This is a genomic window from Pseudanabaena sp. CCNP1317 (assembly GCF_034931345.1).
GTDB lineage: Bacteria > Cyanobacteriota > Cyanobacteriia > Pseudanabaenales > Pseudanabaenaceae > Pseudanabaena > Pseudanabaena galeata.
The window spans coordinates 57,672-109,296 of the sequence record NZ_JAYGIF010000008.1; the positions used below are offsets into that span (position 1 = coordinate 57,672).

Annotated in this window: 43 protein-coding genes and 3 pseudogenes (1 of these 46 running past the window's edge); 12 read left to right on the top strand and 34 right to left on the bottom strand. The window is 42.9% G+C overall.

Annotation, left to right across the window (positions count from 1 at the left end; genetic code table 11):
• The 8 genes from VB775_RS04800 to VB775_RS04835 all read right to left on the bottom strand — a co-directional run.
• Positions 1 to 327: the beginning of an energy-coupling factor ABC transporter ATP-binding protein gene (locus VB775_RS04800; RefSeq protein WP_281009160.1), read on the bottom strand. It extends 408 nt beyond the left edge of the window; only the first 327 of its 735 coding nucleotides appear in the window; the start codon lies at positions 325 to 327; the stop codon falls past the left edge of the window.
• A gap of 6 nt (positions 328 to 333) precedes the next feature.
• Positions 334 to 1,146 carry a cobalt ECF transporter T component CbiQ gene (gene cbiQ, locus VB775_RS04805; RefSeq protein WP_281009161.1) on the bottom strand — a complete coding sequence of 271 codons (813 nt, stop codon included), beginning with the start codon at positions 1,144 to 1,146 and terminating at the stop codon, positions 334 to 336.
• Positions 1,147 to 1,157: 11 nt separating this feature from the next.
• The gene (locus tag VB775_RS04810; RefSeq protein WP_281009162.1) at positions 1,158 to 1,475 is read right to left on the bottom strand and encodes a PDGLE domain-containing protein; all 318 of its coding nucleotides are present in this window, start codon (positions 1,473 to 1,475) and stop codon (positions 1,158 to 1,160) included.
• Between the two features lie 14 nt (positions 1,476 to 1,489).
• Positions 1,490 to 2,191: an energy-coupling factor ABC transporter permease gene (locus VB775_RS04815; RefSeq protein WP_281009163.1), complete on the bottom strand. Its 702-nt coding sequence runs from the start codon at positions 2,189 to 2,191 to the stop codon at positions 1,490 to 1,492.
• Positions 2,192 to 2,334: 143 nt separating this feature from the next.
• The gene (locus tag VB775_RS04820; protein ID WP_281009164.1) at positions 2,335 to 4,026 is read right to left on the bottom strand and encodes an NAD-binding protein; all 1,692 of its coding nucleotides are present in this window, start codon (positions 4,024 to 4,026) and stop codon (positions 2,335 to 2,337) included.
• Between the two features lie 267 nt (positions 4,027 to 4,293).
• Positions 4,294 to 4,623, bottom strand: a complete 330-nt coding sequence (locus VB775_RS04825; RefSeq protein WP_281009165.1) for a nucleotidyltransferase domain-containing protein — start codon at positions 4,621 to 4,623, stop codon at positions 4,294 to 4,296.
• Between the two features lie 188 nt (positions 4,624 to 4,811).
• On the bottom strand, positions 4,812 to 5,210 hold the full coding sequence (locus VB775_RS04830; RefSeq protein ID WP_281009166.1) for a type II toxin-antitoxin system VapC family toxin: 399 nt from the start codon (positions 5,208 to 5,210) through the stop codon (positions 4,812 to 4,814).
• Positions 5,207 to 5,485, bottom strand: a complete 279-nt coding sequence (locus VB775_RS04835) for a hypothetical protein (RefSeq protein ID WP_281009167.1) — start codon at positions 5,483 to 5,485, stop codon at positions 5,207 to 5,209. The genes VB775_RS04830 and VB775_RS04835 overlap by 4 nt, the downstream gene beginning before the upstream one ends.
• A gap of 243 nt (positions 5,486 to 5,728) precedes the next feature.
• Between VB775_RS04835 and VB775_RS04840 the strand changes: the two genes are divergently transcribed.
• Positions 5,729 to 6,049: a hypothetical protein gene (locus VB775_RS04840; protein WP_281009168.1), complete on the top strand. Its 321-nt coding sequence runs from the start codon at positions 5,729 to 5,731 to the stop codon at positions 6,047 to 6,049.
• A pseudogene (locus VB775_RS26355) lies at positions 5,971 to 6,132 on the top strand (HNH endonuclease); the annotation flags it as partial. The gene VB775_RS04840 and the pseudogene VB775_RS26355, both read left to right, overlap by 79 nt.
• Before the next feature lie 171 nt (positions 6,133 to 6,303).
• Here VB775_RS26355 and VB775_RS04850 read toward each other — a convergent pair.
• Positions 6,304 to 7,251 carry an Abi family protein gene (locus tag VB775_RS04850; RefSeq protein ID WP_281009169.1) on the bottom strand — a complete coding sequence of 316 codons (948 nt, stop codon included), beginning with the start codon at positions 7,249 to 7,251 and terminating at the stop codon, positions 6,304 to 6,306.
• Between the two features lie 210 nt (positions 7,252 to 7,461).
• On the bottom strand, positions 7,462 to 8,328 hold the full coding sequence (locus tag VB775_RS04855; RefSeq protein WP_281009170.1) for an Rpn family recombination-promoting nuclease/putative transposase: 867 nt from the start codon (positions 8,326 to 8,328) through the stop codon (positions 7,462 to 7,464).
• 199 nt (positions 8,329 to 8,527) lie between these two features.
• Between VB775_RS04855 and bioU the strand changes: the two genes are divergently transcribed.
• A complete protein-coding gene (gene bioU, locus VB775_RS04860; protein WP_281009171.1) occupies positions 8,528 to 9,511 on the top strand; it encodes a (S)-8-amino-7-oxononanoate synthase BioU in 984 nt (327 codons plus the stop codon).
• Between the two features lie 209 nt (positions 9,512 to 9,720).
• On the opposite strand, the gene VB775_RS04865 is transcribed toward bioU, so the two are convergent.
• From VB775_RS04865 to VB775_RS04885, 5 genes and pseudogenes are all read right to left on the bottom strand, one after another.
• Positions 9,721 to 11,085, bottom strand: coding sequence for a DUF3084 domain-containing protein (locus VB775_RS04865; RefSeq protein WP_281009172.1), 1,365 nt, complete (start codon positions 11,083 to 11,085; stop codon positions 9,721 to 9,723).
• Between the two features lie 111 nt (positions 11,086 to 11,196).
• Positions 11,197 to 12,753: pseudogene (locus tag VB775_RS04870) on the bottom strand (iron uptake porin).
• 448 nt (positions 12,754 to 13,201) lie between these two features.
• Positions 13,202 to 14,251, bottom strand: coding sequence for an ABC transporter ATP-binding protein (locus VB775_RS04875; RefSeq protein WP_281009173.1), 1,050 nt, complete (start codon positions 14,249 to 14,251; stop codon positions 13,202 to 13,204).
• Between the two features lie 75 nt (positions 14,252 to 14,326).
• The gene (locus tag VB775_RS04880) at positions 14,327 to 15,910 is read right to left on the bottom strand and encodes an ABC transporter permease (RefSeq protein WP_281009174.1); all 1,584 of its coding nucleotides are present in this window, start codon (positions 15,908 to 15,910) and stop codon (positions 14,327 to 14,329) included.
• A gap of 3 nt (positions 15,911 to 15,913) precedes the next feature.
• Entirely contained in the window at positions 15,914 to 16,921 is a 1,008-nt protein-coding gene (locus VB775_RS04885) for an iron ABC transporter substrate-binding protein (RefSeq protein WP_281009175.1), read from the bottom strand.
• Positions 16,922 to 17,431: 510 nt separating this feature from the next.
• On the opposite strand from VB775_RS04885, the gene VB775_RS04890 reads away from it, so the two are divergent.
• Both VB775_RS04890 and VB775_RS04895 read left to right on the top strand, forming a co-directional pair.
• Complete coding sequence (locus tag VB775_RS04890) at positions 17,432 to 18,370, top strand: AAA family ATPase (RefSeq protein ID WP_281009176.1); 939 nt, start codon at positions 17,432 to 17,434, stop codon at positions 18,368 to 18,370.
• Between the two features lie 207 nt (positions 18,371 to 18,577).
• Entirely contained in the window at positions 18,578 to 19,732 is a 1,155-nt protein-coding gene (locus VB775_RS04895) for a pyridoxal-phosphate-dependent aminotransferase family protein (RefSeq protein ID WP_281009177.1), read from the top strand.
• 208 nt (positions 19,733 to 19,940) lie between these two features.
• Here VB775_RS04895 and VB775_RS04900 read toward each other — a convergent pair whose 3' ends face one another.
• From VB775_RS04900 to VB775_RS04915, 4 genes are all read right to left on the bottom strand, one after another.
• Entirely contained in the window at positions 19,941 to 20,837 is an 897-nt protein-coding gene (locus VB775_RS04900) for a type IV pilin-like G/H family protein (protein ID WP_281009178.1), read from the bottom strand.
• A gap of 10 nt (positions 20,838 to 20,847) precedes the next feature.
• Entirely contained in the window at positions 20,848 to 21,420 is a 573-nt protein-coding gene (locus VB775_RS04905; protein ID WP_281009179.1) for a deoxycytidylate deaminase, read from the bottom strand.
• Positions 21,421 to 21,680: 260 nt separating this feature from the next.
• Positions 21,681 to 22,862, bottom strand: a complete 1,182-nt coding sequence (locus VB775_RS04910) for an amino acid ABC transporter permease (protein WP_281009180.1) — start codon at positions 22,860 to 22,862, stop codon at positions 21,681 to 21,683.
• Positions 22,863 to 23,018: 156 nt separating this feature from the next.
• On the bottom strand, positions 23,019 to 23,165 hold the full coding sequence (locus VB775_RS04915; protein WP_281009181.1) for a hypothetical protein: 147 nt from the start codon (positions 23,163 to 23,165) through the stop codon (positions 23,019 to 23,021).
• Between the two features lie 272 nt (positions 23,166 to 23,437).
• On the opposite strand from VB775_RS04915, the gene tkt reads away from it, so the two are divergent.
• Together tkt and VB775_RS04925 are read left to right on the top strand one after the other, a co-directional pair.
• Positions 23,438 to 25,441, top strand: coding sequence for a transketolase (gene tkt, locus VB775_RS04920; RefSeq protein ID WP_281009182.1), 2,004 nt, complete (start codon positions 23,438 to 23,440; stop codon positions 25,439 to 25,441).
• 246 nt (positions 25,442 to 25,687) lie between these two features.
• A complete protein-coding gene (locus VB775_RS04925; protein WP_281009183.1) occupies positions 25,688 to 26,158 on the top strand; it encodes a DUF29 domain-containing protein in 471 nt (156 codons plus the stop codon).
• Between the two features lie 287 nt (positions 26,159 to 26,445).
• On the opposite strand, the gene VB775_RS04930 is transcribed toward VB775_RS04925, so the two are convergent.
• A complete protein-coding gene (locus VB775_RS04930) occupies positions 26,446 to 29,904 on the bottom strand; it encodes an AAA-like domain-containing protein (RefSeq protein ID WP_281009184.1) in 3,459 nt (1,152 codons plus the stop codon).
• Positions 29,905 to 29,954: 50 nt separating this feature from the next.
• Positions 29,955 to 31,889, bottom strand: a complete 1,935-nt coding sequence (locus tag VB775_RS04935) for an AAA-like domain-containing protein (protein ID WP_281009185.1) — start codon at positions 31,887 to 31,889, stop codon at positions 29,955 to 29,957.
• Positions 31,890 to 32,372: 483 nt separating this feature from the next.
• Here VB775_RS04935 and VB775_RS04940 point away from each other — a divergent pair, with 483 nt between their 5' ends.
• The gene (locus VB775_RS04940) at positions 32,373 to 32,723 is read left to right on the top strand and encodes an NAD(P)H-quinone oxidoreductase subunit M (protein WP_281009186.1); all 351 of its coding nucleotides are present in this window, start codon (positions 32,373 to 32,375) and stop codon (positions 32,721 to 32,723) included.
• A 62-nt stretch (positions 32,724 to 32,785) separates the two neighbouring features.
• Entirely contained in the window at positions 32,786 to 33,196 is a 411-nt protein-coding gene (locus VB775_RS04945) for a DUF2996 domain-containing protein (protein WP_190576084.1), read from the top strand.
• A 39-nt stretch (positions 33,197 to 33,235) separates the two neighbouring features.
• Here the strand turns inward: VB775_RS04945 and VB775_RS04950 are convergent, their stop codons facing one another.
• The 4 genes from VB775_RS04950 to VB775_RS04965 form a co-directional block, all read right to left on the bottom strand.
• Entirely contained in the window at positions 33,236 to 34,027 is a 792-nt protein-coding gene (locus VB775_RS04950) for a hypothetical protein (RefSeq protein WP_281009188.1), read from the bottom strand.
• A 5-nt stretch (positions 34,028 to 34,032) separates the two neighbouring features.
• Positions 34,033 to 35,796, bottom strand: coding sequence for a peptidoglycan-binding domain-containing protein (locus tag VB775_RS04955; protein ID WP_281009189.1), 1,764 nt, complete (start codon positions 35,794 to 35,796; stop codon positions 34,033 to 34,035).
• 83 nt (positions 35,797 to 35,879) lie between these two features.
• Positions 35,880 to 37,049 carry a peptidoglycan-binding domain-containing protein gene (locus VB775_RS04960; protein WP_281009190.1) on the bottom strand — a complete coding sequence of 390 codons (1,170 nt, stop codon included), beginning with the start codon at positions 37,047 to 37,049 and terminating at the stop codon, positions 35,880 to 35,882.
• 212 nt (positions 37,050 to 37,261) lie between these two features.
• On the bottom strand, positions 37,262 to 38,749 hold the full coding sequence (locus VB775_RS04965) for a DEAD/DEAH box helicase (RefSeq protein ID WP_281009191.1): 1,488 nt from the start codon (positions 38,747 to 38,749) through the stop codon (positions 37,262 to 37,264).
• A 154-nt stretch (positions 38,750 to 38,903) separates the two neighbouring features.
• Here VB775_RS04965 and VB775_RS04970 point away from each other — a divergent pair, with 154 nt between their 5' ends.
• On the top strand, positions 38,904 to 40,763 hold the full coding sequence (locus VB775_RS04970; protein ID WP_281009192.1) for an iron uptake porin: 1,860 nt from the start codon (positions 38,904 to 38,906) through the stop codon (positions 40,761 to 40,763).
• Between the two features lie 121 nt (positions 40,764 to 40,884).
• On the opposite strand, the gene VB775_RS04975 is transcribed toward VB775_RS04970, so the two are convergent.
• The 4 genes from VB775_RS04975 to VB775_RS04990 form a co-directional block, all read right to left on the bottom strand.
• Positions 40,885 to 41,229 carry a hypothetical protein gene (locus VB775_RS04975; RefSeq protein ID WP_281009193.1) on the bottom strand — a complete coding sequence of 115 codons (345 nt, stop codon included), beginning with the start codon at positions 41,227 to 41,229 and terminating at the stop codon, positions 40,885 to 40,887.
• 115 nt (positions 41,230 to 41,344) lie between these two features.
• Positions 41,345 to 42,832 (bottom strand): ArnT family glycosyltransferase, encoded by a 1,488-nt coding sequence (locus tag VB775_RS04980; protein WP_281009194.1) that lies wholly within the window; start codon positions 42,830 to 42,832, stop codon positions 41,345 to 41,347.
• Positions 42,833 to 42,971: 139 nt separating this feature from the next.
• Positions 42,972 to 43,523 carry a LapA family protein gene (locus tag VB775_RS04985; RefSeq protein ID WP_281009195.1) on the bottom strand — a complete coding sequence of 184 codons (552 nt, stop codon included), beginning with the start codon at positions 43,521 to 43,523 and terminating at the stop codon, positions 42,972 to 42,974.
• Positions 43,520 to 44,179, bottom strand: coding sequence for a flavin prenyltransferase UbiX (locus VB775_RS04990; protein ID WP_281009196.1), 660 nt, complete (start codon positions 44,177 to 44,179; stop codon positions 43,520 to 43,522). The genes VB775_RS04985 and VB775_RS04990 overlap by 4 nt, the downstream gene beginning before the upstream one ends.
• Before the next feature lie 324 nt (positions 44,180 to 44,503).
• Between VB775_RS04990 and VB775_RS04995 the strand changes: the two genes are divergently transcribed.
• Positions 44,504 to 46,129 (top strand): protein kinase domain-containing protein, encoded by a 1,626-nt coding sequence (locus tag VB775_RS04995; protein WP_281009197.1) that lies wholly within the window; start codon positions 44,504 to 44,506, stop codon positions 46,127 to 46,129.
• 183 nt (positions 46,130 to 46,312) lie between these two features.
• Here VB775_RS04995 and murQ read toward each other — a convergent pair whose 3' ends face one another.
• The 3 genes from murQ to VB775_RS05010 all read right to left on the bottom strand — a co-directional run bounded on the left by murQ (position 46,313) and on the right by VB775_RS05010 (position 49,228).
• Positions 46,313 to 47,236 carry an N-acetylmuramic acid 6-phosphate etherase gene (murQ, locus tag VB775_RS05000; protein ID WP_281009198.1) on the bottom strand — a complete coding sequence of 308 codons (924 nt, stop codon included), beginning with the start codon at positions 47,234 to 47,236 and terminating at the stop codon, positions 46,313 to 46,315.
• Entirely contained in the window at positions 47,233 to 47,418 is a 186-nt protein-coding gene (locus VB775_RS05005) for a PCP reductase family protein (RefSeq protein ID WP_281009199.1), read from the bottom strand. Before VB775_RS05005 ends, murQ begins: the two co-directional genes overlap by 4 nt.
• Positions 47,419 to 47,572: 154 nt before the next feature.
• On the bottom strand, positions 47,573 to 49,228 hold the full coding sequence (locus tag VB775_RS05010; protein WP_281009200.1) for a CHAT domain-containing protein: 1,656 nt from the start codon (positions 49,226 to 49,228) through the stop codon (positions 47,573 to 47,575).
• Positions 49,229 to 49,489: 261 nt separating this feature from the next.
• Between VB775_RS05010 and VB775_RS26360 the strand changes: the two are divergent.
• Positions 49,490 to 49,741 (top strand): annotated as a pseudogene (locus VB775_RS26360) (hypothetical protein); the annotation flags it as partial.
• Between the two features lie 319 nt (positions 49,742 to 50,060).
• Here the strand turns inward: VB775_RS26360 and VB775_RS05015 are convergent.
• Together VB775_RS05015 and VB775_RS05020 are read right to left on the bottom strand one after the other, a co-directional pair.
• Entirely contained in the window at positions 50,061 to 51,053 is a 993-nt protein-coding gene (locus VB775_RS05015; RefSeq protein WP_281009201.1) for a Gfo/Idh/MocA family protein, read from the bottom strand.
• A gap of 106 nt (positions 51,054 to 51,159) precedes the next feature.
• Positions 51,160 to 51,447: a hypothetical protein gene (locus VB775_RS05020; protein ID WP_281009202.1), complete on the bottom strand. Its 288-nt coding sequence runs from the start codon at positions 51,445 to 51,447 to the stop codon at positions 51,160 to 51,162.
• Positions 51,448 to 51,625: the final 178 nt, after the last annotated feature.

A 51,625-nucleotide genomic window follows, 5' to 3' on the forward strand; every position in this document is an offset into this window, starting at 1 on the left:
TTGATTTATTGCGCCAAATGCAACATCTTCCCAAATCGTTGGCATAAATAGCTGGTCATCGGGATTTTGAAACACTAAGCCGACAAAGTTACGAATCGATGATAAATTTGGATGGATGACTGGCATTTCCCCAATAACAATTTCGCCTTTCTGTGGCATGAGAATGCCATTGAGATGGAGAAGTAATGTAGATTTACCTGAGCCATTTGCTCCAATAATCGCTACTTTTTCGGTTGCTGCGATCTGGAGATTGATCCCTTTTAAAGCCTGAATACCATCAGGGTAGCGATAACTGAGGTTCTCAATGGAAATAGGATTGTGATGCAAAGCACTCTAACTAATAAAAACTTGACCAACTAAGATTACGATCATAACGCAAGCAATGGCTAAGCCATCGAGCCAGTTGCCTGTGGCTGATTCTATGATCATCGGAGTGCCTTGATAGCCACGAGCTAGCATCGCTTGATAAATGCGATCGCCGCGATCGTATGTACGAATAAACAGGACACCGAGCATATTACCTAATACCTGTCGTTGCCACGGGCGATCGCCTCGTTGATAGTTGTAGAGATTGCGCGGGTCAAAATTACGAGCAGTAGCCGCACGACGCATGGCATTAAACTCATTAATTAGCACGCCAATATAACGATACATGGATGCAAGAATGCTAATTAGCAATGGAGGCATTTTGAGCGTAACTAGAGCTTGAAGTAACAAGGGAATGGAAGTACTAAGGGTAAGAATATTTAATAGAAGTAACGATAGAAAAGCTTTGATACTCACGCTTCCTAAAATCATTAATCCATTCGTGGTGATTTGTAACCAACCCCATTGCCAGAGTATGTTTCCGCCACCTCGAAATAGTGTCCCTAAAAGAATGACACCCATAAACATTAACTCGATCGCCATGCGTTTGGCTAGTATTCCTAAATCGACTTTGCTCCAATAGAGAATGGGCAAAGTCATCGCTGCATATAGCGCCCAAGTCCACCATCTACCCATGGGCGTTAAAGCGATCGCAAATACCAATAGAAATATACAGAGCAAGCGTGTATGCACAGCTAAGCGATTCCATATATTTAGGCGATCGCTCTGGGAGTGAGACAGGCGATCGCTTGATTCAGTTAGATGAATATGGAGCAGCATAGATCCAGCTTTTATTTTGGTTCAGATTTGCGTACTGTGAGCTTGCCAACTCCCCATGCTAAGCCAAATGCAACCAATGTACCTGTAATACCTGCAAGAGCCGTGGATACTTTCTCGTCGGGAACTGCTTTGATCGAATATTCTTCAAAAATCTGGAAAAAGGGAAGTTGTTTAGTTGCTGGTTCTTCGATCGCTTTTTCTTCAAATTTTAAATCTTGAGCAACTCGATCTAATCCGTCAGGATCTTTGCTAGCAAAGGGTGATACCAATGCTGCAATACCTAGAGCTAAAGCTAATCCTGATAGTACAAAAATGTTTTTTTTATGCATTTGATTATGGTGACTTAAAAGTTATCTAATTCGGTTTGCTTGACTGCAAAATTAGGAGCATCATAAATTAACTCAGGACGAGTCTTCCAAATAAAACTAGTTACGGCAAGGGTGATGAATGCTTCACCAATACCAATCATGAAGTGCCAAGATAGCATCGCTGTCATTCCTAACGCTAAGGGAACCGTATCCGAAAGTGCTAATAGTACCGCGCAAACTGCGGCTGCCACGACCACACTTGTCCATGAAGCGATCGCCGTGCTGACACTCATGCCTAGCCATGTATTACGCCCAATTAAGAACCGCATCACTCGATAAAGGTAATAACCACCAAAGGTTCCCATTAGTCCCATGATTGTGATATTGGCTCCTAACGCAGTCAATCCACCATCCTGAAACATGATGGTCTGCACAATAAAGACCACCGACATGACTAACGAGCCAGCCCAAGGACCAAGCAAAATCCCCGCCAGAGTTCCACCCATTAAGTGTCCAGATGTACCGCCCACAATTGGGAAGTTGATCATCTGCGCGGCAAAGATAAAGGCAGCACTCACACCCATGAGCGGAACAGTGCGTTCTTTATATTCTGATTGCACACGATTAAGTGATAGCGCAATTAAGGCGATCGCTATACCTCCTGTAACCAAACTCACTGGCAAACTGAGGTAGCCATCGGGAATATGCATTGCTAAATGAACTGGAAACGAAAACATCTACACTCCATAAATTGAATAAGTTGATCTTTATCATAATGATGGGCGGCGCAAAGCGCCGCCCATCATTATGATAAAGATATTTGACTAATTTCGCATCCAAAATCACAGAAAGTTAATGTGGCGGCGACAATACTGGCTGTCTAGCTGACCGCTACTTGAAAAGGAGCAACCCGCCATAACTGCTCTAATTTTGCTGCTGGCATCGTCAAATAGAGAATATCACCTGCACTTAGAGAGGCTTCCAGTAAGTTCCATCCATGAATTGTTTGGCAGGAAGTTTCGATATAGAGAGGTACAAAATCTGCGGTCATCGAGGCTTCGCAGACTGGTTTTCCACAGAATGGATGATTGGGGGTAATCATTGTGGCGATCGCTACCCACAGACTGTCAGCAACTATGCCATTGCCAAGAATGCGTCCACCTAGCGCCGAAGAAGCAAAGGCGGGAGCCGCAATTTCAGGAGGACTAAGAACTGCTTCAAAATCAAATACTTCCTGCGCCATGCTGGCATAGTAGGGATCGTCATACCGCACAACTACCCGACAACGTGGGGCAATTCCCTTGGCATTCAGTGCAATTTCTAAATTTGCCGTGTCGTTACTGGTGACAGCAAGTAGGCTTTCAGCTTTTTCAAGATTGGCTGCTTTGAGAGTAGTCGGCAAACTCGCATCACCATGAATGACAGGAATACCATGTGATCGCACCGTATCTAAAAAGCGATTATTGAGATCACGTTCTATCACCAAGACCTCGTAGCCATAGCTGACTAGTTGCAATGCTGTCTGCACCCCAACACTTCCTAAACCACAAACAACAATGTGATTTCGATGGGGAACTCGCGTCGCATCCCAAAAGTTTCTCAGCCGTGAACCCAAAATAAAATCATTTAAAATCGCATAAAAAATTCCAATTACTGCCGTACCAATCAGCATCATGATGATTGTAAAAACTTTGATGCTATCGGCAGAATTTTCCACCACCATCTCGTTTCCGCCAGCACCTGTAATCATCCCCACCGAGAAATAGAGAGCATTCACTAAGGAAATATTCATTTGGAAGCTGGTATAAACCACTGTTGCCGAAAAAATCGTTAGCAATAGAGCGATCGCGGTAAACAGAACCGCTCGTCCATGTTCATGAAAATGGCGAAAGCTCATAAAGAGTTTAGATATTTTCTGCAAGATTGGGCGCGATGCAGTTCTGACACTGGGCTGAGTACCAAGTAATAGGCGATCGCCGATTTGCAAAGTTCGACCATTTAACACGGCACTCACTAGATCGACTTTGCTCTCGTCGTAGGGTAGGTAATAGATCAACATGCGCGATCGATCTTCCCAAAACTCGGCTAGTGGTTTCCCAAACCAAGGATGATGATCGTCAATATATTCTTCGTGAATCGGCCAAGTCTGGTTAAATAGCCGCAACTGCCCGATCGCCTGACTTCCCATCGCACTAAAGGCAAATACAGGCGCAGCGAGAGCCGCGACACTCATGGTCAAATGATTGGGCAAGGTCAGGTCTAAACGCACGCCCAAACTGGAGTTAAACAATCGATTAATAATTCTGACATGGGGATTAAGCACCCTTGCTTGCATCAAAATTGTCAGGTTACGAGTTTCATCGGCTCCTGCCAAAATTAAGGTCTGAGCATCGCGAATTCCTGCGGCAAGCAATGTCTCGGCAGCCGCCAAATCACCGATAATAATTTCGGCATCAGCTTGATGAATCGGGCGATCGTGTATGCCCACAACAAGACAACCTTGCTGTTTTAGCAAACCCAAAATTTTGTAACCCGTGCGATCTAGACCACAGATGATAATGCGGGGTTTCATTGCTTATGCGCGATGGCGATCGCTACCCATAGAACTATCGTAACTATTGTGAGCTATCGATGACATTGTGACTGTAGCTGATAATACCTGTGTCTCCTAAAACGCAGTATGGTGTCCTCTCAAGCCAGAAAGTTACTCTGAACATGCGCCCGAAGTCTAGGACAAGGCGATCCCTACGAAATATTTAGGTGTTGCCGTATTATTTGACGAATCTGGATACAGTCAGAAAAAGCATTATCGAGAATCGCAAAGTCTCCTTCCGCTTTATCAACCCACTCTTGCGTGATTGGTTTCATAGAGAATACGACCTCTTTGGAGAATGTCTTGAATAAAAAAATCACCCATCTCTAAACGCTGTTGAATTTGTTTGGATGTTCGAGCGATTAAATCCAGTGAGAAGGTAGGTCTGAGCTTTTTGCGGATTTCGATCGCCTTATAAACTGGCAGTCCTTCAAATGGCAATATCACCAGTAAATCAACGTCAGAGTCTTGGTTTGGTTGAGCATAGGCATAGGAACCAAACAGAATAATTTGATCGGGATGAAACTGCTCGACAATCTGTTGACTATATGATTGAATTTGGCTATAGCTAATCATTTTGACTAAAGCTTAATGGCTTAATTCGTTTTTATAATAACATTATGGCGATCGCCGTTTGAGCATGGGTTAACCTCCAAAATTGCGCGATCGCTACTCTCACATTTTGCCATAGGCTAGCAAATATTTAGATTGTCTTCTCTCTGACCCAGCGTTCAATTAATGGCACTTCAAATTTATAGCATTTGTCATTCAATAAACGGATTCAAGATTTGAATATTACAACCTTCAAAATCACGAGTATTGCGTGTAACCAGAATTAGATCGTGAACTTCAGCAGTCGCAGCAATAAGAATGTCAGCTTGAGAGCGAGAAATACCTTTTGTTCTGAAGTTACCACGCATTAGCCCTGCACATTGAGCTATTTCAGGTGTTACTGGTAATATTTGGCATGAATAACTTAGAAAATGCTGAAACCAATCTTGAATCCTTGCATTTGGCTTTGCTGTTAGTCCGTAAGTGATTTCTTCAATCGTAATTACACTTATGGCTATGAACGTAACATTTTGACTCCAATCAACTACGCCAGAATTTGGGCGAGGTCTAGCTAGCTCACTGATAATATTTGTATCGCAGAGAAAGGTCATGGCAGCATTTCCGCAAAGGGATTGGGGCGATCGCTACGAGGACTAATCTCAAAGGTATAGTTTTCCGCAATACAAATCTGTCGTAATTCATCGAAGGTATCGGCTAGGGAAGTCCGTTTTTGCTGTTGTTGCCATGTGAGAAATTCTTGAAATAGGTCAGCACGAATTACCGCAGCAACAAAGCGATCTCGCTGATAAATTAGTTGAGGAGTTTGTCCAGAAGCATTAACAACTTCCAAAAATTGTTCTTGTGCTTCTTCAATTTTCCAAGTCATAGGTTTTTAGTCCTTACGATAAATTGGTTGTTTACATAACATTCGCGTAATACTCTTGAGCTTAGCCACAAAATAAATGCGAGATCGCTACTCTCATATTTTGCCATAGGCGAGAATATATTCAGCTTGCCTTCTCTCTGACCCTGCGTTTGATTAATGGCGCTTCAAATTTATACTGGTTATCGATTTTTCCGATATTGCGCTATTCTAAATAAAGTTTCTTAGAAAGATATGAGGTGAGAAATGATTACCCAATCAATGGTGCAGCCATCGTCACTTATACCTGTAGGGATGAATATTTTTCCTTTAGGTAATGTCTTTCTATTTCATCTCACGGATGATTTGCAAGATCGCCTAGAAAACCTTTTAGATCGGAAGAAAGCAAATGCTCTTACCAATGAGCAAATTGCTGAACTTGAAGGTATTACTGAACTATCTCGCATCTTTACTCTGATTAATGCTCAAATCGCTGAAAAAGCCGCATGGTGTCCTCTCAAGCCAGAAAATTTGTCCGAGAACGCGCCCGAAGTCTCTGTGAATACTGCCATTCACCAGAATATCTAAATAGCGATCGCTTTACAATGGAACATCTTCTGCCGCAATCTTTAGGTGGTACGGATGATGTGGACAATCTTGCACTTGCTTGTTCTCAATGATGATTGCCACAATGACAGGTTTATCATCCGAGCGAGAGCGTTATAGCTCAGAGGTGGTTGGCATTCTCCAGATGGTGATCCTTGCTTGTAAATAAGCGATCACCACACCAAAACCCTCAATCGACTTCTAGTGTAAAGCGATCTCACATAACCTCTTGAGATCTATTTCCAGAAATTATGATTTTGCCAATCGGTAGGGAAACCCATATCTTGAACGCTGACATATGGCATTATGGGAAAACTGTTAATTAACTCAGTAAGGCGTTGAGACCAAGAAGAGCGTTGATTTATGCTCTTTGAGAAATGACTAAGAATACAGCAAATACTGTATATTCTGGTGTTTACGCTATGTAAAGGAACTAGGGCATCAAAATCAGCCATTAGTCCTCGGCGGCTCGGCAAACTTGGACTTTCGACTAAATTAAGGTTCCATAGTCGCCCATGATGAGCAATAACATTACGAACATAATTGAGACTGCGTAACCAACTTGCCATAAATTTCCAATTGGAAATAGAAAACCTCGTTGCTACGCTAATGCAATGAGTTGTATCCATTCCGCTATAAAAGAGAGAAAGTAACCCAAAATCCCATAATTCGACAGCAATCCAGATAGGAAGTGTGGAACGATTGCCATATTTACGCTCGTGGTGCAAAACAAACTCGTCTTTTGAGCGATTGACAGATCCATTAAATTTTTTTAGCCATTCTTGATGTTGTGTTTTACCTGATGCATCAAGCCTAATGAAGCTGGGGCGAAAAAAATTGGGATTAATATGAGCAAAAGTATCACTTGCCCCCAAAAGCAAAGCAATTTCTGCTCTTACAGCAATTTCTACCCCTTCAATCGCATCAAGTAGTAATAGTTTGAATTTTTTATCGAATGTGCAAAGATCTCGCACATCTTCAAATTTGCTGTTAGGAAGAAAATTATCGCTTCGATGGCTTCCTACTATTTCACGAAACGGATACCAGTATGCACTCAGTCGATAGTAACCATTATGGCGTAGAAACTCCTTTGCAGCTATGTCATCTGTAACTTGAAGTCCACGCTGATTCAGTAAAACAAGTTGATCGTCTAAGGATAAATGGGGCTTGGTGTAGGTTGCCAATATACTGATTGTGAAATAAAATAGAGAACCCGTCCAAATACAGAAGTAAAGGACGGGTCGTATTAATATCCATACTACTTCCCTGTTTCCTTAACGTCAATAGCTCAGATGAGTTTTCTTTGATCGCCTAATCACAAAGGCATTTGTCTGCATGAAATAGGTGTTTCAGTACCCATCCTTCGTTAGCTGACTAGTACCCAGATCTTGATTTTATCCATTGTTACGCAACCAAGCATTTAAATCCGCAACAGTTTGTAAATCAAAGATAACTTCCGCAAGGTTTTCTAACTGCGTCACTGATAATTTCGTGATCCGATTTGTTGTTCGAGGGCTTAATTTCCCCAACTTGCGGGTAAGCATTTTTAGCAGCATCGAAACTTGTCTCTGCAAACCCTCTTGCTTGCCTAACTGCAACCCCTCTTGCTTGCCCTCTTGCTTCGCATCTTGGTAAACGCGAGTATTTTTTAAATCGTTGAATGTAAACATGGCTTCGATCTCCTGACGACTTAACTTGGGGAACTTGTATACAAGTACGGTCTCTATAAATTTTACTACTTGGTCTTGCAAATCTGTATCTAGCTCTTGCTGGACTTTTTCGTTAATTTGTCTCGCGAGGTCAGGGGTTTGTTTTTCTGGAGCCAATATTAGTTGAATGATGGCAATAGTAAGGGAATCCGCTTCTTGATGTAACCAATCCTCTAAATACACACGGATGATTCGATTAGAAGTGATCATCTCCTGCACATGATCGACAATTTCTGGCTCACAATTGCGCTTAGCGAAAATGGCTACAGCTTGCCATTTGTTGCTTGGACGAAATTGATTGAGATATAGAAATATTTCTGATAGAAACTCCCAATAGAAGTCGGTTTTCGGTTGAAATTGGACTTCAAGAAAGAAAATCGGCTTGTTGTTGACTGTGGGCATGAAGATACCATCAAACCGAAACGCTTTCTCTTTGATTTCGGCTGTACTGAATTGATAGCCTTCTGCATCTGAAATTGGGCGATCAATTAGCTCAAAGAGTAGCGTATGGAATGATTGGAAGAGTTGATAAAAGAGGGTATCGGTTTTCATCGCTGATTAGCTTATCACGCTTGAGCTAAGCCCAAAAGAAGAACTAGATTTTTGAGGATGGGCTTTGCTACACCCTCAAAAATTTGGTTCTTTATTAAGTTACAGGACTCTAATGTGCTATTGCGTCCGAAAATATGGCACATTAAGGGATCGCATCAGAATTGTAAACTCCCATAGTGATAAACGAAGTTAAACTTAAATGACATTAAAAGTTGGAATTTTAGGATTTGGTGGATTAGGTCAGGCGGCGGCGAAATTGCTTAGCGCTAAGCAAGAAATGCAGCTAGTCGTAGCTGCCGACAAAGAAGGCTTTGCCTATGACCCACAGGGGCTAGACGCTAACAAAGCGATCGCCACTTATCAAAACAAAGGCTCACTGGGCTATCTCGAAGGAGCAGGTACTCTTACTCAAGACAGTATTGCGGCAGCGATCGCTACCGCCAAGGATGTCGATGGTTATTTCCTCGCTTTGCCTAACCTACCCAATACCTTCATGGCAAGCGTGGCTAAGCAATTCATCGCTTCAGGTTGGCAGGGTGTGCTAGTGGATGCGATCAAACGCACTAGCGCCGTTGAGCAAATGATTGCCCTTGCCCCAGAGCTAAAAGCAGCAGGCATTACCTATATGTCTGGTTGTGGCGCAACCCCTGGTTTATTGACAGCCGCCGCAGCGATCGCCGCTCAGAGCTTTGCGGAAGTCCACAAGGTCGAGATTACTTTCGGGGTTGGTATTGCCAACTGGAACGCCTATCGCGCCACCATTCGCGAAGATATCGCTCATATGTCGGGTTATACCGTCGATATGGCTCAAGCGATGACCGATGCGGAAGTAGAAGCTCTGCTTGAAAAGACCAATGGGTTAATCTCGTTGGAAAATATGGAACATGCCGATGACATTATGCTCGAGCGTGTGGGAATTTGCGATCGCGATCGGGTCACCGTTGGCGGCGTAGTTGATACGCGCAATCCCAAGAAACCTCTCAGTACCAATATGAAGCTGACAGGTCGCACCTTTGAGGGCAAGATCTCGACGCATACCTTCACCCTTGGCGATGAAACCAGCATGGCGGCAAATGTCTGTGGTCCCGCCTTTGGCTATCTCAAGGCTGGTAAACATTTCCATCAACGAGGTATTTACGGTTTGATGACTGCTGCCGAAGTGATGCCTGCGTTTGTCCGTTAATTTTCTATTTGGAGTATTTGTAGGGCGCGATAGCGAAAGTGTAACGCGCCTTAGAGAAGGTAATTTTGGCTTCTTTAAATGCCCATCTCCACGAATTTTTCTGTGATTGTGCTACGACATAAAACCAAAAAGATGAGTGGCGGCGCTTCGCGCCGCCACTCATCTTTTTGGTTTTATGTCGTAGCTATCTCTTGCGTCGCAATACTTACCTAACTAAAGCGGCCAATTTCAACGCCATTTTGACGAATTACCAGCTCTAAAATCAGAGAACTCGCAGGAAAAATAGCTTCCTTGGCGATAGCCTTAATTTCATAGGGAGTCTTAAGCTCACTCACTACTTTAAAAAGCTCAGTCAAAGCCTCAGGTGGAAAATTGCCGACTTTACCTGTAAGTGGATTAGCTAGTACCCCCTCTCGACGAGCGCGAAAACTGACTAACAAAAATAGTTGCTCAATTCTTGATGCAAGAGCCTGAGGCGCTAGATCAGGAGTAAATTGCAAGGAAGCAATTTCAGCGCCAGGAGCAAATATTTGGCGGTTCAGGGTGACATCAGCAGCGATCGCAATTCTGGTCTCGCGTTTAAGAAAGTTACCTGCGGAGAGGATACGGATCACATAGCTTTGTCCGTCTTTAATTCGATCTATCAATCCTTCGATCTGTGCTTCTGTAATTTTGATGACTGGTTCTTTGGGAGCTTGATCGGGAAGGAAATCTAATAGTTCGCGTGCATTGCGCTCAGCTTGTTGCAACAGTTGGGCGCTAGCTTGACGCAACTCCGATTGACTCAGATTTGGTCGCACAACTCCTATAGATAAAATCTGATCCGCAAAAACAGCTACGTTGCCTTTGCGTAAAGCTTCAAGGCTAATTAATAATTGCTCACGAGCCGATTCGAGGGAAGCAACTTCTGCTCCAAGGGCTACCCGTTGCTTTTCAATTTCTGCCAAGCGTTGTTCGGATTCATCAACCCTTTGTTTGAGAGTTTCGCGATCGCGGGAAATACTGGTCAACTCATTAGAAATTCGATCTTTTTCATCCCGCAGTTGATTACTTTCAGCTTGGAGACTTTCTTGCTCAGCACTCAAACTTTGGATGCGATCGCGCAGATCGGCTTCCTGCTGTGAGGCTTTTTGCAGTTGTTCGTTAGCTTCTTCAAATTTGCTCTCAACTGACTGTAACAGTGCTTGAGTCTCTGACTGTTTTCGCAAAGCTTGGACTAAGGATTGATTAATCTGCCCTAGACGTTGTTGTGCTTTTTCCTGTTCAGTTTTCGCAGCATTTAGCTCAGTTTCGACTTTTTGCTTCTGTTCTTGGCTGCTAGCTAATTCCGAGCGAATACTTTCAAGACGAAATAATCCATCCCTTAGCTGACCACTTAGCAATAATAAAATCCCTAAGGTGGATGCAGAGATCATTCCCCCTGTAGCGATCGTCACGACAGTAGCAGTATCACGCGGTCTTAATTTGAATATGCTAAGTCGCGCCTTTCCAACCTTAGTACCGATGCGATCGCCTAGCGTCGCGATCATACCTCCTAAGATCAAAATCGCTAAAATCAGCGTATATCCAGCCATGTAACTCCTGAGTCCTCACGCTGTTGATTTTAGCAGACAAGTCTAAAGATTTTTACAGCAAAAAATAAGGAGGCGCAACGTGCCTCCTTATTTTTTTGCTAATTGATGAAGTTAGAAGGTAAAGGTAGTTCTTAACAATCCAACTAATTGAGTTGCATTATTACTGTTGTGTTCAGGGCTAAAAATCATCAATAGACCTGGGGTAATGGAGATGTTGCGATTCAGTTGGTAGCGATAGAAAGCTTCTAAATGAATGGAAGTATCTCTGTCAATCCTAGCGGCGTTGGTATTCGATGTGGCTTTGGGCGGCACACCGACAATCAATCCACCAAGGTTTCCCTTTTGGAATAAATCTGGGAAGGCAAAAGTCACTGCAAAGTTAAAGGAATCAGCATTTTGACTTGCACCAGTCTCTGACTGAGCATTGGTAAAGCCACCCCATCCAGAGACAATAAATTGTGGTGTAACTTCATAGCTAGTCACTAAACCATAGGTATTTGCAGAAGTGGCAATATTGCCAAAGGGTTGACGCGCATTGTTACTACCCGTGCTGCCTGTAAGGTTGACACCACCACTGCCAAAGTAAGTTCTGGCATACTGGAGTCCCACCTGAAACTATTTGCTAGGAGAGAAGGTCAACTGAGCTAATGCTCCATAGCTGCCGCCGAATAATCCTTGATTGGGGTTGCTAGCAGTATCGCGAGGGGAGCGATACGCTAAAGCCAACTGTACGGCATCACTAAATTTATGGGAGATGCCAAATCCAGAACCATCAACAATACGATAGGTGGGGCTGAAACGTCCAAATCGCGAAATAGAACCGCGACCACCGCTTTCTAGGGGATTTAAGGATGGAGCGATATTTTCGGAGCCATGTCCACTAACAAGTAACCAACCTGTAGTTTGATTAGAAATGGGGAACCGATAGAATAAATCATCGATTTGAAACTGATTGCTAGTATTAGCATCAAATCCGAGACGGGTCATATTTGTGCCAGTCCCAGTCGTTAAGGAATTGTTATACGAAGGGACATTGCCTGACTGAAGGCGCACACGCAGTAGATCTTTTCCTGTAAAGCTGGTGTTGAAGTTTAACCTGACCCGATAGGAAAGAGTTGTATTGGTGGGATCGATATTTGTCCCTGTCCTATTGCCAAAGGTGTCAGATAAAGCCATGATTGCTTCACCATTCAGCTTTGTGGTTGTCGAAAACTGCTGAGCTTCCAATTTGGTCGTCTTCGCTTCAAGGCTATCAACGCGACCACGGAGGGTGGCAAGCTCAGCCGCAAATTCCTCTTGCAATTTCTGCAAAGTCTCTAAATCTTCGCGATTAACTTTGTCGGCTAACCCCGCCGAAATGATTTCATTAATCTTGTCTAAACAAGCATTAAGTCCAGCCGCGAACTCAAATCTGCTTGTCGCTTGTCTGCCACGAAAGGTGGAATCGGGATAACCTGCGATACAGCCATAACGTTCTACTAACGACTGTAAAGCCGTAAAAGCCCAATCGGTGGGACGGACATCTGAGAGTTGGGAAACAGAAGTTACTTGGGCGATCGCATTTTCTTGCAGACTGGTCTTTTCGATAATTTGGGAAGCGATCGAAGAGTTTCCAGACTGACTAGGGCTTTCTTGTAAAGAACTTAAAGGTTCGGCATAGGTTGGCATAACAGCCAGAAAACTAGCGGCAAAGCCTGAAGCCACAGTAAAAGCAACGGATAGATGTTTATTCAATTTATTACTCCTCAATTTTGATTACACACACTTTTCCAAAAACTGTCTTAAAAATTGCTTTTTAGATACTTGTGATATTTATCTGTTGAGATTGCTATTGTAGCGACTCTTATTAAGAATAATACTAATAAAAGAAAGCACACTGTTTTTTTAATAGCCTAAATAACAGATAAAACATCCATAGTAAAACTAGCAAAGACCTCAACTGGCTTTACTTTTACAAGTATTGATATTTGCATTTCTAAGGTTGTTTTGCAAGCACAAACAATTTTTATCTTATTAGTAGTAATATCATTAATTAAAGTCCAATGTCAAACTTATTGATAGTAATTTTTAATAAGCTATAGAAGATGTCAGGAGGTAAACGCCAATCACTGAGAATCTAGCCTAAACTTTCAAAAATTCTGACTTTACTATTGGTCATTGTTAACTGTACAGGCGTACCTTCGGGAATGGATGTATCAATTCCCGTTCTAACATTGATTTTCTGACCAGAGGGCGTATATAGACAGTAGTGATATTCTCTACCCAAAAAGCGCCGACTGTGAATTACGAGGGGACTGGGAGCATGGGGCTTTAAGGTGAAGTCTTCTTGACGAATCATGATTTCTCCCGTTAATTGAGAACGCATCGTTTTGATTTTAAATTTGCCAATCTCCGTTGACCAAATATCCTCCTGACGATAAGCAGGTAAGAAATTTGCTTGAGTCACAAATTCAGCCACAAACCTTGATTTGGGATAGTTGTACAGTTCTTCGGGTGTGCCAATTTGCTCTAAATGTCCTTGGCGCATTACCCCGACAACATCACATATGGCAAGAGCTTCCTCTTGATCATGGGTAACAAAAATTGCGGAAGTTCCAGCCGCTTTGATAATTGAGCGCATTTCTTCGCGTAGTTGTAATCGCACTTGCACATCTAAATTTGATAGAGGTTCGTCCAGTAGTAATAGCTTGGGTTGAGTTGCCAAGGCTCTCGCTAGAGCCACTCGCTGCTGCTGACCGCCCGAAAGTTCGTGGGGATAACGCTGTTCTAAACCTGTGAGTTGCACAAGTTTTAAGGTTTCCCATACTCGCTGTTTGATTTCATGTTTATCAAGTTTTTTGAGTCCAAAGGCGACATTTTTTAAAACAGTTAAATGCGGAAATAGGGCATAGTCTTGAAATACAAGCCCCACATCTCGCGATTCTACTGGTATCCAATTATGGCGATCGCCGACTATTTTTCCATCAATGGTGATTTTGCCATCTTGAGGACGTTCAAGCCCTGCAATTAACCGCAGCAGAGTTGTTTTACCACACCCCGATGGACCCAGAAATCCTAAGATATCTCCTTCGTTCAAACGCAAAGATACTTGCTCAACCGCAGGCATACCATCTTTGGTAAATTGCTTGGTAATATTTTCTAAGCTAAGTATGATTGGCTTTTGCATATCCTTTTGCGTATTTGCGATTAATGGAATTAAGGATTAGCATGAACAGCGCTCAGCACCGTTCATGCTAATCCATTAGGCTTGAGCTTTTTTTTCTTGGAATAACACTAATAGTGTCGAGATCATTGAAACAAATAATATCGCTAGGGAAGCCGCCGCCGCATCATCAAAATCAACATTTTCAGTTGCTTTCCAAATTTCGACAGATAGAGTGTCAAACTCAATTGGTGCAAGCATAATTGTGGCGGGTAGTTCCTTGATTGTCGTCAAAAATACTAGCAATGCACCGCTAAATAAACCAGAAGTAACCAGAGGAATCGTGACTTCGATGAGGGTTTGCCAAGGAGTTCGCCCTAGACTCCGCGCTGATTCTTCAATGCGAGGACTAACTTGTAATAGCGAACTACGAATGCTGCCCACGGATTGCGGTACAAATAATACTATGTAAGCAAAGATCAACATTGGTAAAGTTTGGTATAGATCGGGAAGATAATTTGCACCAAAAAATACTATTGCTAAAGCCACGACGATACCAGGTAAACCAAAAGCAATATAGGAACAGCGCTCAATCATTGCTGAAATTCTGCTCGGAAATCGTACTACTAAGATCGCAATTGGTAGTGCAAATAGAGTTGTTGAGATGCCAGCTAAACCTGCGGTAGATACCGAATTAAAAATTGCGGGAATTAGATTGGGAACTGTGTAGTCGGCACTGCTCATGCCCCTAAACAACCAAAATAGGCTCACACCAATGGGCAAGCCTACGCCTAAGAATGTAATCACCAAGCAAAAAACAAAGGCTACCCATTTCCAGATTCCTAAATTGACTAATTTGGGCGATCGCTGAGCAGCCGTTCCACGTGTATAGTAGACTGCACGGCTACGGAATCGATATTCAGTCCACAAAATGGTCATGACGAGGGCGACTAATCCCAAAGATAAAACAGCCGCAGTATTCCGATCAAAGCTGGTTTTATATTGAATGAAAATTGCACTGGTGAAGGTGTCAAACTGCATTAGTGAAGGTGTACCAAAATCACGCAGGCTATACAAAGCCACCAGCAACGCTCCCGCGATCAAAGATGGTTGCAACTGCGGTAAGATCACCTTCCAGAAGGTAGCACGGCTACTATAGCCAAGGCTGCGACTGGCTTCTTCGATCTCAGGATCTAGTCCTTGCAAAGCCGATCGCACGGTCAAAAGCATATAGGGATAGGTAAACAGAGTTAATGCCAAAATCACGCCAAACCAACCATAGAGGGAAGGTAATTCTTCGACTCCCAATGGCTCCAATAGTAATTGCAGCAAACTCCCCCTTGGCGAGAACGCTGCGATTAACGCAAAACTACCCACATAGCTAGGTACAGCTAGAGGTAAAGTGGTGGTCACAAACCAAAATCTGCGCCAAGGTAAGTTTGTTCGCACGGTCAGAAATGCTAAAGGCACAGCGATCAGCGCTGATAATAAAGTTACGGCTGATGCCATGCCGATGCTATTCCAAATGATCGTGAGATAACGAGATTCATAGGTTAGTTCTTCTAATCCTTCGCTACCCACATTAGCGGCGCGAAGGATTAGATAGAGAAATGGCAAAATAATTGCGATCGCCACCACCCCTGATGAGATCGTCAGAAACAATGGTGGACGAACAGACTTCATACCCTACAATACTCCTGCTTGCTTCATCACCCTCAAAGTACCTTGCAAATCAGATAGTTGACCTAGATCTAAGTTGGGAGGAGTGAGTTGATTGATAGGAATTTGACCTGATGGTCCCGCTATACCTCTGGCTAAAGGGTATTCGGTAGTTTGTTGGGCAAAATAATTTTGTGAGCTATTGCTGAGTAAATAGTTAATCAGCTTCTCTACGTCTTGGCGTTGATCGGTGGTTTTAAGAACCGCCACACCAGCAACATTGACCATAGAACCAGCATCTCTACGGGTATAGTGTACCGCAACGGGGAAATTAGCATCTTTCTTTTTAAACTGGCTCAGGTAGTAATTGTTAGCCAAGCCAACCTGAATTTCACCACGTCCAATTGCCTCTAAAATTGCGGTATTTTTACCGTAATTTTTAGTTCCATTGGCTTTCATGGCTCTCAACCATTCCACAGTTTTTGCGTCACCATTTAGCTTCCGCATTGCCGTCACAAATGACTGAAAAGAACCGTTGGTTGGAGCCCAGCCAACTTTACCTCGCCACTTGGGTTGAGTGAGGTCAAAAATAGATTTGGGTAAATCAGCACCTTTGACTAGTTTGGTGTTGTAATTGACCACCCGCGCCCGTCCAGAAATACCGATCCAATTTCCCGATGGTGAGCGGTATCGCGAGTCAACTTTGTTGAGGATTGTCAAGGGAATGCCGAGGGTGCGCCCACGCTGTTGCAAGGCTCCTAAAGCGCCTGCATCTTGAGCGAAGAACATATCCGCACGGCTGTTATTGCCTTCTTCTAAAAGGGCGATCGCTAATTCGGCGGTATCACCGTAACGAACTTGAATATTTAAATTGAGATCTTTTTTAGCTTTTTCGATCAAGGGACCGATCAGTTTTTGATCACGACCAGAGTAAATGATTAAGGTCTTTGACTGAGCATTGATATCTAAGGCTGTACCCAAGACTAAGGCTGACGCTAAAGCACCAACACCAAGCTTTACTAATAGATTCTGCAATTTATTTTGTTCTATTATTCATAATTTACTTTATTAAGATTATCAGAACTTAATCAATTAATGACAGTAATTTTTATTAATACTGATATTTAATGTCAATACTAGTACTGAATTAACGATGACATTAGAAAGGTGTATTCTAATATCATCTCCTGAAAACCTTGTTAAAGTAGCTTTACAGAAAAAATCTAAGGCAAAGCCAATCTAAAAAATTTGTAATAATGCTGCTATTCTTAGATATTTTTTATAAGATTAAATAGTAATCTTTATAGTTATAAGTAGCTGTATATAATTAAAAAATAGAATCAAAAGCTGTGGCGCACGCATCGTGCGCCACAGCTTTTAGGGTTTTATATTTAATTGCGCCTAGCTATTTAGGATGTCTGAGTTAATCCAGCACTTTGAGCCCTTAATCCAGTCGTCATGGTGTTACGCTAAAGCAGGAAATCAACAGTAAATTTAGTCCCGCTTGCGCTGTTTACTGATTGGCGTAGGTTTTGAGAGCAGAACATGGAAAAGCAACTTAAAGTACAACAGTTAGTTGATAATCTGGCGAAAGCGATCGTTGGCAAAGATGAAGCCATTCAACTGGTCTTAGTAGCACTATTTTCAGGTGGTCACGCTTTACTTGAAGATGTGCCGGGGGTGGGCAAGACTCTACTCGCCAAATCTCTAGCTGCCTCTATTTCTGGTAAATTTCAGCGTGTGCAATGCACCCCTGATCTACTACCCACCGACATTACAGGTACAAATATTTGGAATCCTCAAAAAGGTGAATTTCAGTTTTTGCCAGGTCCAGTATTTGCGAATGTGTTGCTTGCTGATGAGATCAATCGAGCGACACCACGCACCCAGTCAGCCTTGCTCGAAGTAATGGAAGAGAGCCAAGTCACCGTTGATGGCATATCACGGAAAGTCCCCTCACCATTTTTTGCGATCGCCACTCAAAACCCCATCGAGTATCAAGGGACTTTCCCTTTACCTGAAGCCCAACTTGATCGCTTTGCCTTATCCTTTAGTATTGGCTATCCCAATGAAGCGGAAGAGCTAGAAATGCTGAAACGGATGCAATCTGGAAAAATTGGCTCGGCTCAATTAGAAGCATGTATCACCCCTGAAGAAGTACTAGAAATTCGGCAACTCTGCACTCAATTACCCGTCAGTGATGCGACTAGCGAATACATAGTGAATATTGTTAGGGCAACTCGTAATGATGAGGAAATTACCCTTGGCGTGAGTCCTAGAGGTACGACAGCCCTATTGAGATCAGTTCAGACCTATGCCTTTATTCAACAAATGCTAGATCGCGATCGCAAGTCTAATTATGTGCTGCCTGATGATGTGAAGTTCCTAGCCCCATTTGTTTTAGGACATCGGATCATGGCGGCAGGCAGACGATCTCCACAGAAGATCATTCAGCGTTTGCTAGATGTCGTGCCTGTTCCTTAGATTACAGCTATTGTCGATTTTTGAAAGCCCGCCGTTGGCGGGCTTTCAAAAATCGATTTTGGTATTTCCAGCGCCAAAGACGCTGGAAATACCAAAATCGTTTTCATAATGAGAATTGCGGCTTATGCATTTGATTAATTTATTTGTCCATCTACTGCTATAGAATACTAGATCTAGTATTTAACCAAGCACTCAAGATTTCGACTCATGGAAGATAAGTTGATGTTAATGATTCCAGGTCCAACACCTGTGCCTGAACAGGCTCTGTTGGCTCTGGCAAAAGCTCCCATCGGACACCGAAGCGGCGATTTTAGCAAGGTCATGGCAGATGTGACCGCTAAGCTCAAGTGGCTACACCAAACAACTAATGATGTATTAATTCTCACCGTAAGCGGTACGGGTGCGATGGAGGCAGGCATCATTAATTTCCTCAGCAAAGGCGATCGCGTCCTTGTTGGTGATAATGGCAAGTTTGGCGAACGCTGGGTCGAAGTCTGTCAAGCCTATGGTGTCAATGCTGAAGTAATCAAAGCAGAATGGGGCAAGGCACTTGACCCCGAAGATTTCCGAGCCAAGTTAGAGGCTGATACCAATAAGGAAATCAAAGCTGTAATCATCACCCATAGCGAAACCTCGACGGGAGTTCTTAACGATTTAGTTGCAATTAATCGCCATGTCAAAGCCCATGAAAAGGCTCTGATTATCGTTGATGCAGTTACCAGCTTGGGAGCAATGAATGTTCCCATCGACGAATTAGGCTTAGATGTAGTCGGTTCTGGTTCTCAAAAAGGCTACATGATCCCCCCCGGATTGGGATTTGTGGCAGTTAGCCCTAAGGCATGGGAAGCTTATAAAACAGCGAATCTACCTAGGTTCTATCTCGATTTGGGCAAGGCTCGTAAAGATGCTGCAAAAAATTCCACTCCTTTCACTACTTCTGTGAATATGGTGATGGCGTTGCAAGCTTCACTAGAAATGATGCAACGTGAAGGTTTAGAAAATATCTTTGCGCGTCACTTGCGCCACCGTGAAGCTACTCGCGCCGCAGTCAAGGCTCTTAATCTGGGTTTATTGGCTCCTGATGATGCGGCGAGTGCTTCGATTACCTCAGTAGTTCCACCCGAAGGCTTGGACGCAGAAAAGATTCGCGCCACAATTAAGAAGAAATTCGATATTGTCATGGCTGGTGGTCAAGATCACCTCAATGGCAAGATCTTCCGCATTGGTCATCTCGGCTTTGTCGGCGATCGCGATATTCTCACAGCGATCGCTGCACTCGAAGCATCCATTTCGGCTCTTGGCTACAGTAATTTCACTTACGGTGCTGGTGTAAAAGCTGCGATCGAAGTCCTGAACGGCTAACTTCCTTTATAAACTGATGTTACGTGGAACTCAGATGGTGAAAATTTATTGCTGCTAGCGAAGCAGGGCAACCACGGGGGGATTGCCCCTACCCCAATAATTTGGATTCTGTAGGGGCTGTGCCCCCGTGCCAGCCCTAGCCCTCTACCATCACAAAAATTCTTTACACATAACATCAATCCATAAAAAAGGCGCAAAGCGCCTTTTTTTATGGATTGATTGAAGTATAAGCACTTGGGCATTTATATCCTTTATCTTGATTTTGAGGTTTAGTTGGGATTTGTTTAGTGGGAATATTGCTTTCACACAGAAGTAACTTTGTGACTTTTTGATTAGCATCATCACTAGCGATCGCATAGACAATCCCCGTATAAGCTTTCAATCCATCCTTTAAAGGAACCGCGCTATGCTGCGCCAGATTTCCCAAGATAGTAACTTTGTAGCTATAGAATTCTGAATTCAGCGATAATCCCGATTTTAATTGATTGATATCAGACGTGAATTGTCCTTGCGCTTGGAATACTTGCTGTTGCGATCGCATGATGGCGCGAATGGACGACTTGCTCTCTGCTTCTCGAATTAAGGCTGAAGTTGCTATCAGATCTTGCGATCGCAAGATTTTGATGTCACTAGGAATAGTTGTACTATCCGAAATTTTGGTTAGCTGTTGAGGCTGGGAATCTAGTGATGTGGGGCGAGGCTGATTGGGAACAGAATTGGCTATTTTTAACTGCCCATCACTATTGATTTCATAGATAGTTTGGGTAGTAAGATCGCCAAAAGTAAGATCAATTTGTTGGGGAGTTTTACTGGAGTTGACTTTAAAAGTACCTGCGATCGCAGTCTTACCTAATGGCAAATCTTCAGACAGAATGTAAACATTGCCATCAACATCATTTTGAGTCTCAAAAATTGCTGTACCAGTTTTAACTCCATTTTGTTTTTTAAATTCCCAAGTCCCCCCTAGTTTTTGGCTATTTGATTCCTTAATGAGAGACCCTGTATCATTACAACCTATCAACAATCCCATCGCAATGCATGGAGTGGTAATCACTTTGGCGAATAACTTAGCTACGGCAGCTTTTTGGGCGATTTGAGGTTTCATTGGCTTCTCATTAAGAAAACAAACGCAGTTCAGAAGTGGGGGAATTGAGAAATAAATTAGCTCTTTGTAGAACAGATGTTGAGATGTGAATTTGCTTAAGCGTCACCAAGCCCTCGTCCACAAAGGATTGGCATAGAGCAGCATTATTGCCTTTATTAAAAGTCGTCTCATAAAAAACTTCACGAATACCTGCCGACACCACTAGCTTTAAACAAGAAATACAGGGTTCTAACGTGACATAAATACTTGCGCCATCGGTAGAGATCCCATGTTTTGCGGCTTGGGCGATCGCATTGGCTTCGGCATGAACCGCCCTTGAGGGAAAGTCTTTGTTCACGGTACAGTTACTCATCTCTGGATAGCAAAAACCTTGCGTCGTGCAATGGACTGAGCCTGATGGTGAGCCATTGTAGCCTGTAGCAAGTACCTGTCTATCTTTGACAATTACTGCACCCACTGGGAAAGCTAGACAGGTCGATCGCATAGCAGCAAGTTTAGTCAACAGCATAAAATACTCGTCCCATGTGGGGCGTTGCTGAAATGCAGCATTTTCGATCAATTCGGATTCGATCAATTCGGGCATGGGTAATCAAGAACTATTTGGTTTTAGTTACTGATGTTACGTGGAAGGAGTTCCTGTTATAGCAAAGGTCTAGGGCTGGCACGGGGGCACAGCCCCTACAGTAACCTCTAAATTTTGAGGTAGGGGCAATGCCCCCGTGCTTGCCCTGCTTCGCTAGCAGCAAGAGGTCTAATATCTAAGTTTCACGTAACATCAGTTAGTTATAGCGCAAAGCGTTGTAACTAAAACCAAAACTGAAGATTTTGGCGAGTTAGGACTCTTCAGTTTTGCAGCTTTTTCTCTAATTTCTGACTAGCTTGAGATAGGGAGAAGCAGAACATCCAATAGATTAGAGCTACAAATAGATAAACTTCGGCATAGCGACCAATAAATTCTGGCTGTGATAAGACAGTGCGGGACACACCCATCAAATCGACTAGCCCCACGATCGCTACTAGGGACGTATCTTTAAATAATCCGATGAATTGACCAACAATCGCAGGTATCGAAGCTTTGAGCGCTTGAGGTAAAACAATTAAAGCGATTGTCAAGGGAATATTTAATCCCAAGGCTCTAGCGGCTTCCGCTTGCCCTTTAGGAATTGACTGCAAGCCCCCACGCACATTTTCCGCAAGATAGGCGGCACTGAAAAATACAAAAGCGGCGATCGCTCTCAAAACGCGATCTATCTCTAAACCTGCTGGTAAAAATAAGGGCAGCATCACTTGCGCCATAAACAGAATGCCAATTAATGGCAATCCGCGCACTATTTCAATATAGAAGACACAGAACCATTTAATTAAGGGCAATGTACTCTGTCTTCCTAAAGCTAGCAAAACTCCCAAGGGGAAAGAAAATACAATACCTGAGATCGCCACGATCAAGGTTAAAACTAGCCCATTCCAAACATTCACATCCACGGCTGTGAGTCCCAGATTGCCACCAATTAGCCATAGAGAAATGGGTAAAGTTGCAAACCATGCGATCGCTAAAATCAAAGAGCTTTGGGTAAACCTTTTGCCTTGCTGACCAATCAGAAACCCAATGGCGATCGCGCCACTAATTGCTAAAGTCAAAATTTTGGAGATGCCATCAACGGGTAGCAAAATTGCAAGGGCGATCGCCAGCGCACCGATAGAGATTGCCACAAACCGACTAAATCTGCCCCATAGCCCCCATGAGATGCCTGCCAAACTGCCTGTGATCGCTAAGATGCTCCACAACCGCCAAAACTCTTCAACAGGATAAAGCCCCACTAAAAACAACCGCAAATTACTACTGACTACCGACCACTGAGCTTGAGTAGTAGCCCAAAACCAGACATTGCTTACAAACTGATATAACAACCAGATACCAAAAACTGTAAGTAAACTATTAAGCCAACTGCTAAATAGATTTTTTTTTGCCCATGCTAGGGGGCTTTGTGATGCTAAGAGTGGTGGCGTGACCGAAGTTTGCGTCATGATGCATCTACAAATTATTTACCGCGCAATGCGCTGCATAAACAATACACCAAAAAAATATAAGGGAACGCAAAGCGTTCCCTTATATTTTTTGAAACCAATTTTATTGTTTTCAACGCCTAAGGCGTTGAAAACAATAAAATTGGTTTTGGGGTTTTACTTAGAATTCTCAGAGGCAGGATCGCCTTTATAGGGTTGTGCGCCAGTGGCGGGGAAATCATCTTTGTTTGGGGTGAAAATTTTAGCGATCGCATCGCTTAGATATTCCACCATGCTTCTAAATTTTTGTGCTAAACCGTTCATAACTATCACCCTCAAAGGAATATCTAGAGAACTTAATTTTTAGGATTAATGTAGGGCTTGATCCCTAACTCTGTATATTTTAATACTTACATTGTCAGGGATTGCTGATTTTAAGGTTGCTTAATAATTGTTTGAGTTTCGACACAAGTTCTGATGTTCATAGGTAAAACTGAGTCGGATGATACCAAATCTTAAAATTTATTATTGTATGGGACAGTTTTGAGGGAAAATGTACCTGATTGAGTACAAAATTTTCTTAAGCAATTGTAACTATGGTCGCTGCACCCTCGAAACCTCAAACTCTTGAGACACTCTGCATTAACTCCATCCGCTTTTTATCGATCGATGCGGTCGAAAAGGCAAAATCTGGTCACCCCGGTCTGCCGATGGGCGCAGCACCAATGGCTTTTGTGCTGTTCGATCAGTTTTTAAAGTTTAATCCTAAAAATCCTAAGTGGGTCGATCGCGATCGCTTTGTCCTCTCCGCAGGACATGGCTGTATGTTGCAATACTCATTGCTACACCTGACTGGCTATGACAGCGTTAGCATCGAAGACATCAAAAATTTCCGTCAATTGGGTAGCCCCACCCCCGGACACCCTGAAAACTTTGAAACCGCAGGTGTAGAAGTCACCACAGGGCCTCTTGGTCAAGGTGTTGGTAATGCCGTTGGTTTAGCGATCGCTGAAGCACATTTGGCGGCGCGTTTTAACAAACCCGGTCACAATATCGTTGATCACTATACCTATGTGATCCTTGGTGATGGTTGCAACATGGAAGGTATTGCTTCTGAAGCTGCTTCCTTGGGTGGTCACTTGAAGCTCGGCAAGCTGATCATGATGTATGACAGCAACAGCATTTCCATCGACGGCAGCACCGACTTAGCCTTTACTGAAGATGTGGCTATGCGTTATGAAGCTTACGGTTGGCACGTTGTCAAGGTTGCTGATGGCAACGAAGATCTTGATGCGATCGCAAAAGCACTTGCTGAAGCAAAATCCGTCACCGACAAGCCTAGCTTGCTCGTAGTCACCACCACCATCGGTTACGGCTCTCCTAAGAAAGCTGGTACATCTGGCGTTCACGGTGCAGCTCTCGGTGGCGATGAAGTTGCCGCAACTCGCGCTAACCTTGGTTGGACACATGAACCTTTTGATATTCCTGCGGATGCTTATACTCGCTTCCATCAGGCGATCGACAAGGGCGCAACTGCTGAAGCTGAATGGAATGAGCGCTTTGCTGCTTACGAAAAAGCATATCCTGCGGAAGCTGCGGAATTTAATCGGATCATGGCTGGCAAACTTCCTGAAGGTTGGGAAAAAGCCCTTGAGCCTGTTGCTCAAAAGGAAACTTCTACCCGTCTTCTTTCAGAAGCTTGCTTGAATGCTCTGTCTCCTGTACTTCCTGAATTCTTGGGCGGTTCGGCTGACTTGGCTCACTCTAACATGACCTATGTTAAGGGGCTTGCCGACTTCCAACATGGCTCTTACGAAGGTCGCAACTTCCGCTTTGGTGTGCGCGAACATGCCATGGGCGCAATCATGAATGGAATGTTCCTCCACGGCGGCACAATTCCTTACGGTGCAACTTTCCTCGTATTCGCTGACTATATGCGTGGCGCAATGCGTCTCTCGGCATTGTCAGAGATTGGTGTACTGTACATCCTCACCCATGACTCCGTAATGCTCGGTGAAGATGGACCTACTCATCAACCAGTAGAAACCATCGCTTCTTTGCGTGTAATTCCTAACTCCTTGACCATTCGTCCTGCGGATGCCAACGAAACCGTTGCCGCTTATCAAGTTGCGATCGCTAACCGTAAGCGTCCTAGTTTCCTAGCCTTCACTCGTCAGAACGTGAAGAATCTCGCTGGTACTTCCATCGAAGGCGCGAAGAAGGGTGCTTACACTGTTGTTGATGCAGCAAATCCTGAATTGATCATCATCGCGACAGGTTCTGAACTTGAGTTGGCAACTAAGGCAGCCGCTATCCTCGCGGGCGAAGGTAAGGCAGTGCGCGTAGTTTCTATGCCTTGTCAAGAACTCTTCAATGAGCAATCTGATGAGTACAAAGAATCCGTACTTCCTGCATCCGTCAAGAAGCGCGTCAGTGTTGAAGCTGGTAGCACCTTTGGCTGGCACAAGTATGTCGGTTTTGAAGGCGCAGCGATCGGTATGGATAGCTTTGGTGTTTCGGCTCCAGGTCCAATTGGTTATGCCAAGTTTGGCTTCACCGTTGATAACGTTGTAGCAACTGCTCGCAAAGTTCTCGGTTAAATAGTAGAAGTATTTCCTTGAGAAAGATTTCCATAAAAAAGCGCACTTAGTGCGCTTTTTTATGTCTAAGGCGATCGCTAGTTGATTGAAGTGAACTTGCGATCACCTTAAATGATGTTAGACAAATGCTTGGTTTATGAGATTGGGGCTAACTCGCTACTTGGATAAGTGCAGTAAAAGGCGATCGCTTACAGCTAACATCTAGACTAGAATAAGCTGAGATGAGTAATCGCGGGAGAATCTCTAATGACTCAAACAATTGCAAAAAAAATATCACTTTATGACCAAGATCTAAATCTGTGGTTAGAAACGGTGATCGTGCAATTAAAGAGTGGTAATTTAGAAAACCTCGATATTGAAAATCTGGTAGAGGAGTTGGAAGGCTTGGCAGGTAGAGATCGGCGCGAGTTAAGAAGAAGGCTATCAACTCTTCTAGAACATTTACTCAAGCGTTGCTATGTTAGAAGCGAGTATGACTATGCAGGATGGGAAATCACTATTGATCGCACTCGATTTGAAATAATCGGTATTTTGAGTCAGTCGCCTAGCCTGAAAAGCTATGTAAATAGTGATGAATTATTTGAAGAAGCTTTTGCTCTTGCTTTGCGTACTGTAAGAAAAAATCAAGGGTACAAAAATATTGATTTCCCAGATAAGTGGCAATTTAGTCACGATATTGATGACATCTTAAATGTTGATTTTTGGGTGATTTTATAAAGTGAGATCGCCTCTCAAATAATCACAAGGAGATCGCTTTAAATGATGTTAAGGGTCAGTAAATTAACGTCAGTTCGACGAAAGCGAAAAATGGGAAGAATCGCTAAGCGATTCTTCCCATTTTTCGCCATTTGCGGCGTGCGAAGCACGCCGCAAATGGCTATATCGAACTCACGTTAAATTAGTGATATGGAAAAATAGAGGCAGAGCCAAGGAGCAAGCTATGAAATACCCCCACTGCCAGAGTCAAAAGATCATCAAAAACGGCAAACACACAAAATTTTGTGTTAAGGCTCATGGGTTTCCAAATAGTCTTGAATCCATTTGTTGCCCAATTCCATCAGATGCGCCAAATTAAAGTCCCATAAAATGATCTTCCCATTTACACTGGCTGAGGCAAGTGTTTCCCCATCAGGACTGAAACAGACACTTCTCACTGGTGATTGATGTCCTTGGAGAGTTAAGAGTTCCTTCCCATCAAGACTCCATATCTTAACTGTGCGATCGCTACTACCCGAGGCTAACGCATTACCATCAGGACTAAAACAAACACTTCTAACTTCGGCGCTATGTTCATTGAGGCTTTTTAATAACTTGCCATCAAGGTTCCATAATTTAATGCTGCCATCTTTACTACTGCTTGCCACGATCTGACTGTCTGGACTAAAGCAAACACTGTAAACTTCACCCGTATGCCCATTCAAAGTTTGTAATAACGTTCCATCCCAATGCCATATTTTCACCGTTTTATCTTGGCTGGCTGTCGCCAGCATATTACCATCAGGACTAAAACAAACTTGATACACAGCATTAGCGTGACCGATTAAGGTATGTATCCATTCCCCTTCTTTACTCCATAACTTGACAGTGCAATCAGCACTAGCCGAGGCAAATAGTTCTCCATCAAGACGGTAAGCAACACTGTAGATCGAGGCTTCATGTTCGTTATATATACTTTTAAGTAAGATTCCTTTAGAATTCCAAATTTTAATGGCGCGATCGCTACTAACTGATACTAAAAATCGATTGTCTGGACTAAAACATACACTATTCACACTCTCTTTATGCCCTTCAAGAGATGTAATTAACTGAGAATTAGCTAGCCAAATTTTAATCGTACAATCATTGCTAGCTGAGGCAATAAACCGACTGTTATCACTAAAAACAATACAATTTATTTCATCTGTATGCCCAACTAAATGGGTTAGTAAGTTACCGTTAGTCCGCCAAAATTTGAGCATGGTATCCTGACTGCCAGTAATCATCGTACTGCCATTAGAATTAAAGCTAATACTATGAACACTACCTTTATGTCCATATAGAGTTTTCAATAGATTGCCTTTTAAATCCCAAATTCTAACTGTGCGATCGCTACTAACTGATGCGAGGGACTTACCACTTGGATGAAAGCGTACTCCCAAAACTTTATCGGTATGTCCTTCAAAGGTAGCGAGCAAATTTCCTTCCATATTCCAGAGATTAACAGTACGACCACGGGTTGCGGAAGCAATGATCCGACCTGATGGAGAGATATCAATATCTTCGATAAAACTATCATGGTCTTTAAAAGTTTTGATCGGAGTACCATTGATATTCCAGACAACTAATGTGCGATCGGCACTACCCGTGATAATCCGCTCACCATCGGAGCTGAAACACAGACAAGTTATCCATTTATGATGTCCACCAGTAAAGGTGTTAAATGGAGTACCATCATTGCGCCATAATCGAACTTTGGCATCTTCGCCACAGGATGCAAATATGGCATCAGTAGGACTAAACCTCACGGCTAGGACTGGTGCTTGATGATCCTTCAAAATTTGGATCGGTTGGTCGATATACAATTTTGTATATCGATCCATTTTCCAGAGTCTAAGTGTACCGTCACGGCTAGCCGACACTAGATATTGTCCAGTATTGCTAAAACTCAGACTAGTAACCCAATTCGCATGTCCACTTAGAGTTTGTTTGAGATTTCCCTTATTGTCCCAAATTTTAATGGTGCGATCGCTGCTGCCTGATGCAATGACGTGGTCGTTTGGTTGTACCGCAATACAGGTAACAATATCCAGATGCCCTGCGAGATGATTATATTCACGGACATTGTAAACGGCTTGGTGAAGGGCGCTCAGTCCATGCATACGAAGACTTGCTCTTTCACCTGTAGCTGATTCTAATTCCTGTAACTGTTTGCCCGCTTGCATGGACTCGATCAGCGCTTCAAACTGCTGATTGAGGATAAATGTTGCCTTTGCCGAAGCACTTTTGAGAACAACTTCAGCCTGCATTAAACTCGCCTGCAACTTCTGCTGCATTTCCACCAAGCGGATCTTTGCTTCCTGCTCCGCATCTAAGGTTTTCTCTAATCGTCGTTTAGCTGCTGATAGAATCTGATTTGCCTCAGCTTGAGCAAAGAGAGCCACTTCCACTTCCCGCTTTTCTAGTTCTTGACTTGCCGAAAAGAATTGGTAGTCATGATTGCTTAAATTTTTATCTGCTGACCATGCCAAAGCATCTTGCAAAGCTTGTCCACGTAACAATCGTGAATCATCTTGATAATCCGAATCCATCCAAGCTTTGAATGCTTCTCCATAGGGGCGTAAATTTGCGAGGGCTTGGTTTACCCAATTTTGATTAAAAATTGCGGCATAAATAGGGTTGTAGACCCTGAGTCTACCTTCTCGTTTCACAACTAGTCCTGTAATTCTTAGCTCGGTTTGTTCAGGACTATCATCAGCAATAATTCCACATTCAAGCTTGTGTAAAGATGGCTCAGACTTCAAAATTTGTTGGTACAAACCGAGCAGTTTACCTTGGCGATTTTCACTACTCCAAAGAATGCGATCGCGAATTGTTTTAAAGTGTTCAGGCTGATCCTGTATTTCCCAGTTTTCAACTAGGCGCGATCGCACTAAATTATTCACCCAGACCAGTTCATGATTGAGAGGAATCGACTCTGATGAGGTCAGAATAATTTGACAAAGTTTTTGCGTGAGAAACGGTTGACCACCTGTATAGGCGAGAATGGCTTTGAGGACAGCAACGGGATTTTGCGATTTTGTTAATAAGCCTCGCATTAAAGGTTTTGCCTCTCTTAACTGAAAGCCCCTGAGTTCAATTGCGCGACCGATGTTAAATGGAGTACGTTGTTTATCGCGGATTAAATCCGCAGGTGTAGCCACTCCAAATAGTGCAAAGGTTAAGCGATTATAGGCTATGCGATCGGCTCGACGATTAAATAATTCTCGAATCAGCGCAAAAAAATCATCAACAGCAAAATTCAAACTGAGAATACTATCAATTTCATCCACAAATAGAATTACAGGTGAAGATGTCTTTTTGAGCAATCCTTCGTCAAGAAACTTGCCAAAACGCTGCACTGGAGATAGTAAACGGTTCCGTTCCCACCAATCCTCCAAATCAAAGGATTCATACAAATCAAGACTGCTGATAATACTATCAATTAGTCCCGCATACCACTGCTCTGGCGTAATATCAGATGTCCCGATCGCGGTAATATCGACCGAAGCACAAGTGAATTTTTCCTCTTGCAGTCGTTTCATTGTACGAACTCGCAAACTCGACTTACCCATCTGCCGAGAATTAAGAACGTAGCAAAATTCACCGTCTTTCAAGCTTTCATAGAGATCGTTGTCAGCTTGCCGCACTACATAGGTAGGTGCATCAACAGATAAACTGCCACCAACTTGATATAAATAATTTGTAGCTTTTTCGGCAAGCATCATTCACCTTACACAAAACATAAACCTTAGAAGAAGATAATTTGAATCTTTTTTTAAGGCTTGACCAGTGTTTGTCGAAAATTTTGTTGAAAATATTGATAATACAATTTACACATAGGAATTGCTTGATTTCCCACTAGCTTGACTAAACCAATACTTCGCAACTTAAAGGCTATTTGGCTATCTAACTGCAATGGGCGAACACATGATACCAATTCTCTGTATGCTTCAAGCAGTTCAGGATCTTCTTTTAAGTAGCCAAGCTGACGACGAAGATGATTGCCATAGATCCCTTCCTCAGTGGGGGCTAGTTGTAATAAATTTTCCCAATTTATCCGCCCTCTCGCTATTTGGTATAGAGCTTGCCTCACCAGATAGGGATGACCACCAGTGAGTACTAGTAATTGTTTTACCTGATCCTGTTGCCAATCTAGTTGATGTCTCTGAACTAAATCTGCAATTTGAGACAGATTCAATTCAGGTAATTCGATGGGTAATCCGACATTAAAAGGGGACTGATTAATATTTAAAGGAATATAGACTTCCTTAGAATGAACAATCACTAATCTTAACTTTTTCCAAACATCTTCATTCTTTGCTTTCTCATGCCAAGCCCTTAGCAAACCAAAAAAATCAGAAGCTATCTTGGGATATTGAAAGATTAAATCTACTTCATCTAGTCCCAGAACTAAAGGAGATTCCTTCGCTGTAAGTAAATAGCGCTGAAAATATTTAGTGCATTTGTTTTTGCTGCCTAGAACTCCTTGCCAATACTGATCTAAATTGTCCTCTAGGTCTAGTTCTGATGCAATACTGGCGCAAAACCATTGCAGAAACAAATCTAGATCGTCAAATATATCACTATCAGCTTGTTGAAAGTATAGATGAGCAACTTGATATCCCTTGTGCTTGGCATAGGCTAGAGTACGTGATAGTAAAGATGACTTTCCCATTTGCCGAGGGGCTTTGATCCGAATCAGCGATCCAGGACGCAGCATGGTTTCTAGACAATCCTTTTCAATTGGAGGTCGCTGAATATAAAAACGAGAACCTAGTTCTATCTGACCTTCAGGTTCTTCCAATTGAAGTTGTTGTCTCGGTGGAGGGCTAGAAATAGTTGTTGCAGCCTTGGCATTGCGAAGAAGATTATCTAGAGCTAACAGAGCTTCTGTCGCATCATGATATCTTTGGCGATAGTCATATCGCACCATTTTGTCAATGATGGCTGCCAGTCCTAAATTAATTTTAATGCTGACCTGAGCACAAGCCAAGGCACAACTATATTCATTGGTTTGCTGATCCCTAGGCAATTCTCTAAAGGAAAGCCCTGTGAAAGCCTGTAGACACATTATTCCTAATGCGTAGACATCACTACAAAATTTTGGCTGACCTGCCAATTGTTCATTTGGCATATACACTAATGAGCCAACCACAACACTTCGAGTCTGGTTTTCATCTTGCATAAAGTGTTCTAAAGAATCTGGATTCAGCGCTTTGACTGCACCAAAGTCAATTAGGACGATTTTGCGATCGCTACGGCGACGAATTAAGTTAGCAGGTTTAATATCACGATGAATCACTTGGCAACTATGAACAAAAGAAAGGACTTGCAAAATATCGTACAAACTAGAGATTAATTTTGCCTGTTGCCACTGTTTTCCCGCACCAATCTCAGACTCCAAGGTTTGCCCTTCGACAAACTCCTGAACTAGATAAAATTCCCCATTTTGTTCAAAGTGAGCGAACAGCCGTGGAATCTGATCGTGAATTCCTAATTCATGCAAAGTCTTTGCTTCACTCTCAAATAGTCGTTTGGCTATCGCTAGTTCTTGGGTTTTAAGCAATTGAAGGTTGAGCTGCTTGACAACGCAAGTGGGCTGATTTGGCAGTTGTAAATCTCTTGCTAAAAATGTTCGCCCAAAACCACCACCACCCAGCGGTTTTACAATTTGATATCTGCCTGCAAGAATTGCTTCAGCATTGGTCATGGTGGTTGAGATGAAAATAAATTTTAAGTATCATTCCTCTACATGATACAGCGATCGTCAATTCGTGAAAACTGCTTTTGGTTGGGACTTAAGCATAATATCTTTCAATAATCACCCCTATTTCCTCTTTCAAAAAGAAAAAGGGAATCCAGAAAAATCTCTTATAGCAATGTAAGTTTTGATTAGGACATAAAAGCCAAAAGATGAGTGGCGGCGCGAAGCGCCGCCACTCATCTTTTGGCTTTTGATTTGTCCTAGCTATCTCTTGCATTGCTACTACCACAACACTTTGCATTTAAACCCAAACCACAAGAAAAAGCCTAAAAACCTTGCAAAATAAGGTTTTTAGGCTTTTTCTTGTGGTTTGTTTGATCGGTAATTGCTGTAACACCAGTTTTTGTTGAAAGTTATATAAAGTTAATCCTTGAAAATTTGCAATAATCTAAAGTTAGTTCTTCAATAATTACCCAAGTCACAACCTTTATGCCGCTCAAATCTACAACCCGTCACATTCAGATTTATGCTGCCATTGTTGAGGAGCAGAATGATGAGCTTATCGATAGCGAAAACATGCTCACCCTAGATGTCGATCCTGATAATGAACTGAACTGGACAGATGGCGCTCTGCAAAAGGTATATCGCAAGTTCGATCAACTTGTAGAGGATTATAAAGGCGCAGACCTGTCTGATTACAATTTGCGTCGCATTGGTTCAGATTTAGAGCATTTTGTGCGATCGCTATTACAAGAGGGTGAAGTTACTTACAATCTCAATCATCGATCGCTTAACTACAGCATGGGTTTACCGCAGATCGTCAATACTGAAGCCAAATAGAGATATAGACAACCCTGCACGTTGTTTATTCTCATTATCAAATTTAGCAATACTCAAAAACTATGTCTGAAACCACTGCATCAACTTCTGAAGAGCCAAAGGCAAAACCTGCCGCAAAGCCCAAAGCCGAGAAACCTCCAGCGATCGAAGAGCTACCTTTTGACGAATTTATTAACAAGCATTATCTACCTGCCTTAACTAAAGCCTTTGCTAAGCAAGGTGTAGATGATTTGCAATTGGAGTTTGGTAATTCTCAAGTACATGGGATCTGGGCTCAAGGGCTACGCCAGTTTACGGTTTATTTTTCTAAAGCTGATCTCAATGCTCAGAAGGCTTTTTCCTGTGCTGATGCTGGGCGATCGCCTAGTACAATCGAACCATTTCTGATCGATGAGCGTAAAGCCCCTCTCGATTTACTTGTATTTGGTGTAATTCAACGCTTAAATGCCCAAAAGTGGTTAACAGCTAACTAGAAAAAAGGGGTGCAACGCACCCCTTTTTTCTAGTTATTTTTATTTCGGAACAATAACTTGTACACCATTTTCTATTTCAATTTTCATTCCCAGTTTATCTAGCTCCTGAGCAATAATCTCAACAGTTTTTTTGTCCGTCGCATTTTGCAAAACTACTGACCAAGCGCCGATCTGGGCTTTCGTCAAATCCTGTTCTTCTTCTAACCATTTAGCCGATTGGCGCGATATCTCAGCGACAAACTTAGGATCTTCGATCAGATCTTTGCCTGACGAGCTAGCTCTATCAGCCCATGCAGCAGCTTGGAGATAAGAAAATCTTGCGCCTTTAGCATCACCTAAAAACAATAGCTGATCCGTAGCCTTATAACGCCACACAGTATAAGCACTAGGCTGTTGATCGGGATTTATAGATTTGAGACCCTTACTGTAGATTTCGATCGCTTTGCTAGGAACTCCCGCGAACATTGAGACACTAGCTGACATATATATGTAGCTTTTAATAAATCTGGGATCTCGAGCAATAATATTTTCAAAATATAGCGGGCTTAACCCATATCCCGTTTGCAGGGCGTTTCTCGAAACATCATCGCCAAAGTATTGCAAAAACTGCAAAAAAGCAAAGTTGGCAATCATGTTATTAAAGCCAAATCCGCGCGGTGGCAATTGCCTAATTAGTTTAAGACGCGCTTCTTCATCTCTGACTGCCTTACGCGTCTCTTCTAGAGTTTGACCACTCAATCGTTGATTAAGTTTAGGATATTGCAAAGCGAGGGTGATCGCTGCAAAAACAGCGATCCCCCCTAAATTAATTGCAAGTTTACGCAACTGCATTTGACTTAATTGCCTTCGGAAATGAATGTATCTTTAGTGAGACTATCAATTAGTTTATTGCTTGGCGAGCCATCAGCAGGGCTAATCGTGTAAAAGTTTTGCGCTCTAACGATCGCATTACGAGTTTCGCCACTCAATACGCCATCTACCTTACCTGTGTAGAAACCTCTCTGAGTCAGTAATTTTTGCAATTCTGAGACTTGGGTATTAGCCGTTGTTGCTGGTGTTGTAGGCTGAGCTACTGGGGGGGCTGTTGTGGGTTGTACTAATGGAGCGGTAGGTTGAGGAGTTGCTTGGATTGTGGGTTGAGGGGTAGCGGCTGCTTGGGGTTGGGTTGTTGGTTGAGGGGGTACTTGTGGTTTGGTTTCCACACGAATCGCTGGCGTGACATTTGTTGCCGCCACCTGTTGCTTGGGCGCACCTGCCTCTAGAGCGGCGATCGTTCTTGCACCAGCCACACCATCTGCTGTTAACCCATAGGCTTTTTGAGCAGCAATAATAGCATCTCTAGTACGTGGTCCCAGAAATCCTGTAATTGGTCCATTATAAAATCCGCGATCGGTTAGCAAGTTTTGTAAATTAGCAACCCCACCATCGTTAGTAGTAGTTACATTGTTTGTTGCTTGGTTACTAGCTGGTGTGACGGTGGCTGATGGTCTGGCATCTGATTGCAGTGCAGCGAGCGTTTGAGGACCTACAATACCATCGGTTGTTAAGCCATAGGCTTTCTGAGCCGCAGCGATCGCAGCATTAGTCTGCGCCCCTTTGATTCCATCGATCACCCCATTATAAAAACCACGCTTGGCTAGCAACTGCTGGAGTTCTACAACATTTTTATCTCCAGCCGCCGCAGTGGTGGTTGAGGATGTTGGCGCGTTCTTGCTGGCAATACTAACAGTGCTTGCTCCTGATTCAAGGGCAGCCATAGTTTGAACACCTGCAATCCCATCGGTGACTAAGCCATAGTTTTTCTGAGCAGCAATGATCGCCGAGCGAGTCTGTGGTCCCATGATGCCGTCAACAGCGCCGTTATAAAAACCACGTTTGCTAAGCAATTCTTGCAGCTTGGAAACTTCTGTACTTTTAGTAGTTGCAGTGGTGATGATGGGCATAGCTTTAGGTTTACCACCATCTGACTCTAGCGCTGCTAAGGTTTGCGGGCCTGCAACACCATCGGCTGTGAGGTTATAAGCTTTCTGAGCCGCCACGATCGCCGAGCGAGTCTGAGATCCCATGATGCCGTCAACAGCACCGTTATAAAAACCACGGTCAGCTAGCAATTTCTGAAGATTCATCACAGTTGATGAAACGCTAGTAGTAGTTTCAACTGCGGCAACAGCCTCAGCAGCATTCGCTTTTGTGGTGATCGCATCTGAGACTTTGCCCCCTTCGAGGGCGGCGATCGTTTGACTACCGACAATCCCATCGGGAGTAAGTCCAAAGGCTTTTTGGGCGCGGAGAATGGCATTTTTAGTTGAAGACCCTGAAATACCATCGATCGCCCCAGGATCAAAGCCATTTTTGGCTAGTAGCGACTGCACATATTTCACATCCGAGGATGGGGTCTCAGCAGCTAAAGCATTGAAGGTAGATCCTAAGCCAACCATGAGAGTAGCTCCTGTCAGGAGTACACTCAAACTAAGTTTTGCAGATTTAGTAGTTAATTTCTTGAGCCATGTTTGGAAAGCTTCAGTACTTTCAGTACTTTCATTGGCGATCGCATCATCGGTATAGATAGATTCTTCTTGGATATATGCTAGGAGTTCCATAATTAGACCTTATTTGGATTGAAGTTAAGATTAGCGATTGAGAAAAATTCAGCTTTAATGGATGAGATTTACTCAGTATTTATTTAGGAGGAATTGGCATTTTTGGCTGCTGGTGCATTTTGACTAGAGGTTGGAACTTGAGTTCCATTTCCTAACGGATTGCTGCTAGGACTTAGAATTGGCTGAACGGTTGGATTAGCATTACTGGATGTGATTTGAGCAATAGTCTGAGCAGGATTTTGAGATTTGAGAGCTGTCAGTACATCTGTAGACAAATCACCTGTGGCGACTTGTCCATAAGCAAGTTGAGCCTTCAAAATACCTGCCTTGGTCTGCATATCGTATAAACCATTAAGATCCGCATCATAAAAGCCTCGTTCCTTGAGTAATGTTTGGATTGCTAAGACATCTTCAGTAGTCGGCAATCTGGGAAAAGCAGGCTGAGTGAGGGGAAGATTGTTGCCACCAGCTAATAGGGCGCGAATAGTCAAAGGACCTACAAAGCCATCTTGAGCTAAGGCATAAGCTTTTTGCGCTCTCAATATGGCGTTAGTTGTAGTTTGCCCCAACTGTCCATCGATTTCACCTTGATAAAATCCCCTTCGTTTCAGTAGCATTTGCAAATTGCCAATCTCACTTATCGCTGGCTGTTGAAAGTTGCTGGCTGGAGGGTTATTTGACCGCACAATCACAATTGTTTGGTTTTGTGTCTGGCTTACCCGATCGCTACTAGTCGGGTTACCTATAGGTTGATTTTGTGGCTGAGGTGCTAAAGGCTTACTCACAGATGAGTTTCGCAACAAAGCCAAGGTTTGTTCCCCCGGAATACCATCGGCAACTAGATTGGGTTGAGTTCTTTGAAAGTCAATCACGGCTTGCTTGGTATAGCGACCATAGACCCCATCAATTGCACCTACGGCAAACCCACGCTGGGCTAGCAATGTCTGGACTTCCAACATATAGCTGGTGTTGCAAAGATACAAATTGTTACACCAAGGTGCAACATTCACCGATGGCTCTAGTACATGGGTTGCCATCGCAGGGGCTAAATTCCAGAGTAATCCACTGAAGCTAAAGGCGATCGCGGATAGTAAAGAGGCTTGCTGTTTAATCGCGATGAAATTCCAGTCAAACTTATTTACCTGCTCTTTGTCAGCACAAAGCTCGTCACAAGTAATCAGATGCTGATCTGTTGTCCCTTGATTGGCTTGTTCATATGCCCATGCATCATATATGTATGCTGCAAGTTCCATAACGGCTACCAAATGATTGCGGTCTAACTTATTTTAAACGATTTTTTCTGGTTTTTTACGTCAAAAAATGTATACATTTTTTTTACAGCGCTTTGCGCTCAAAACCAAATCAAGAAAAAAATTTAAAAGCGTTGCTTCTCAACGCTTTTAAATTTTTTTCTTGTAGCTCGTTAGCAAGCAAAAAAATAGAATGGGGCGCTTAGCGCCCCATTCTATTTTTTATCGTAATCATTGGAAATTTCAGCAGCGATTGGTTGTTTTTTATGGATATCTGCATCGTACTTAATTCCTATTTGCACCACATTGTCCTGTTTCTGTTCTGAACGCGATCGCTCAATTCCCCTGCGCCTTTCTGAAGTCCTTACTTCACTAGTATCTTCAGTCACTACTTCATAGAGAATTGCTTGTTTATTTGCCTCAGTGCCGCGCCGCAACACCCGCCCCAAACGCTGAATATATTCTCTGGCTGAACCTGTACCTGATAGGAGGATGGCAATTCGCGCATCAGGTACATCCACACCTTCATTTAAAACATGGGAAGCAACTAGAGTTTTATATTTACCCTCACGAAAGAAAGTTAGAATTTCGTGGCGTTCCTTCACGGGAGTTTGGTGAGTAAGGGCTGGAATTAGTAAATCCTGCGAGATGCGATAAACCGTAGCGTTGTCATTGGTAAAAATCAGAATCCGTTCGCCGAAATGTTGAGCCAGTAAATCTGACAAGACTCGTAATTTTGATTCTGTTCCTAAAGATAATTCCTTCGATTCACGGTGGGCGAGCATTGCTCTTCGACCTGCCTGCGATCGCGCACTTGCTTGGACAAATCTTTGCCAACCTTCGAGACTACCGAGGGAAATTTTTGATTCCTTTAAAAACTGGTTCCGACTTTGAATTAAAGAATCATAGCGATCGCGTTCTTTTTCTGAAAGAGAAACTTTAATCTGCACGATTTTATGTTCGGCTAAAGCTTGCCCTGCTAAGTCTTCAGCAGATTTGCGGTAGACTTCTTCACCGATGAGAAGTTCTAAATCGGCATGTTTGCCATCACTACGTTCAGGTGTAGCGGTTAATCCGAGGCGATAGGGCGCGATCGCATATTCCGCAATCACGCGATTAAAGTCAGTGGGTAAATGGTGGCATTCATCAAACACGATCAAGCCGTAGAGATTGCCTAAAGCTTCCGCTTGAATCGCGGCACTGTCATAGGTTGAAACGAGAATTGCTGTGCGATCGCGGGAACCACCGCCCAATAAACCAATCTCCACATCAGGAAACGCCGCCAATAAATGGGCATACCACTGATGCATCAGATCGAGGGTTGGCACAATAACCAAGGTGCTGCGATTGGTGACTTGCATCGCTAACTGGGCTAGATAAGTTTTACCCGCAGCAGTCGGTAAAACCACCACACCACATTTCCCGACTCGCTGCCATGCTGCTAGAGCTTCACTCTGATGTGGATAGGGTTCCATTTTGGTGTGAGAAATCAAGTTAATTTCTTGATATCCCCGTGACTTATCTTCGATGGCAATGCCTTCTGAGCGTAGAGTCAAAATCAACTCACGATAACGATTAGCAGGGATGCGAAACTTCTCAATGCGATCGTCCCATGTTGCAAATTCAATCCATGATTTACCTTTAGGTGGTGGATGGAGAATTAAGGTTCCGCGATCGTAGGTTAGCTGGGAAATACGGGGCATATCTAGTACAAATTAAATAATCTTATATACAGACTTTGCAAAAATCCGCAAAAATCTTTTAAATAGTAAGGAACTAATTAAAAAAAAATTCGTCTTTCGCAGAAGTGTGCCTTTGTACCTAAATACAGTGATCATGTGAGGATTGTAAATGTTTATGCTCAAATCCAGATCTAGTAACTCGATCAATTTAGTTGCACTTACAGCAACAACGATCGCATCAACATTGATGGCTAGCGCTTTGCATCCCAACTATGCTCAAGCTGAAGTTCAAAAGGAATCCGCGATCGCTACAAAGGAATCTGAACTAGTTCGGTCAATTGGCAATGATCCAATGATCATACCTGCCATTACAGTCAATCAATCACAGACATTACAAGTTTCCAACAATCCTAGTACTGATTCAGAAATTATTCGGGCAATTAATACTGAATTAGGTCAATCAAAACCTGTCAAAACCAGCGATCGCGCGAAACTAAGTCTTAATGCTCAGGGGGTTACTTCAGTTTCGCAACTAAGTGATGTTAAACCTACAGACTGGGCTTTCACAGCATTACAATCCCTCGTTGAGCGCTATGGTTGCATCGCAGGCTATCCAGACAGTACCTTTCGCGGTAGACAAGCTACTAGTCGTTATGAATTTGCCGCTGGGTTAAATGCTTGTCTCGATAAAATCAACGAAATCATCTCCGCAGGACTAGCCGACAAGGTTGGTTCGGACGATATCATCTCGTTGAAAAAGCTACAAGAAGAATTTGCCACAGAACTTGCTACATTACGCGGTCGAGTTGATGCTCTCGACGCTAAAACCACCAAACTTGAAGCTCAGCAATTCTCGACTACAACAAAGCTATTTGGTCAAGCTATTTTTGGACTGCAAAGCCGTTTGCCAAATACGGGCAGTCTCACTCCTAGAGATGGTACACGCAACACCGTCGATGATGCGACTAATCTTACCTTTGGCTATAACCTGCAACTCAGCCTAGTCACCCAGTTTGACAATCGCAGTCTTTTGTTAACAGGTATCCAAGCAGGCAATGCTTCCACCGCTTCGACACTTTTTGCCAACAATAACTTTCTAACCAATTCTTATACTCGCCTTGGATATGAGTTGGATACAGGTAATTCACTGCAATTGAGTGATTTGTCCTATCGCTTTTTAGTGGGCGATAACCTTGCAGTGATCGTAGGTGCAGCAGGGGTTGCTCCATCAAGTGTATTTCGTGGCCCGAACCGTTATGAAAGCGCGGGTCAAGGTGCGCTCTCTGCCTTTGCTCAACGCAACCCCATCCTCAACTTTCCAGGGCAAGCTGGTATTGGTTTTGACTGGCAAATCAGCGATAACATCAGCTTGCAAGGCGTTTATGCGGCAGCATTAGCTTCAGACCCCAACAATGGTTTAACAGGTGGGCCTTTTACCGCAGGTGTGCAACTGGCGCTTACTCCCAGTGATGCCATTGATCTCGCACTTTATTACCTTAATTCCTATACCACCAACGCCAGCTTAAATACAGGCATTGGCGATAACTTGCTTGGTCCGATCGCAGGGCGTTTCTCCACTAATGCCTTTGGTGGTACGGCAACATGGAGAATCTCTCCTCAAATTACTTTAGGTGGATGGGCTGGCTACACTACATCGGCTACTAGAGATGCAGGACTCGGTGGTTCAGTTGACACATTTAATTGGATGGCGTTTTTAAACTTCCCCGACTTATTTGCTGAAGGTAACTTGGGCGGTATCTACGTGGGACAGCCTCCCAAGATTACCAGCAGTAACCTTACTTCTGGAGGAGTACCTGCGTTTAACATTCCTAGTGCGATCGGTTTGTCTGGTGTTGCCCCAGGAGACTTTGGTGGTCAGCCTGCCTCAACCACTCATTTAGAGTTGTTTTATCGGATGAGTCTAAATGACAATATTAGTATTACCCCAGGGGTGCTATTTATTTTTAATCCTGTACAAACTTCGGGCAGTGATACTATTACCGTCGGCGCTATTCGCACAACTTTCACATTTTAGGCGAATTATAACAATTCATAAAAGTGTGGTCACACTTTGTGAATTAAAAAACAAAGTCAGTAAGTAATATCAAAGTACAAAATGGCTAAGCCATTTTGTACTTTGATATTACTTACTGCAATTACCGATCAAACGAACCACACGAAAAAAATTGAAAGCGTTGCAAAGCAACGCTTTCAATTTTTTTCCTTGGTTTGGGGTTGAGCGCAAAGCGCTGTAGATATTCCCTTCCTAAATAAACGTCAGTTCGACGAAAGCAGAAAATGGTAAGAATCGCTAAGCGATTCTTACCATTTTCTGCCATTTGCGGCGTGCGAAGCACGCCGCAAATGGCTATATCGATAAGAATTAGTGATGTGGCGCAAAGCGTCGCACCACTAATTCTATGGATAGCTATAGCAATGTAAGTTTTGCTTAGGACATAAAACCAAAAAGATGAGTGTCGGCGCTTTGCGCCGCTACTCATCTTTTTGGTTTTGATTTGTCCTATCTATCTCTTGCATTGCTATAGATTTATATAAAGGAAGAGCAATTGATAGGCTATATTTTGGCATACCATTCTTCGGAGTTACGTCAATGTTTTATGGTTTGTAGTTTTGCCCGATCGCAATTTCATAGGTCTTCAAATACAGTCCAAATCTAGCGATCGCCACATTACTAATAGAAGTAACTTGATCAAAATGGGCGATCGCTTCATCGGTAAGGGGATACCATTGGTCAGAAATTAAAATGGCATTTTTACCCTTCTGTTGTGCTGCATTCTCTAGATTCCAAATTGTAAATTGACTAATCCGCTTAGATATAGCCGTCACATCAGGATTTCCCATCTCATAGGCAAGTGCTGCTGCCGAACGATAATCAGAAGTAATTAACAAAGGCTTTTCTGGCAAAGTATTGCTGATTTTCTGTACTTCAGCAGCCACCTCCTGCCATCCGTAAATCATCCTGCCATCTTGATCGCCATCCTTCCCAAATATGGCACTCACTGGGAATATACAGGAATTCCACACAAATAAAATTGCGAATAATATTCCAAAGACTTCTGCTCCATAAAAAATTTGCAAATTCTCCCCCCCTCTCCCTTTGGGAGAGGGGGCAGGGGGGTGAGGGCAATCTGCTAAAGCTAAAGGCAACAATGGAAATAACAATAAATAAGCATGAATATTCCAATAATAGAGCGCCGTAGAAAACAGCGACACTACCATCAATAAACCTGTAGAAGTGATAAATGTCCAAAACGCTACTCTTTTGTATAGCCCATTTGCCTTGCGAAAGCCTCGCCAGAGCAACCATGCTAAAAATGGTGAAAGCATTAATAGGGAAATACCAATGAAGCCCAGTGGTTCTAACAATCGCATAATCACAGTTCCACTATCGACACTCCGATTTGCATAGAAACGGAAAGACACAAAATTATTGCTGTAGTTCCAATAAAACACAGGCAGAAATCCGATCGCACTAATACCAACACATAACCACAAGCGGATATCTTTAAATAATCTTCTTAATTGTGAATCTGAAGCGATCGCTGCTAATAAGCCCAATGTCATAAACAGCGAATTATATTTAGTGATATGGGCTAGAGAGAGGGCGATCGCACTGCCATATAGTCGCCAACTTGATCCTTTGCCATTGATTAAATATTCATCAAGAAAGCGAATGCATAGATATGCACCAACAAGACTAAGAACGATCGCTAAATGGTCATGCCATGCCAAGGAAAGCATCATGTTATACAAAGGTGAAGCCATGACTGCGAGAACCACCCACCAAATATAACGACTGACTCTTTCTTGATAAAGATATTGGAGAATGCAGTAATAGGTATAAAAGAAGACGCTGCTAGTAACGAGATTTAGCGATCGCAAGGTGAGCAGAGATTTACCGAACCATGCAGTTATCCATCCCTGTAACCATGCCTGCAACGGTGGATGATCGTAGTAGGAAAAGTCTAAATGCTGCCCCCATAGCCAATAGTAAGCTTCATCAGGATTTGGTGGGGCAAATAGCCAAAAGATGCATCGCAATCCAATCAATAACAGCAAAAATATTGGTAGATAAAAGCTCATTAGTCTTTAGCGGCTTTACTTTGATAACTGATAGGTTTAGATCTCCGACTTTTTTTGTGCGAGCAAGGATAGTTTGTGCATTTACAGAAAAAGTCGGAGATCTTGGCTACCTACTAATTGCGCTTGTTTACTCACCAACTTACTTGATAAATTTTGCGTCAAGGGGAGGACGATCGCGTTTAACTTGACGCGAATTTTTAGATTTCATATTTGGGCGATCGCCATAGGGAACGGTATCAGGATCATCGTCTTCATATTCTTCCTCTTCATCATCATCTTCATACTCCTCTTCCTCCTCTTCATATTCTTCATCCTCATAATCATCTTCAACAATTTCTTCTTTGTACTGAGATGGATTGGCTTTAACCTGTTCTTTGCTCTCTTTACCAGAGCCAGAGGCAATCACAGCCCGACGAATTAAGAGATTATGCCGCCATGAAGCGATCGCATTAATCACAAATGCTAGAAAACCGCCACCAACAAATGCAGCTAACATGGCAAAACTCAGGGGAATCGCAATCGTCTTTTGACCTAAAAAGAAAATCTGCACCGCAGGCTGTAAATTTTGGACAAAGATAGCTGCAAGTAAGGTTATCGTAATCCCTAAGACTACGAGTTGCGCGATCATGATCGCACCTGAAGATTTCTTGTTAACAGCATTTGCGGTTTCAGAAAAACGCGATCTCGTCATAGTTCAGCATCTCCTGTGACCATATTAGAAGGAATTCTACCCTGCCAGCGCTGGATTAAATCTGCATCAATATCCAGTTGATCGAGCGCTCTCGCAATCACAAAATCCACCAAATCATTGATCGTCTGCGGGTTGTGATACCAAGCAGGAATCGCTGGGACAATTCTCGCCCCAGCTTCCGCTAAAGCGGTGAGATTTCGCAAATGGATCAAGCTTAATGGCGTTTCACGCGGTACGATTACCAATCTTCGTCCTTCTTTGAGATGGACATCCGCAGCCCGCTCTAACAAATCAGAACTTAATCCATGAGCAATCTTCGCCACCGTTGCCATACTGCAAGGAATTACCAGCATTCCCAATGTCCGAAATGAACCACTAGCGATCGTCGCCCCCACATCGGCAAATTGATGACAAGTTAGTTTGCCATCATGTGTCTCACTGCGATCGCGCCAAAACTGTTCTTGCGATCGCAAATTACTTGGCATGGCAATATTATTTTCCGATTGCCACACCATCATCGCCGCCTTAGAAGCCACCAGATCGACGTTGTAATGATTATTTAATAAAAATTTGAGCGATCGCACGGCATAAATCATGCCAGATGCCCCAGAAACCCCTAATACAATCGCTTTTTTAATCTCTTTGTTATTTTGCATTCAATATCTAAATTCAGCATTTAATTCAGCACATTAGCTCAATCATAGCTCTGTTTGTTAAGCTTAAAGTTATATATAGCAATCCTAAATAGGTTGTGAGAGTGCGCCCCTTCGGGGCGAACTCTCACAACCCTCCAAATCTTACAAATCATTTAGGATCGCTATAGCTGTCGCCAGTTATCAAAGTAGAAAGTGGCGGTGCTTTGCGCCATCACTGCTCTGGGTTTAATATAGGCTGATACTATAGCAATTAGCCTGACAATAAATATGTTGTGATCAAGCAAATTATTGGTGAAGCAAAGTTCTGTAACTTGGTAAGTAACTATGTTAGTAGGCAAAACATTAAAGAATCGGTATAAAATCCTCACAGTTTTAGGGAGTGGGGGATTTGGTGATACCTACTTAGCACAAGATATAGACTTACCAGGACACCCCACCTGTGTGGTTAAGCAACTCAAGCCTAAGGACACCAATCCCAATGTTTTGCCGATCGCCAAAGGTTTATTTGATCGGGAAGCGGAATATCTATATAAATTGGGAAATGCTCATCCCCAAATTCCGAATCTATTTGCTCATTTTGAAGAGAACAATGAGTTTTTTTTGGTGCAAGAATTTGTGGAAGGGCATAGCCTTGCCGAAGAAATTCCCATCGGTCAACGATTATCAGAGATTGCTACAACTACTCTATTACTGGAGATTTTAGAAGTTCTCGCCTTTGTTCATCAAAATAATATTATCCATCGTGATATCAAACTCACCAACATTATGCGCCGTCGGCAAGATGGCAAAATTGTTCTCATTGACTTTGGCGCAGTTAAAGACATCAGTGCATTAAAAACTGACTCCCAAGGTCATACCGATGTTACTGTTAGCATTGGCTCCCCTGGATATATGCCAAGCGAGCAAGCTAGGGGGAAACCTCGCCTCAGTAGTGATGTTTATGCTGTCGGTATGATTGGCATCCAAGCTCTTACGGGTATTGCACCTGATAGCTTGCAAGAAGACGCAAATACAGGCGAAATCCTGTGGCGCGATCGCGCAGATGTTAGTAATGCTTTTGCCGAAGTACTCCAAAAAATGGTGTTTTCCCATTTTAGTCAGCGCTATAAATCAGCGATCGATGCTTTACAGGCAATGCAATCTCTTTGTGCAACTAACATTAGTAATAGTAATAATATTGCTCCAACTGAAGCGATCGTCTATCCATTATTCAACACAGATTCATCGCCAACTATAGTTACCAATACAGGTAGAGAGACTGCGCCTGCATCTGCACCAACAACCCCACAGGCCCATATCCCAACAGCACCACAAAATCCTGCCACAACGCCCCATGTCACAGTCTCCGCTCCTAATCCAGTATTCTCGAAGTTTCAACCATTTCTATGGATTGTCTTGACTGGAGTAATATCAGTTTCAGCGGCGATCGCTACATCGATGCTGTTACCTAAATTAACTAATCAAACTGGTAATAATCCCCAACCCAACGCTACACAAACACCAATTAATTCTAGTATCCCCCCCAGTGTTTCTCCCGGCGTTTCTCCCAGTCCTGATGAAATACTAGAGTCAGAGATAGAAGAGAAAAACACCCCAGAGTCACCTTCTACAATCTCAACTACTAATACCGCTATGCCAAGTTTTGGGGCGATCGCTCGTTCCCCCTCAACCCAAGACAAAGGCTACTCTTGGAACTATACTTCTCAAATGGATGCTGAAGCAAGAGCTTTGAGCGAATGCGAAAGTAATTCTAGCTCAGGGGATTGCAAAATACTAGTCTGGGCGCGGAATGCCTGTATGTCTCTAGCCGAGGGTTCTAATGGAGCCGCAGGTTCAGGCTGGTCAACGGATATGATAGAAGCGGAAAATACGGCAAAACAAGTTTGTCAGCAATATCAAGGTATTAATTGTAAAATCACCCGCACAATTTGTCTGCCAGTCCGACAGTAAACTTACAGCGCTTTGCGCTGTAACGAGAGTTCGATATAGCCATTTGCGGCGTGCGAAGCACGACTCAAATGGCGAAAAAAAATGGTAAGAATCGCTAAGCGATTCTTACCATTTTTCGCTTTTGTCGAACTGACGTTGCTTTACTACATACTGCATTTTCGATGGTGCGGGGCGCAAATAGCCCTACATCATAGCCTTAACCAAATGACCTTGAGCATCTTGTAACAATTGCTCGGCAGTAGCCATATCTAAATTTTTCCAATGCATTAGTAAAGCTAATTTCACTCGCCTACCCGATCTCTCTAGCAATTGGGCGGCATCCTCTCGACTGCTCGATGTGAGATCGCGAATAATCCGAATGGCGCGATCTTCAAGCTTACTATTGGTGACAGACACATCGATCATCCGATTGCCATAAACTTTACCAAGCTGCACCATCACACCTGTCGAGATTGTATTTAGTACAAGTTTTGTAGCTGTCCCAGCCTTCAATCTAGTTGATCCTGTTAAAACTTCGGCTCCTACTAAAGGACGGATCTCGATATCGTATTGTCTAGGAAATTGGTCGGGTGGCACGCAGCAAAAAAAGATCGTTTTCGCTCCTCGATACTTGGCTTCCTTGAGCGCTCCATGAACATAGGGCGTGGTTCCACCTGCGGTAATTCCAAAGACAACATCAAGATCGCATATATTTCTTTCGGCGATCGCATCTGCACCGTCATCTTCGCGATCTTCGAGGGCTTCGGAACTACGTACCATGGCCTTCATCCCACCCGCCAAGATACCTTGAATCAATTCAGGATCACTACAAAAAGTGGGTGGACATTCGGCTGCATCTAGCACACCGAGCCGACCACTCGTACCAGCACCAACATAAAACAATCGACCACCATTAGAGATCGCCTCAGCAATCGTCGTAATCGCGGCGGCGATCGCTTCTTTTTCGATGCCAACCGCAACAACAGCTTTAGCATCTTCTTGGTTAAACAGTTCGACAATTTCTAAAGCACTGAGTCGATCCAAATTCTGGCTGTGGGGATTTGCTTGCTCGGTCAACAAATAACCGCGATCGCCATTACTTGCTGCAATATCTATGGGGTTATTCACTGTCCAAACTCAACTCTTGCTTTTTCGACAATTTCTGCGGTAATCGTATCACTACCTGCGGCTTGAGCGAGTTGTTCAATTCTCTGACGTGCCTGTGATCTTACGAAGTAGGGAATATTTTTGTACTTGACTTTTGCTTCGGCAGTCCAAGGTAAGCCCTCAAAATAATCAGGATTTTGCATGGTCTTGTTGATAATTAGCAATCGCTAGTATGCCATCACCTTAGTTTTCAGCAAAACTTGCTTCGTGTAGATTTACAATTATGCTTTAAAACCGAAAAGCTCATCCACAGCAATTGGCTTTAGCAAAAAAGACTTGCAAAGTCAGTCTCTTTTGCTAAAGCCAATTGCCAATCAAGGCAAATGAAGACCAATAGTAGGGATGTTTTAGATCAACGCCTCTGGTATCAACTTGGAATGGAATATTGGGAAATCCTTTGATACCAAGGATTTGGTTATTCTTAATCGTTACTTCGCCACGTAAGAATGCTAATTGAGCCTCTTGTAGGGCTATAGCTTTGCTGGGGGCTGTGGGCAATCCACGATAAAAACGAATCATTAGGGGAGCCGTACCTGCATCACTGACTGTCCAAAGCGAAGCTAAGACACTCTTCGCACCCGAATCTACTGCTAAACCTGCTAAGCCTAGATTTTGCCCCACTGCGGTTTCACAGGCACTAAGGGTCAATAAATCCGTCACTAGATTCATCTTCGAGATTTGATTCATTTGTAAGCGATCGCCCCAAAATTGAATAAAAGACTCCTCTTGAGATTGTTTAACAAATTTGGCATGGGTGGCAAGGTGGATAATTCCAAAATTTTGACTGCTAGTTTGTGATCGCAAATTGTCCTTAGTAAATGCGCTATTCATAAAGTTTTTGCCAACTAGCACCCGAGAAGAAATCGTCTCAACTTCTATTTTGGCAGCAGGTAAAGGCGACAATCCTTCGATGGATTCAGATAGCCCCATGGCTAAGATTTGTGGGGTTTGAGAGCGATCGGGACGGTTTGGTTCCGTTAACTGCCAAGATGGAATCGTTGTGACTGCATATTTCTCAATCAGATAACGCTTGCCATCATGGAAGGCGGCTGGCGGCACGACGCGCAAATTACCATTCATCACAAATACAAGGGTTTTGACTTGAGCTTTTTCTAGCTCAGATTCCATTGGGCGCACCACCCAGTCATAAAGTTGCTGTGATTGTGTTAAGAAATCTTCGGAACTGGTATCGCGCAAATTATTGCGAAAATCAATGATTACGCGATCAACTTCTTCGGTGGTAGTGTTATAGGCTACCTTCCGAAAAGGCTTACCGCTATTTTGATTGTTCTGAGAAATCGGTATTCCCATTTTCTCATCTAAGGACTTAGCACCAATCCGAGTACGTGAGAATATTCCCGCAGGTTTATTAGGAGTAGAAGGTGGTACGCCAATTAACTCTAAACCCCCCCTAGAAGTGGTGACATAAATTAGCGCTGTCGGGCTGCCTGTCAATTTAGAAATTCTCTCCACTTCTGATGCATAGCAGTCATTACTGTCGGTGTGAAGCGATCGCAGACGTTTGCGTAAATAAGCCTCTAGTTCGGCACTATATCCTTTTTCGAGGGCATTACAAGCTTCGGGCAATTGATTTTGAAAAGCATATTGCCTTGCTAAGAGAAAGTATAGTCGCCCGATTTGTCCGCGAATTTCGGCAATATCAGGAGATAGATCCACCTGTTGTTGATCGCTATTGCCAGAACGAGTTAAGGAATTAATTAGATTTAAGATTATAAAAGGATTGAGTCCGTTACTCGAAGGCGTTCGTGAGTCATTAGGATTACGACTGTCATTATCATTATTAAACTGACTATTATTAAACTGACTATTATTAAACTGACTATTATTAAACTGTGGTGTTAGATCTGAAGTCTGCGATCGCGCAGATTTGGGAGCATTCAACGATAGCATCGCAAATGTTAAGGAAAGAAACCATAACAGAAAATATCTCATATGAGTTTGCTCCTAAATTTCCTTGGGGTTCTCTGAAGTAATTTTAGTAACGTGGCGAAGCTACGTTAGGGATTTGCAAGAAAATATGATGCCAATCCAGATTTTCCATAATCAGTGGGGCGGCGGAGCCGCCCCACTGATTATGGTTTTATATTTTGTATCTTATTAAGTCGCAAGTCCCTTACTAAAATTACTTCTATACTAAGGGATAAGTCAGAAATTTATGGGAATGTTGCTATCTATCATTGACAGCAATCCGCAGAAAAAGCAGTTAAAGGCTTTCTGGTTTTACACAACCAAAATTTCCCTAAAACCCATAATATAACGTCAGTTCGACGAAAGCGAAAAATGGTAAGAATCGCTAAGCAATTCTTACCGTTTTTCGCCATTTGCGGCGTGCTTCGCACGCCGCAAATGGCTATATCGAACTCACGTTATTTTAACGTCAGTTCGATGAATTTTGATGGCTGTCGTCCTTGCCTAGTAAAGATTACAAGGAATCGTGTTGTATAAAAGTGTTCAAACCTGTTGAGAATGGAGTCAATAAATCACAGATTTGCAGTCTATTGACTTTATTTTCAATAATAATTTGGATTTGCTTGTATGCTTAGATCCCAAGACTATTGATTTATAAAGATTCTGAGGTCTAAAGTTCGTCGAACTCACGTTATTTTATTTGCTGCTGAACCAACCATCGGACAATGCAAACAGCGCTTTGCGTCTAAACCCAAACCAAGAAAATTCTTAAAAGTGTTGCAAAGCAACGCTTTTAAGAATTTTCTTGTGGCTCGTTTGATCGGTAATTGCTGGAAATTGTAAGCCTGAGTAGTTACTAGAGAATGACTATTTGATTGGTGGTAGCTGACTTTTCGGCAGCATTAGCAACCGCAAGGGAATGCAGAATACTCTCATGGTTAGTGTAGAGTGGCGTACCTGTAAACAGATGCGAGAGAACATTTTCGGTATCCTTCTTAAATAAACCTCGCGTTGTTCCTGCATCAAGTTCCATTTCTCCATCTGCTGTAATTAATTTCCCCTTGTCACCAGAAAAAATTAGCGCTCCTTGACTACCCTGCAACTCCATAACCCTTTCTGGTTGCCAAAAGTCTTCACCTTTACTATAGCTAACATCAGCCAAAACTCCATTCTCAAATTGAAGTTGGGCATTACAGACACAGGAAGTAAAATGATGTGGTAAATGATCACCCCTATAGCGCAACTGACAAGATACAGCCCTCACCTTCCCAAACAGAACTATTATTCGATTCAGTCGTGAAACTGCCGCAGTTAGGGGAAATCCAAATAAATCTGGTTTGTATGTCCATTTGTCTGGGACAGGACGCTGTGGACTTTTAGTGGAATATCGAGCATAAAAAGGCTTACCAACTTTAGCTAGATGCTCCATTACTAGTTGATGTACACCGCCCAATAGTTCAATATGTTCGACATGGAGCATTAAATTTTGCTGCTGGGCAAGTTTTACTAATTCCTCAGCTTCAGCCAGATTAAAAGAAAGAGGATATTCGACAATCACATGCTTGCCCGATCGCAGGGCTTGTCCCACTACAGCCCCATGATCGCGATTGACATTACAGATTACTACTAAGTCAATATCAGGACGCACAACTAGTTCTGACCAATATTGATGCACATTGGAAATCGCAAATTCTTGGGCGATCTCCTGTGTTTTTTCGGGATTACCTGCGATCGCCATCAGCGTAATGCGTGGATCTTGACTGAAGATTTCAGCGCGTAATTTGGCAACAAAGCCAGACCCAACAATACCAACTCGCAAAGGTTGATGAGAGATCGCGTAACTAGTCATGATTTGGAAGTTCTCTAATTATGTAAATACATAATAAAGGCGGCGCGATGCACCGCTTTTATTTTTTCACTTTATAAAAAAAGGCAGCGCATCGCGCCACCTTTTTTTATTTGAGGCGATGCAGTTTAGACGGTGGCAATAGTTTGCGCTCTGGGGCAACTTTTTGCCTTGGCGATCGCACATAAAAGATTTTGCGTCCTGTCGTCTCATTCACCCAACGGGCAAAGCGACTCCACACTTTTTCAGATAAGTATTTCTGAGCAACGATCGCTAAACCAATAACGACAGCGATCGGAAATACTGAATCAAAGGGATTTCCATCGCGGCTACCCACAAATAGCATCACAACTGCGGAAATCAGTGCAGAGATCAGTAAAAATTGAAATTTAGACATATATTTCCTGAATTATGCGTTTATTGGGGATTGGCTTTTAGCTTTTAGCTTTTAGCTTTTAGCTTTTAGCTTTTAGCTTTTAGCTTTTAGCTTTTAGCTTTTAGCTTTTAGCTTTTAGCTTTTAGCTTTTAGCTTTTAGCTTTTAGCTTTTAGCTTTTAGCTTTTAGCTTTTAGCTTT

Excerpts from the sequence above, each read along its gene's own strand:
- VB775_RS05015 (WP_281009201.1), bottom strand. The coding sequence starts at position 51,053 with ATGACTAGTTACGCGATCTCTCATCAACCTTTGCGAGTTGGTATTGTT.
- VB775_RS05020 (WP_281009202.1), bottom strand. The coding sequence starts at position 51,447 with ATGTCTAAATTTCAATTTTTACTGATCTCTGCACTGATTTCCGCAGTT.
- VB775_RS04820 (WP_281009164.1), bottom strand. The coding sequence starts at position 4,026 with ATGAAACCCCGCATTATCATCTGTGGTCTAGATCGCACGGGTTACAAA.
- VB775_RS04925 (WP_281009183.1), top strand. The coding sequence starts at position 25,688 with ATGACTCAAACAATTGCAAAAAAAATATCACTTTATGACCAAGATCTA.
- VB775_RS04910 (WP_281009180.1), bottom strand. The coding sequence starts at position 22,862 with ATGACGCAAACTTCGGTCACGCCACCACTCTTAGCATCACAAAGCCCC.
- VB775_RS04905 (WP_281009179.1), bottom strand. The coding sequence starts at position 21,420 with ATGCCCGAATTGATCGAATCCGAATTGATCGAAAATGCTGCATTTCAG.
- VB775_RS04835 (WP_281009167.1), bottom strand. The coding sequence starts at position 5,485 with ATGACTTGGAAAATTGAAGAAGCACAAGAACAATTTTTGGAAGTTGTT.
- VB775_RS04980 (WP_281009194.1), bottom strand. The coding sequence starts at position 42,832 with ATGAGCTTTTATCTACCAATATTTTTGCTGTTATTGATTGGATTGCGA.
- VB775_RS04830 (WP_281009166.1), bottom strand. The coding sequence starts at position 5,210 with ATGACCTTTCTCTGCGATACAAATATTATCAGTGAGCTAGCTAGACCT.
- cbiQ (WP_281009161.1), bottom strand. The coding sequence starts at position 1,146 with ATGCTGCTCCATATTCATCTAACTGAATCAAGCGATCGCCTGTCTCAC.
- VB775_RS04825 (WP_281009165.1), bottom strand. The coding sequence starts at position 4,623 with ATGATTAGCTATAGCCAAATTCAATCATATAGTCAACAGATTGTCGAG.
- VB775_RS04895 (WP_281009177.1), top strand. The coding sequence starts at position 18,578 with ATGGAAGATAAGTTGATGTTAATGATTCCAGGTCCAACACCTGTGCCT.
- VB775_RS04960 (WP_281009190.1), bottom strand. The coding sequence starts at position 37,049 with ATGGAACTTGCAGCATACATATATGATGCATGGGCATATGAACAAGCC.
- VB775_RS04855 (WP_281009170.1), bottom strand. The coding sequence starts at position 8,328 with ATGAAAACCGATACCCTCTTTTATCAACTCTTCCAATCATTCCATACG.
- VB775_RS04970 (WP_281009192.1), top strand. The coding sequence starts at position 38,904 with ATGCTCAAATCCAGATCTAGTAACTCGATCAATTTAGTTGCACTTACA.
- VB775_RS04875 (WP_281009173.1), bottom strand. The coding sequence starts at position 14,251 with ATGCAAAAGCCAATCATACTTAGCTTAGAAAATATTACCAAGCAATTT.
- VB775_RS04965 (WP_281009191.1), bottom strand. The coding sequence starts at position 38,749 with ATGCCCCGTATTTCCCAGCTAACCTACGATCGCGGAACCTTAATTCTC.
- VB775_RS05005 (WP_281009199.1), bottom strand. The coding sequence starts at position 47,418 with ATGCAAAATCCTGATTATTTTGAGGGCTTACCTTGGACTGCCGAAGCA.
- VB775_RS04995 (WP_281009197.1), top strand. The coding sequence starts at position 44,504 with ATGTTAGTAGGCAAAACATTAAAGAATCGGTATAAAATCCTCACAGTT.
- VB775_RS04815 (WP_281009163.1), bottom strand. The coding sequence starts at position 2,191 with ATGTTTTCGTTTCCAGTTCATTTAGCAATGCATATTCCCGATGGCTAC.
- VB775_RS04810 (WP_281009162.1), bottom strand. The coding sequence starts at position 1,475 with ATGCATAAAAAAAACATTTTTGTACTATCAGGATTAGCTTTAGCTCTA.
- VB775_RS04945 (WP_190576084.1), top strand. The coding sequence starts at position 32,786 with ATGTCTGAAACCACTGCATCAACTTCTGAAGAGCCAAAGGCAAAACCT.
- bioU (WP_281009171.1), top strand. The coding sequence starts at position 8,528 with ATGACATTAAAAGTTGGAATTTTAGGATTTGGTGGATTAGGTCAGGCG.
- VB775_RS04890 (WP_281009176.1), top strand. The coding sequence starts at position 17,432 with ATGGAAAAGCAACTTAAAGTACAACAGTTAGTTGATAATCTGGCGAAA.
- VB775_RS04935 (WP_281009185.1), bottom strand. The coding sequence starts at position 31,889 with ATGACCAATGCTGAAGCAATTCTTGCAGGCAGATATCAAATTGTAAAA.
- VB775_RS04950 (WP_281009188.1), bottom strand. The coding sequence starts at position 34,027 with ATGCAGTTGCGTAAACTTGCAATTAATTTAGGGGGGATCGCTGTTTTT.
- VB775_RS04865 (WP_281009172.1), bottom strand. The coding sequence starts at position 11,085 with ATGGCTGGATATACGCTGATTTTAGCGATTTTGATCTTAGGAGGTATG.
- VB775_RS05010 (WP_281009200.1), bottom strand. The coding sequence starts at position 49,228 with ATGAGATATTTTCTGTTATGGTTTCTTTCCTTAACATTTGCGATGCTA.
- VB775_RS04940 (WP_281009186.1), top strand. The coding sequence starts at position 32,373 with ATGCCGCTCAAATCTACAACCCGTCACATTCAGATTTATGCTGCCATT.
- VB775_RS04985 (WP_281009195.1), bottom strand. The coding sequence starts at position 43,523 with ATGACGAGATCGCGTTTTTCTGAAACCGCAAATGCTGTTAACAAGAAA.
- VB775_RS04930 (WP_281009184.1), bottom strand. The coding sequence starts at position 29,904 with ATGATGCTTGCCGAAAAAGCTACAAATTATTTATATCAAGTTGGTGGC.
- VB775_RS04955 (WP_281009189.1), bottom strand. The coding sequence starts at position 35,796 with ATGGAACTCCTAGCATATATCCAAGAAGAATCTATCTATACCGATGAT.
- VB775_RS04975 (WP_281009193.1), bottom strand. The coding sequence starts at position 41,229 with ATGAGTAGCGGCGCAAAGCGCCGACACTCATCTTTTTGGTTTTATGTC.
- VB775_RS04915 (WP_281009181.1), bottom strand. The coding sequence starts at position 23,165 with ATGAACGGTTTAGCACAAAAATTTAGAAGCATGGTGGAATATCTAAGC.
- tkt (WP_281009182.1), top strand. The coding sequence starts at position 23,438 with ATGGTCGCTGCACCCTCGAAACCTCAAACTCTTGAGACACTCTGCATT.
- VB775_RS04880 (WP_281009174.1), bottom strand. The coding sequence starts at position 15,910 with ATGAAGTCTGTTCGTCCACCATTGTTTCTGACGATCTCATCAGGGGTG.
- VB775_RS04840 (WP_281009168.1), top strand. The coding sequence starts at position 5,729 with ATGATTACCCAATCAATGGTGCAGCCATCGTCACTTATACCTGTAGGG.
- VB775_RS04990 (WP_281009196.1), bottom strand. The coding sequence starts at position 44,179 with ATGCAAAATAACAAAGAGATTAAAAAAGCGATTGTATTAGGGGTTTCT.
- VB775_RS04900 (WP_281009178.1), bottom strand. The coding sequence starts at position 20,837 with ATGAAACCTCAAATCGCCCAAAAAGCTGCCGTAGCTAAGTTATTCGCC.